This window comes from Halomonas alkaliantarctica, assembly GCF_029854215.1.
In the GTDB taxonomy this organism is placed as follows: domain Bacteria; phylum Pseudomonadota; class Gammaproteobacteria; order Pseudomonadales; family Halomonadaceae; genus Vreelandella; species Vreelandella alkaliantarctica_A.
Genome location: NZ_CP122961.1, coordinates 2,413,586 through 2,469,083, shown reverse-complemented (window position 1 = coordinate 2,469,083; position 55,498 = coordinate 2,413,586). Strand labels below are relative to the sequence as shown.

62 protein-coding genes (3 of these 62 running past the window's edge) are annotated in these 55,498 nt (G+C 54.1%); 33 read left to right on the top strand and 29 right to left on the bottom strand.

Translation table 11 applies throughout. The features are described 5' to 3' along the window. Positions 1-12 carry the 3' portion of a cobaltochelatase subunit CobN gene (gene cobN / locus QEN58_RS11345; protein ID WP_280103771.1) on the top strand. It extends 3,858 nt beyond the left edge of the window, so only the last 12 of its 3,870 coding nucleotides appear in the window; its start codon lies beyond the left edge, outside the window; the stop codon is at positions 10-12. After that, a protein-coding gene (locus tag QEN58_RS11340; protein WP_280103770.1) for a cobalamin biosynthesis protein CobG crosses the window boundary here: on the top strand, positions 1-1,153 show its 3' portion. The gene continues 11 nt to the left of window position 1, outside the view; only the last 1,153 of its 1,164 coding nucleotides appear in the window; its start codon lies beyond the left edge, outside the window; it ends in the stop codon at positions 1,151-1,153. The genes cobN and QEN58_RS11340 overlap by 23 nt, the downstream gene beginning before the upstream one ends. Further along, positions 1,143-1,772: a precorrin-8X methylmutase gene (locus QEN58_RS11335; RefSeq protein WP_280103769.1), complete on the top strand. Its 630-nt coding sequence runs from the start codon at positions 1,143-1,145 to the stop codon at positions 1,770-1,772. The genes QEN58_RS11340 and QEN58_RS11335 overlap by 11 nt, the downstream gene beginning before the upstream one ends. Then, positions 1,769-2,494, top strand: coding sequence for a precorrin-2 C(20)-methyltransferase (locus QEN58_RS11330; protein ID WP_280103768.1), 726 nt, complete (start codon positions 1,769-1,771; stop codon positions 2,492-2,494). The genes QEN58_RS11335 and QEN58_RS11330 overlap by 4 nt, the downstream gene beginning before the upstream one ends. Beyond that, on the top strand, positions 2,491-3,240 hold the full coding sequence (gene cobJ / locus QEN58_RS11325; RefSeq protein WP_280103767.1) for a precorrin-3B C(17)-methyltransferase: 750 nt from the start codon (positions 2,491-2,493) through the stop codon (positions 3,238-3,240). The genes QEN58_RS11330 and cobJ overlap by 4 nt, the downstream gene beginning before the upstream one ends. A gap of 12 nt (positions 3,241-3,252) precedes the next feature. Here the strand turns inward: cobJ and QEN58_RS11320 are convergent, their stop codons facing one another. Further along, complete coding sequence (locus QEN58_RS11320) at positions 3,253-3,990, bottom strand: cobalt-precorrin-6A reductase (RefSeq protein ID WP_280103766.1); 738 nt, start codon at positions 3,988-3,990, stop codon at positions 3,253-3,255. Here QEN58_RS11320 and cbiE point away from each other — a divergent pair. From cbiE to rho, 9 genes are all read left to right on the top strand, one after another. Further along, complete coding sequence (gene cbiE, locus QEN58_RS11315; RefSeq protein ID WP_280103765.1) at positions 3,989-5,197, top strand: precorrin-6y C5,15-methyltransferase (decarboxylating) subunit CbiE; 1,209 nt, start codon at positions 3,989-3,991, stop codon at positions 5,195-5,197. The two genes, QEN58_RS11320 and cbiE, sit on opposite strands and share 2 nt — an antisense overlap. After that, on the top strand, positions 5,194-5,580 hold the full coding sequence (locus tag QEN58_RS11310; protein WP_227406263.1) for a cobalamin biosynthesis protein: 387 nt from the start codon (positions 5,194-5,196) through the stop codon (positions 5,578-5,580). The genes cbiE and QEN58_RS11310 overlap by 4 nt, the downstream gene beginning before the upstream one ends. Next, positions 5,577-6,380, top strand: coding sequence for a precorrin-4 C(11)-methyltransferase (gene cobM / locus QEN58_RS11305; protein WP_280103764.1), 804 nt, complete (start codon positions 5,577-5,579; stop codon positions 6,378-6,380). The genes QEN58_RS11310 and cobM overlap by 4 nt, the downstream gene beginning before the upstream one ends. Continuing rightward, positions 6,377-7,141 (top strand): precorrin-6A synthase (deacetylating), encoded by a 765-nt coding sequence (gene cobF, locus QEN58_RS11300; protein ID WP_280103763.1) that lies wholly within the window; start codon positions 6,377-6,379, stop codon positions 7,139-7,141. The genes cobM and cobF overlap by 4 nt, the downstream gene beginning before the upstream one ends. Before the next feature lie 71 nt (positions 7,142-7,212). After that, on the top strand, positions 7,213-7,653 hold the full coding sequence (locus QEN58_RS11295; RefSeq protein WP_022523082.1) for a YtoQ family protein: 441 nt from the start codon (positions 7,213-7,215) through the stop codon (positions 7,651-7,653). A gap of 572 nt (positions 7,654-8,225) precedes the next feature. Continuing rightward, entirely contained in the window at positions 8,226-8,459 is a 234-nt protein-coding gene (locus QEN58_RS11290; RefSeq protein ID WP_280103762.1) for a DUF2188 domain-containing protein, read from the top strand. Positions 8,460-8,464: 5 nt separating this feature from the next. Next, positions 8,465-9,079: a hypothetical protein gene (locus tag QEN58_RS11285; protein WP_280103761.1), complete on the top strand. Its 615-nt coding sequence runs from the start codon at positions 8,465-8,467 to the stop codon at positions 9,077-9,079. Positions 9,080-9,587: 508 nt separating this feature from the next. After that, positions 9,588-10,400, top strand: a complete 813-nt coding sequence (locus tag QEN58_RS11280; protein ID WP_280103760.1) for a HEPN domain-containing protein — start codon at positions 9,588-9,590, stop codon at positions 10,398-10,400. A gap of 440 nt (positions 10,401-10,840) precedes the next feature. After that, complete coding sequence (gene rho / locus QEN58_RS11275) at positions 10,841-11,797, top strand: transcription termination factor Rho (RefSeq protein WP_280103759.1); 957 nt, start codon at positions 10,841-10,843, stop codon at positions 11,795-11,797. A 69-nt stretch (positions 11,798-11,866) separates the two neighbouring features. Here rho and QEN58_RS11270 read toward each other — a convergent pair whose 3' ends face one another. Together QEN58_RS11270 and soxR are read right to left on the bottom strand one after the other, a co-directional pair. Continuing rightward, positions 11,867-13,063, bottom strand: a complete 1,197-nt coding sequence (locus QEN58_RS11270; protein ID WP_280103758.1) for a DEAD/DEAH box helicase — start codon at positions 13,061-13,063, stop codon at positions 11,867-11,869. Positions 13,064-13,340: 277 nt separating this feature from the next. Beyond that, positions 13,341-13,805, bottom strand: coding sequence for a redox-sensitive transcriptional activator SoxR (gene soxR, locus QEN58_RS11265; RefSeq protein ID WP_280103757.1), 465 nt, complete (start codon positions 13,803-13,805; stop codon positions 13,341-13,343). A gap of 104 nt (positions 13,806-13,909) precedes the next feature. On the opposite strand from soxR, the gene QEN58_RS11260 reads away from it, so the two are divergent. The 8 genes from QEN58_RS11260 (at position 13,910) to QEN58_RS11230 (ending at position 18,507) form a co-directional block, all read left to right on the top strand. Next, complete coding sequence (locus QEN58_RS11260) at positions 13,910-14,335, top strand: VOC family protein (protein WP_280103756.1); 426 nt, start codon at positions 13,910-13,912, stop codon at positions 14,333-14,335. A gap of 234 nt (positions 14,336-14,569) precedes the next feature. Then, positions 14,570-14,995, top strand: coding sequence for an N-acetyltransferase (locus QEN58_RS11255; RefSeq protein WP_280103755.1), 426 nt, complete (start codon positions 14,570-14,572; stop codon positions 14,993-14,995). A gap of 236 nt (positions 14,996-15,231) precedes the next feature. Then, positions 15,232-15,654, top strand: a complete 423-nt coding sequence (locus tag QEN58_RS11250; RefSeq protein ID WP_280103754.1) for a tetratricopeptide repeat protein — start codon at positions 15,232-15,234, stop codon at positions 15,652-15,654. A gap of 96 nt (positions 15,655-15,750) precedes the next feature. Beyond that, a complete protein-coding gene (locus QEN58_RS11245) occupies positions 15,751-16,236 on the top strand; it encodes a YehS family protein (protein WP_280103753.1) in 486 nt (161 codons plus the stop codon). 143 nt (positions 16,237-16,379) lie between these two features. Further along, entirely contained in the window at positions 16,380-16,757 is a 378-nt protein-coding gene (locus QEN58_RS19510; protein WP_425270283.1) for a nuclear transport factor 2 family protein, read from the top strand. Positions 16,758-16,808: 51 nt separating this feature from the next. Next, entirely contained in the window at positions 16,809-17,435 is a 627-nt protein-coding gene (locus QEN58_RS11240) for a LysE family translocator (RefSeq protein WP_280103752.1), read from the top strand. Between the two features lie 42 nt (positions 17,436-17,477). After that, positions 17,478-17,873 (top strand): GFA family protein, encoded by a 396-nt coding sequence (locus QEN58_RS11235; protein ID WP_483050741.1) that lies wholly within the window; start codon positions 17,478-17,480, stop codon positions 17,871-17,873. Between the two features lie 88 nt (positions 17,874-17,961). Then, entirely contained in the window at positions 17,962-18,507 is a 546-nt protein-coding gene (locus QEN58_RS11230) for a nucleotidyltransferase family protein (RefSeq protein ID WP_280103751.1), read from the top strand. A 383-nt stretch (positions 18,508-18,890) separates the two neighbouring features. Here the strand turns inward: QEN58_RS11230 and QEN58_RS11225 are convergent, their stop codons facing one another. The 5 genes from QEN58_RS11225 to QEN58_RS11205 form a co-directional block, all read right to left on the bottom strand. Then, positions 18,891-19,346, bottom strand: a complete 456-nt coding sequence (locus QEN58_RS11225) for a carboxymuconolactone decarboxylase family protein (RefSeq protein WP_280103750.1) — start codon at positions 19,344-19,346, stop codon at positions 18,891-18,893. 52 nt (positions 19,347-19,398) lie between these two features. Then, entirely contained in the window at positions 19,399-20,202 is an 804-nt protein-coding gene (locus QEN58_RS11220; protein ID WP_280103749.1) for a helix-turn-helix domain-containing protein, read from the bottom strand. 45 nt (positions 20,203-20,247) lie between these two features. Then, a complete protein-coding gene (locus QEN58_RS11215) occupies positions 20,248-21,255 on the bottom strand; it encodes a GlxA family transcriptional regulator (RefSeq protein WP_280103748.1) in 1,008 nt (335 codons plus the stop codon). Further along, positions 21,248-21,814 carry an isochorismatase family protein gene (locus tag QEN58_RS11210; RefSeq protein WP_280103747.1) on the bottom strand — a complete coding sequence of 189 codons (567 nt, stop codon included), beginning with the start codon at positions 21,812-21,814 and terminating at the stop codon, positions 21,248-21,250. The genes QEN58_RS11215 and QEN58_RS11210 overlap by 8 nt, the downstream gene beginning before the upstream one ends. 148 nt (positions 21,815-21,962) lie before the next feature. Continuing rightward, positions 21,963-22,706, bottom strand: coding sequence for a class I SAM-dependent DNA methyltransferase (locus QEN58_RS11205; protein WP_280103746.1), 744 nt, complete (start codon positions 22,704-22,706; stop codon positions 21,963-21,965). Positions 22,707-22,907: 201 nt separating this feature from the next. Between QEN58_RS11205 and QEN58_RS11200 the strand changes: the two genes are divergently transcribed. From QEN58_RS11200 to QEN58_RS11185, 4 genes are all read left to right on the top strand, one after another. After that, positions 22,908-23,312, top strand: coding sequence for a DUF4019 domain-containing protein (locus tag QEN58_RS11200; protein WP_280103745.1), 405 nt, complete (start codon positions 22,908-22,910; stop codon positions 23,310-23,312). Between the two features lie 207 nt (positions 23,313-23,519). Then, complete coding sequence (locus tag QEN58_RS11195) at positions 23,520-24,878, top strand: NfeD family protein (protein ID WP_280103744.1); 1,359 nt, start codon at positions 23,520-23,522, stop codon at positions 24,876-24,878. A gap of 57 nt (positions 24,879-24,935) precedes the next feature. After that, positions 24,936-25,724 carry a slipin family protein gene (locus QEN58_RS11190; RefSeq protein WP_280103743.1) on the top strand — a complete coding sequence of 263 codons (789 nt, stop codon included), beginning with the start codon at positions 24,936-24,938 and terminating at the stop codon, positions 25,722-25,724. A 44-nt stretch (positions 25,725-25,768) separates the two neighbouring features. Then, a complete protein-coding gene (locus QEN58_RS11185; RefSeq protein ID WP_280103742.1) occupies positions 25,769-26,086 on the top strand; it encodes an antibiotic biosynthesis monooxygenase family protein in 318 nt (105 codons plus the stop codon). A gap of 23 nt (positions 26,087-26,109) precedes the next feature. Here the strand turns inward: QEN58_RS11185 and QEN58_RS11180 are convergent, their stop codons facing one another. Together QEN58_RS11180 and QEN58_RS11175 are read right to left on the bottom strand one after the other, a co-directional pair. Next, complete coding sequence (locus tag QEN58_RS11180; RefSeq protein ID WP_280103741.1) at positions 26,110-26,712, bottom strand: YqaA family protein; 603 nt, start codon at positions 26,710-26,712, stop codon at positions 26,110-26,112. 8 nt (positions 26,713-26,720) lie between these two features. Further along, on the bottom strand, positions 26,721-27,539 hold the full coding sequence (locus tag QEN58_RS11175) for a DUF1206 domain-containing protein (protein WP_280103740.1): 819 nt from the start codon (positions 27,537-27,539) through the stop codon (positions 26,721-26,723). Between the two features lie 154 nt (positions 27,540-27,693). Here QEN58_RS11175 and QEN58_RS11170 point away from each other — a divergent pair, with 154 nt between their 5' ends. Next, positions 27,694-28,527: an AraC family transcriptional regulator gene (locus tag QEN58_RS11170; protein ID WP_280103739.1), complete on the top strand. Its 834-nt coding sequence runs from the start codon at positions 27,694-27,696 to the stop codon at positions 28,525-28,527. On the opposite strand, the gene QEN58_RS11165 is transcribed toward QEN58_RS11170, so the two are convergent. Next, positions 28,513-29,121, bottom strand: coding sequence for a LysE family translocator (locus QEN58_RS11165; RefSeq protein WP_280103738.1), 609 nt, complete (start codon positions 29,119-29,121; stop codon positions 28,513-28,515). The two genes, QEN58_RS11170 and QEN58_RS11165, sit on opposite strands and share 15 nt — an antisense overlap. Positions 29,122-29,206: 85 nt before the next feature. Next, positions 29,207-30,127, bottom strand: a complete 921-nt coding sequence (locus QEN58_RS11160; RefSeq protein ID WP_280103737.1) for a glutaminase — start codon at positions 30,125-30,127, stop codon at positions 29,207-29,209. A 198-nt stretch (positions 30,128-30,325) separates the two neighbouring features. On the opposite strand from QEN58_RS11160, the gene QEN58_RS11155 reads away from it, so the two are divergent. Then, positions 30,326-31,189 (top strand): bifunctional transcriptional activator/DNA repair enzyme AdaA, encoded by an 864-nt coding sequence (locus tag QEN58_RS11155; protein ID WP_280103736.1) that lies wholly within the window; start codon positions 30,326-30,328, stop codon positions 31,187-31,189. On the opposite strand, the gene QEN58_RS11150 is transcribed toward QEN58_RS11155, so the two are convergent. From QEN58_RS11150 to QEN58_RS11125, 6 genes are read right to left on the bottom strand one after another with little or no spacing between them, the layout of a single operon-like run. Beyond that, positions 31,186-32,052: a phosphodiesterase gene (locus QEN58_RS11150; RefSeq protein ID WP_280103735.1), complete on the bottom strand. Its 867-nt coding sequence runs from the start codon at positions 32,050-32,052 to the stop codon at positions 31,186-31,188. The two genes, QEN58_RS11155 and QEN58_RS11150, sit on opposite strands and share 4 nt — an antisense overlap. After that, positions 32,045-33,127, bottom strand: a complete 1,083-nt coding sequence (locus QEN58_RS11145) for an ABC transporter ATP-binding protein (RefSeq protein ID WP_280103734.1) — start codon at positions 33,125-33,127, stop codon at positions 32,045-32,047. Before QEN58_RS11145 ends, QEN58_RS11150 begins: the two co-directional genes overlap by 8 nt. 23 nt (positions 33,128-33,150) lie before the next feature. Further along, positions 33,151-33,939 carry an ABC transporter permease gene (locus QEN58_RS11140; protein WP_280103733.1) on the bottom strand — a complete coding sequence of 263 codons (789 nt, stop codon included), beginning with the start codon at positions 33,937-33,939 and terminating at the stop codon, positions 33,151-33,153. Continuing rightward, positions 33,936-34,832, bottom strand: a complete 897-nt coding sequence (locus tag QEN58_RS11135; RefSeq protein WP_280103732.1) for an ABC transporter permease — start codon at positions 34,830-34,832, stop codon at positions 33,936-33,938. The genes QEN58_RS11140 and QEN58_RS11135 overlap by 4 nt, the downstream gene beginning before the upstream one ends. A gap of 2 nt (positions 34,833-34,834) precedes the next feature. Beyond that, on the bottom strand, positions 34,835-35,851 hold the full coding sequence (locus QEN58_RS11130) for an ABC transporter substrate-binding protein (RefSeq protein ID WP_280103731.1): 1,017 nt from the start codon (positions 35,849-35,851) through the stop codon (positions 34,835-34,837). A gap of 11 nt (positions 35,852-35,862) precedes the next feature. Beyond that, on the bottom strand, positions 35,863-36,885 hold the full coding sequence (locus tag QEN58_RS11125; protein WP_280103730.1) for a substrate-binding domain-containing protein: 1,023 nt from the start codon (positions 36,883-36,885) through the stop codon (positions 35,863-35,865). 202 nt (positions 36,886-37,087) lie between these two features. Between QEN58_RS11125 and QEN58_RS11120 the strand changes: the two genes are divergently transcribed. Continuing rightward, positions 37,088-38,542 carry a cobyric acid synthase gene (locus QEN58_RS11120; RefSeq protein ID WP_280103729.1) on the top strand — a complete coding sequence of 485 codons (1,455 nt, stop codon included), beginning with the start codon at positions 37,088-37,090 and terminating at the stop codon, positions 38,540-38,542. Here QEN58_RS11120 and QEN58_RS11115 read toward each other — a convergent pair. Continuing rightward, a complete protein-coding gene (locus QEN58_RS11115) occupies positions 38,514-38,912 on the bottom strand; it encodes a RidA family protein (protein WP_280103728.1) in 399 nt (132 codons plus the stop codon). The two genes, QEN58_RS11120 and QEN58_RS11115, sit on opposite strands and share 29 nt — an antisense overlap. Positions 38,913-39,082: 170 nt before the next feature. Between QEN58_RS11115 and QEN58_RS11110 the strand changes: the two genes are divergently transcribed. Next, entirely contained in the window at positions 39,083-39,646 is a 564-nt protein-coding gene (locus QEN58_RS11110; protein WP_280103727.1) for a hypothetical protein, read from the top strand. Between the two features lie 52 nt (positions 39,647-39,698). Here the strand turns inward: QEN58_RS11110 and QEN58_RS11105 are convergent, their stop codons facing one another. The 3 genes from QEN58_RS11105 to QEN58_RS11095 all read right to left on the bottom strand — a co-directional run bounded on the left by QEN58_RS11105 (position 39,699) and on the right by QEN58_RS11095 (position 43,830). Next, complete coding sequence (locus QEN58_RS11105) at positions 39,699-40,880, bottom strand: vWA domain-containing protein (RefSeq protein ID WP_280103726.1); 1,182 nt, start codon at positions 40,878-40,880, stop codon at positions 39,699-39,701. A 3-nt stretch (positions 40,881-40,883) separates the two neighbouring features. Further along, positions 40,884-41,738, bottom strand: coding sequence for an AAA family ATPase (locus QEN58_RS11100; RefSeq protein WP_280103725.1), 855 nt, complete (start codon positions 41,736-41,738; stop codon positions 40,884-40,886). A gap of 109 nt (positions 41,739-41,847) precedes the next feature. Continuing rightward, complete coding sequence (locus QEN58_RS11095) at positions 41,848-43,830, bottom strand: sigma-54-dependent Fis family transcriptional regulator (protein WP_280103724.1); 1,983 nt, start codon at positions 43,828-43,830, stop codon at positions 41,848-41,850. 288 nt (positions 43,831-44,118) lie between these two features. On the opposite strand from QEN58_RS11095, the gene QEN58_RS11090 reads away from it, so the two are divergent. From QEN58_RS11090 to QEN58_RS11080, 3 genes are all read left to right on the top strand, one after another. Then, a complete protein-coding gene (locus QEN58_RS11090; protein WP_280103723.1) occupies positions 44,119-45,933 on the top strand; it encodes an NAD(P)/FAD-dependent oxidoreductase in 1,815 nt (604 codons plus the stop codon). A gap of 15 nt (positions 45,934-45,948) precedes the next feature. Next, a complete protein-coding gene (locus tag QEN58_RS11085; protein ID WP_280103722.1) occupies positions 45,949-47,019 on the top strand; it encodes a 2,3-butanediol dehydrogenase in 1,071 nt (356 codons plus the stop codon). 534 nt (positions 47,020-47,553) lie between these two features. After that, on the top strand, positions 47,554-48,144 hold the full coding sequence (locus QEN58_RS11080) for an OmpW/AlkL family protein (protein ID WP_280103721.1): 591 nt from the start codon (positions 47,554-47,556) through the stop codon (positions 48,142-48,144). A 118-nt stretch (positions 48,145-48,262) separates the two neighbouring features. On the opposite strand, the gene pepQ is transcribed toward QEN58_RS11080, so the two are convergent. The 7 genes from pepQ to QEN58_RS11045 all read right to left on the bottom strand — a co-directional run. Continuing rightward, on the bottom strand, positions 48,263-49,561 hold the full coding sequence (gene pepQ / locus QEN58_RS11075) for a Xaa-Pro dipeptidase (protein WP_280103720.1): 1,299 nt from the start codon (positions 49,559-49,561) through the stop codon (positions 48,263-48,265). A 45-nt stretch (positions 49,562-49,606) separates the two neighbouring features. Further along, the gene (locus QEN58_RS11070; RefSeq protein ID WP_280103719.1) at positions 49,607-50,518 is read right to left on the bottom strand and encodes a LysR family transcriptional regulator; all 912 of its coding nucleotides are present in this window, start codon (positions 50,516-50,518) and stop codon (positions 49,607-49,609) included. Positions 50,519-50,567: 49 nt separating this feature from the next. Beyond that, complete coding sequence (locus tag QEN58_RS11065; protein WP_280103718.1) at positions 50,568-51,641, bottom strand: ABC transporter ATP-binding protein; 1,074 nt, start codon at positions 51,639-51,641, stop codon at positions 50,568-50,570. Then, positions 51,638-52,654, bottom strand: a complete 1,017-nt coding sequence (locus tag QEN58_RS11060; protein ID WP_009287009.1) for an ABC transporter ATP-binding protein — start codon at positions 52,652-52,654, stop codon at positions 51,638-51,640. Before QEN58_RS11060 ends, QEN58_RS11065 begins: the two co-directional genes overlap by 4 nt. Positions 52,655-52,661: 7 nt before the next feature. Further along, positions 52,662-53,618 (bottom strand): ABC transporter permease, encoded by a 957-nt coding sequence (locus QEN58_RS11055; RefSeq protein ID WP_280103717.1) that lies wholly within the window; start codon positions 53,616-53,618, stop codon positions 52,662-52,664. Continuing rightward, entirely contained in the window at positions 53,615-54,664 is a 1,050-nt protein-coding gene (locus tag QEN58_RS11050) for an ABC transporter permease (protein WP_280103716.1), read from the bottom strand. Before QEN58_RS11050 ends, QEN58_RS11055 begins: the two co-directional genes overlap by 4 nt. Before the next feature lie 189 nt (positions 54,665-54,853). Then, positions 54,854-55,498: the end of an ABC transporter substrate-binding protein gene (locus tag QEN58_RS11045; RefSeq protein WP_280103715.1), read on the bottom strand. The gene runs 936 nt beyond the window's last position; the window shows 645 of its 1,581 coding nt (coding positions 937-1,581); its start codon lies off the right edge, out of view; it ends in the stop codon at positions 54,854-54,856.

Here is a 55,498-nt window from a genome sequence, read left to right as displayed (position 1 = left end):
CCCGCGCATTAAAGGCTGGTGCCCCGGCGCGTGGCGACCCATGGCCACTGGCGATGGCCTGCTGGTGCGGGTGCGCCCGCCGCTGGGCCAGCTAACGCGGGAGCAGGTAGAGGCACTGTGCGACGCCGCCGAGACCTTCGGTAGCGGTTTAATCGAGCTGACCAGCCGGGCCAACCTGCAGCTGCGTGGGGTGAGCGACGAAAGCTGGCCGCCGCTGATGACGTTTCTGGTCGAACATCAACTAGTGAGCGGCGACCCGGAAGCAGAACGCCAGCCACAACTGATGCTGGCGCCCGCCTGGCAAAACGGCGATGACACCCCTACCATTGCCTGCCTGTTGCAGGCGCGGGGTAGCGAATTAGCCGCCATGCCCGGCAAAGTCGGTATCGCCATTGACGCGGGAAAAGCGCCGGTGCTCGGCGACAGCGCCGCCGATTTTCGCATCGAGCGCTCAACGGAAGGTGGCCTGCTGGTACGCGCCGATGGCCACGCGCTAGGCACGGCAGTGAGCGATGTTGGCGCCGCCGTCGAGCAGCTGATACGCCTGACCCACTGGTTCGTGGCTACCGGCGGTTGGGCGTCAGGCCGTATGCGGCGGCATACCGCACCGCTGCCCGACTGGGCGCCTGCCGATACCGCCCCTGCAGCTCCCGGCGAGAAGCTGGCGTTGGGTGAACATCGTGAGGGCATGGTGGTGGGGCTTCCCTTTGGCCGAGTGGCGGCTGAAACGCTGCGTGAGGCGGTCTCCCCGACAAATGGCTCCCAAACAAGTATCAGTGCGGTGCAGGTCACGCCCTGGCGACGCCTGTTGTTGAAGGATTGCGATACACTGCCTGCAGCTGATGGCTTGATCCGCCATAATAGCGACCCGCGGCTAGCGATGGACGCCTGCCCTGGCGCGCCCTCCTGTGAACAAGCGAGTGTCGCCACCCAGCCGCTTGCCGAGAAGCTAAGCGGCTGGGTGAAAGGAACCGTGCATATATCCGGCTGCGCTAAAGGCTGCGCCCGCCAACGACCGGCAGCACTGTGTCTTACCGGCCGCGATGGTCGCTTTGACGTGATAATCAATGGGCGCGCCGATAGCGCACCGCAGGCCACCGGGCTGAGTGAATCTGAAGTTATACGTTATTTGGAGAGTTTGGGTGCCCTATAAGTACGAAACCAGTGGCCCGGCGATTTACCGGGAATCGTTTGCGATTATTCGCAGTGAAGCCGAGCTTGGCCGCTTTTCAGTGGAAGAAGAGACCGTGGCGGTGCGCATGATTCACGCCGCCGGGCTGGTGGAATTGGCCGCGCATATTCATTTTCAAAATGACGTGGTTAATAAGGCTCGTGTCGCGTTAGAGCAGGGCGCACCGATTCTCTGCGATGCCCGCATGGTCTCCGAAGGCATCACCCGCAAGCGGCTGCCCGCTGACAACGAGATTATCTGCACCCTCAACGATGAGCGCACGCCCGGCCTCGCCCAGGAAATGGCCAACACCCGCTCGGCGGCGGCGCTGGAACTCTGGCGGCCGCACCTGGAAGGCGCCGTGGTCGCCATTGGTAACGCGCCCACCGCGCTGTTTCATCTGCTCAATATGCTCGAAGACCCGGCGTGCCCGCGCCCGGCGGCGATTATCGGCTGCCCGGTAGGCTTTGTCGGCGCGGCGGAATCCAAGGAAGCGCTGTTGGCTAACCCGACACTGCCCAGCTGCATCGTCCGCGGGCGTTTGGGCGGCAGCGCCGTGACGGTGGCGGCCATCAACGCCATGGCGGATCGTATCGAATGACCCAGGGAACGATATACGGCGTTGGCCTGGGGCCAGGCAGCCAAGACTTGATGAGCGTGCGCGCCGACCGCCTGATACGCGGGGCGACCCACGTGGCGTATTTCCGTAAAAAGGGCCGCTGCGGCCATGCACGCACTATCGTGGAGGGTATGATCCCACCCGGTGCCATCGAGCTGCCCATGGAATACCCGGTCACCACGGAAATTCCCTTCGACGACCCACGCTACAATGAGCTGCTGGCGGCCTTTTACGAACGCAGCGTGGCCCAGCTCGTCGAGATGGCAGAGGCCGGGTGCGATGTGGTGGTGCTGTGTGAAGGCGACCCGTTCTTCTACGGCTCCTTTATGCATCTCTATACGCGACTGCTAAACCGCGTGCCTGTCTCGGTGGTGCCGGGGATTACCGGTATGTCGGCAGCCTGGACAGCCACCGGGCAGCCAATTACCTGGGGCGATGACATCCTGACCGTGCTGATGGCCACGCTACCGGAAGAGGCATTGGCCGAGCGCATCGCGCAGACTGATGCGCTGGTGGTGATGAAGATTGGCCGCAACCTGGCCAAACTCCGGCGAGCACTGGTTCACGCTGGTCGCGAAGGAGAGGCATGGCTGATCGAGTACGCCGCCATGACGCAACAACGCGTAATGCCGCTGGCGGACGTTGGTGAGAGCGTGCCGTACTTCTCGATTGTGCTGATCCATGGCCACGGGAGGCGACCATGAGCGGCTGGCTGAAAATTGTCGGCCTGGGGCCGGGCTCCGAGGCCATGATTACCCCAGAGGTAACGGCCGCGCTATTGGATGCCACCGACGTGGTGGGCTATGTGCCCTACGTTAACCGGGTCGCGCCACGGGCTGGATTAGTCCGCCACGGCTCGGACAACCGCGAAGAGATCCGCCGGGCGGAGCAGGCGCTACAGCTGGCGCTTGAGGGGCATCGGGTAGTGGTGGTGTCTTCCGGTGACCCCGGCGTATTTGCCATGGCTGCTGCGGTATTCGAGGCGCTGGAAGTGGGCGATGCCCAGTGGTGCACGCTGGATATTCAGGTATTGCCGGGTATTTCCGCCATGCTGGCCGCCAGTGCCAGCGTTGGTGCGCCGCTAGGGCATGACTTCTGTTGTATTAACCTATCCGACAATTTGAAGCCTTGGGCACTGATTGAAAAGCGCCTGCGCCTGGCTGCCGAGGCCGACTTCGCCATGGCGTTTTACAACCCGCGCTCCAAGGCGCGCCCAGCGGGCTTCGAGCGCACGCTGGACATACTGCGGGAGGCCTGCGGGCCGGATCGATTGATCATCTTCGCCCGGGCGGTTTCAACGCCGGAAGAGTCGATTCGCGTCACCACCCTAGGTGAGGCGACGCCGGACATGGCCGATATGCGCACGCTGGTCATCGTCGGTTCCCAGCAGACGCGATTGATAGAGCGAGCCGGGGCACCGCTGGTGTATACGCCGCGCTCGGCTGATTAAGCGTATTGAAGATTAAGAGTGGCTATCGAGCCAGCTAATCACGTCATCGATACGATGAACTTCGTGGCGAGGAGGCAGGTGAGGCCGCTCGATCATCACCACGGGCAGGCCGAGCCTACGGGCAGCGGTGAGTTTGGACGCCGCCCCTTCGCCACCGGAATTTTTACACACGACGCGCTGGATTCGCTGACCTTCCAGCAGGACGAGATCGCCTTCCAGCGTAAACGGGCCTCGATCAATCACGGTGCTGACATCGGCCAGTGGTAACGGGCTAGATGGTTGGTCAACCAAACGCAGCACGTAATGGTGCTGGGGCTGGCCGGCAAAGGCCGCAAGGTGCATGCGGCCAATGGCGAGCAGCACCCGCTGGGGCGGGCCCGCCAGAGTGCTGACAGCTTCATCGATACTTGCCACGCTGTGCCACTGGTCGCCGTCAACGGGTTGCCAGGCAGGCCGGGTAAGGGCAATGGCCTTTACGCCGCACTGGGCCGCAGCGGCTAACACATTCGTGCTCATCTGCGCGGCAAAAGGGTGGGTGGCATCGACGATATGGGTGATGCGCTCCCGGGCCACAAAGGCGGCAAGGCCGCTAACGCCGCCAAAACCACCAATGCGAGTAGGCAGTGGCTGGGGTTTAGGCGTGGCAACACGCCCAGCATAGCTGAATATGGCGGGCAGCCCGCGCTTGGCAACCGCACTGGCCAGGGCGCTGGCCTCCGAGGTTCCCCCGAGAATTAGGATCTTGATCATGGTTGAGGTTAACAAAACTCCCTGGCTGACCCTGTTAGGTTGGGGGGAGGGTGGCACACAGGCGCTAACGGCGGCAAGCCGCGCCGCACTGGAAAGTGCCGAGGTAGTGTTCGGCGCGCGCCGCCACCTACGCCTTTTGCCGCCCCTAAACGCCGAAGTGATTGAGTGGCCTGTGCCCTTTGCCGATGGCATCCCAGAACTGCTCAATCAGCGCGGCCATCGGGTAGTCATGCTGGTCTCGAACGACCCGTTCTGGTTTGGGGCGGGCAGCACCCTGGCGCAGCATCTCGGCGCTGACGAGTGGCTGGCATTGCCTGCGCCTTCCACCTTCAGCCTGGCGGCTTCCCGCCTGGGCTGGCCGCTGGAGCGCTGCACCTGCCTGGGCCTGCATGCCAAACCACTGGCGCGCATTCGGCCTTACCTGCATGTCGGTAGGCGTTTGCTGGTACTGGTAAGAGACGGCGCGGCGGTTGCTGAACTCGCCTCTTTGGTCAGTCGGTTCGGCTTTGCGGATTCACAGCTAACGGTGCTGGAAGCCCTGGGCGGCTATAACGAACGCCTTCGCCATTGCCGTGTCGACGCCAGCTTGCCCCAGGATATCGCCCACCCGGTGGCGGTAGGGCTGGAAGTCACCGGTAACGGCCCGGCCTTGCCGTTGACGCCCGGCCTGCCGGATCATTTTTTTGACCACGACGGCCAGATTACCAAACAGACCATTCGCGCCATCACCCTGGCGGCACTAGCCCCCATGCCCGGCGAGCGGTTGTGGGATATTGGCACCGGATCGGGCTCCGTCGCCATTGAGTGGCTGCTCGCTCACCCGGATAATCAGGCGGTAGGCTTCGAGCAAAACGCGGAACGGGCAGCGCGGGCGCGCAGCAATGCAGATAACCTGGGCGTTGATTGGCTGGAAGTAAAAGAGGGCTGCGCGCCGGAAGTGCTAAACGATACATCGCTCCCGGATGCGGTATTTATCGGCGGCGGGCTATCCCAAACGCTGTTGGAAGACTTATGGCAGCGCCTGCCCGAAGGCGTGCGCGTCGTCGCCAATGCCGTAACACTGGAATCCGAAGCGCTGCTGGCGCACTGGCATCAAAAAGCAGGCGGCGAACTGCTGCGGCTGGAACTTGCCAACGCCGCCCCCATCGGCACTCGGCGGGGCTGGAAGGCCAGCTACCCCATCGTTCAGTGGCGGGGCGTTCGATGAAGGCGCGGGCGTTACACGTCGCCGGATTTGGCTTTCGCAGTGAGGCCACGCTTGAATCTCTTGCCCAGGCGCTGGATCAACTGATCGACCAATGCGGCGCTATCGATAAGCTGGCGGCGGCTCGCTCCATGCTGCCGTTAGTCGAAGAGCTGGGACAACTGCGACACATCGAGGTTATCGCCGTGTCGGACGCCGAGCTGCCGACGGTGGCAACGCTGACTCATTCAACACAAAGTATGCAGGCCCGCGGCACGGGCAGCGTGGCCGAGGCCGTAGCGCTGTTAGCGGCAGGCCCGAATGCTAGGCTAATGGGGCCGAGGATAATTTCAGCGGATAGGCTGGCCACCGCCGCGTTGGCGTTGGCAGAAGGAATCACAGAATGACCGTACATTTCATTGGCGCCGGCCCCGGCGCGCCGGATCTGCTTACCCTGCGCGGGCGCGACCTGATCGCCGCCTGTCCGGTTTGCCTCTATGCAGGCTCGTTAGTGCCGGAGCAGATTCTGGAACACTGCCCACCAGGGGCCAAGGTGATTAACACCGCGCCGCTCTCGCTGGATGACATCATGCAGGAGATCAGCCGCGCCCACGCCGAAGGCCGGGATGTCGCCCGGCTGCATTCAGGGGATCTATCCGTGTGGTCGGCCATGGGCGAGCAGTTGCGCCGCCTGCGCGAGCTGGATATCCCCTACAGCATTACCCCCGGCGTGCCAGCCTTCGCGGCAGCCTCGGCTACCTTGGGTCAGGAGCTGACGCTCCCCGGTGTCGCCCAGTCAGTAGTGCTCACCCGTACGCCCGGTCGGGCCAGTGCCATGCCCAGCGACGAGACGCTAGCCAATTTCTCCCGCACCGGCGCCACGCTGGCCATCCATCTCTCTATCCATAACCTTGCCCAGGTGGTCGAGAGCCTGACACCTTACTACGGTGAGCAGTGCCCGGTGGCCATCGTGTGGCGGGCAAGCTGGCCCGACGAGCGGGTGGTACGCGGGCGGCTAGCCAGCATAGAAGCGTTGATCGATAACACCATGCAGCGCACCGCGCTAATTCTGGTGGGGCCGGTGCTGGAGAGCGACGACTTCCAGGAGAGCAGCCTCTACGCCGTAGGCTACGACCGCCGCTTTCGCCCCCAGTCGGCGGATTCGCCTTTTGCCACGGTAAAGCAAGACCAAGAGAGCGAACCATGATCACGCTCTCGCTCATTGGCATCGGCACCGGCAACCTCGATCACGTCACCCTTGCCGCCGTGCGCGCCCTCAATAACGCCGATCTGATCCTGCTGCCCCGCAAAGGCGAGGCCAAGTCGGATCTTATCGACCTGCGCCGCTTGCTCTGCGAACGGCTGCTGGAAGCGCCGATGACCACCAAGATCGTTGAGTTCGATCTGCCTAGTCGTGATGGCCGCAATGACTACCTGGGCGCGGTAGACGACTGGCACGCAGCCATCGCCAGCGTCTGGGCGCAGCTAATCGATGAACACTTACCCAACGGCGGGCGGGTAGGGATGCTGGTGTGGGGCGACCCCTCGCTTTACGACAGCAGCCTGCGCATTACCCAGCGCCTAAGCGCTGCGGGTAAGCAGGTTGATGTAGAGGTAGTGCCCGGCATCACCAGCCTGCAAGTGCTCACTGCCGAACATAAAATCCCCCTCAATGCCCTCGCCGAGCCGGTACACATCACCACTGGCCGCCGCCTGCGCGAGCGCGGCTGGCCAAGCGATGCCGCCACCGTCGCCGTAATGCTGGATAGCGGCGGGGCCTTTACCTCGCTTCCGCAAAACGAAACCTACATCTGGTGGGGCGCCTACCTGGGCATGGAGAAACAGTGCCTGATCAAAGGCTGGCTTAGCGAGGTCAGTGACCAGATCGTCCAGCGCCGGGCGGAGCTGCGCGACACTCACGGCTGGATAATGGATATTTATCTGCTGGCCAAACAGCCTCTGCTATAACGCTGGTATAAATATGGAATGTTTTTCCATAAAATGGCGCTACTGATCAACTAGTATATTGAGGAATAGTCATGAGCTTTTACGTTTACTTATCCGGCGAGATCCATACCGACTGGCGCGAAGAAATCCAGCGCGGCGCCGAGGCCGCAGGCCTGGATATCGTGTTTACCGCACCGGTCACCGACCACGCCGCCTCTGACGCCGCCGGCGACCACCTGGGCAAGCCGGAAAATGGCTTCTGGCGCGACCACCAGTCCTCCAAGGTCAACGCCATCCGCACACGCACGATGATCGAGCAAGCGGATCTGGTCGTTGTACGCTTCGGTGACCAGTACAAACAGTGGAACGCCGCCTTCGATGCAGGCTACTGCGCAGCACTCGCCAAGCCCTACATCACCCTGCATAGCGAAGACATTGTTCACCCGCTGAAAGAGGTCGATGCTGGCGCTCAAGCTTGGTGTACCACCACCGATCAAGTTGTTGAAACTCTGCGTTACGTTCTCAAAGCCTAATACGCCCACCCAGCTAAGGGCACGGTGCCCTGTAAGGGGCATCGCGCCACAAAGCCTGCAATAGGGGGCTGTAGGAGCCCAATTCATTGGGCGATCAGCGCTTAATCAGCCACCCAAAGTGATCGCCCGACGAAGTCGGGATCTTACAGAAGTCTGTTGAAATGGGACTACAGGTAAGCCGTTAGTCGCGCCACTAAAGTCCGCAATACGGGGTTGTATGAGCACAACTTGTGGCACGATCAGCGTTTTATTAGCCAACGGAAACAATTGCTTATGAAAGGTCTTCTTCTTCCGCCTCGCACTCCATCAAAACCTCACTCCCAAATTCTATCTTCCCAATGCGTGACCTAAGCCAATTTTATGAATAGAGTGATATGAATATAGAAAAACGAGCGGGCACGCAAATATTGGGTATGCTGCCTAGTGGTTGGGATGTTGGTTTTTAAAACAATGAGTTACGTAAATGTGGCGAGCTAGATAACATCGATAAACGCGAAGGCACTTTCATTGAAGTTATGCAGTTGGGTGTATAATCACTATTATACGTTTTATGAGTCAGGAGTGACCTCCCCATGAAAACTAAGGGCAAACATGTCGTCCCCCGCCAAAGAGGTGGTTGGGCCGTCAAAACAGCAGGGAAAACCCGCGCAGGAAAGGTCTTTGAGAGCCAAGCCGATGCTGTGAAATATGCACGTGACGCTGCAAAAAAAACACATGGTGAACTTTATGTCCACGGAAAAGATGGAACCATCAAAGAACGTCGGAGCTATGGGATCGATCCGTTTCCTCCGCGAGATAAGAAATAGTTAAGGTGGCATTCGATCAAAACGTGTTCGTTAACTGCCCATTTGACGAACCTTTTTATCCGCTGCTTCGGCCACTACTATTCACCATCATCTATCTCGGGTTGAAGCCGAGAATTGCAACTGAGCGGATAGACTCCGGAGAAGCTCGCATTGCCAAGATCGTCGAGCTCATACAAGAGTCAAAGTACGCAATACATGACCTCTCACGCATCAAAGCCACAAAGAAAGGAGAAGTATTTCGCCTAAACATGCCGTTTGAGCTGGGAATTGACGTTGGGTGTCGCCTGTTCAAAGGCGGGGAACACGAGCAAAAGAAATGCCTAATTCTTGTCGGGGAAAGATATAAATACCAAGCAGCAATTTCTGATTTGTCGAATTCTGACGTTGCGAATCATCAAAACATTCCTGAAGACGTTGTCGTCGAGGTTCGTAATTGGCTCAGCTCAACATGTGGGCTTGGCGCGGATGGAGCTAGCCGCATCTGGGATTCATTCAACGTTTTCATGGGCGACAACTACGATGCGCTCACCGCAAGGGGGTTTTCCAAAAGAGACATCGAAAGACTCCCGGTTCCGGAGCTATTGGAAAGCATGGAGAGTTGGGTTGACGAAAACGTATAACAAGTTGTTGCAGGCGACATTTGGCCCGCGGCGCACCTTTGCTTTCGAAAACGCAAGCACCGCCTCAAACGCGCCTGAACCATGGCGTTGAGGCTGTAGTAAAACCCCACTGACAGCTGCTTTGGTATGCTCTGGAAAACAGGCGAAGAGTGGTCAGCATGCCGCGCTTCAAAGCTTAGAATTAAGATCAGAACACCATGTTGGTGATCAACTACCAAGATCAGCTTCAGCCAGGCACTTTTGAACACGCCGTGCACTTTATGATTGAGCACAAGCTCGACTTGTCGGTTTCGATGATTTCCATTCCAAAGCACCGAAGCGACGCGACTAGTCGGTGCACTATGATCCAGCTACCTTGCTTAAGGTTATCTCATCTATAAAGAAGAAAATAGCGGTAGCTATGCCTCCCTAAGCTGCCAGAATATACCCTCCAGTCGACGTATTTGCCGCCGCTTTGCGTCGTCAAACCACAGACTTAATGCGAGCGTTATGGCAATAAGGTAAATTAATGAAATATCTGGCTTTACTTGGCAACGTAGATAGCTCTATCCTCGGGATTGACCTTGGTGATGGATTTGTTATTGAAGAAATGACCATGGTTGATTTTGCAGATATGTGTGAGGGGAGTTTCATAACTGCGGATGTATGGTCAAAATTAGATCATGAATGGGGATGTGTTCCATTTGGGTCATATTATCGCCCTGAGTATGTTTATATAATAAAGAAAAATTTAGATGATTATCCTGAGTTTCAAGGGGATCCTGCTGATATTGAAGCGCATATGCCATATTGGGAAATGCAGCATAAGTTTCATGGACAGATTTCGAAATACTTAGGTGATAGAATTAATAAGTTAAGACTTTTTAAAGAGGGGTCCATTCGGATAAGTATAGAATTTTATTATACAGATGAAGATGATGAGTTGGAAATGTTCAGCTCAATGGAAAATACTCTATTTTGTGAAAATCGTTTGTTTAGTCTGAATCAGAACGAAGTTCCGTTGGTTAATGAATATCTATCATCCCAGCTTATAGGTAAATTGCCGAAATATTTAGAATTTTCCCTATCAAATTTTGAGCAATCTTATCATGTGCCTCATATAGAATTTGAATTTCTGTCCCTAATGATTTCTTTAGAAGCCTTGCTTAATGATGGTAAGACCGAGCTTCGGCTTAGAGTTTCAAGGGGTTGTGCAGTGCTTTTAGGTGAAGATAGAGAAAGTTCTCGCGAGATATTCAAGGTGGCAAGAGAACTATATGATAAACGCTCGGCACTAGTGCATACAGGAGATCGTAAAAAAATAAATAAAATGACGTGTTGAAAATGAAAGAACTCGTGAGGAAGTCTTTGAAACGAGCATTAGAATTAAATTTATCCAAACAGGATCTTTCACAATTGTTAATGGAAAGTGGGTTTGGAAGACTAAATGAAAATTTGACATAAAATTCCAAGTATCTTTTTGTGTACACTTGGTTTGAGCGTTGAGGCTGTAGAAAAAAACTCTGTAGACAGCTACGCTTTGGTAGGATCAAAGAAAATAGATGAGGAGTGTTCACCATGCCGCGCTTCAAACCCTATAACCACGATCAGAACGCCATGGTGGAGATCAACGACTAATCATCTGATTGAGCCCAAATTAGACTTAACCGTTTTCCATGCCAAGTACCGCAACAATGCGACTAATCGGCAGTCTATGATGCAGCTATTTCATAGATTCAGTATTCTATAAATTCAGTTTATTCAAGGCGATCCATCAATAATATGACGAGAAAAATACTAAGTTTGAAGGCGAAAAGAGAGACAGATGCCAACCCCGCCGAAGAAATTGAAGATCAATTCCCTAATGATCCCGAAAAACGTTTTTTAAATGGCGTCGCTATTCATCCTTCCCCACGCATCTATTTAGAGCCTGGTTCTAATCAGCGTACTGTGCGAGCGATGGATTTGATTACGCCCATTGGGATGGGCCAACGTGGGTTGATTGTTGCGCCGCCGGGCTCTGGCAAAACGACGATGTTAAAACATATCTGTCAGGCTGTAGCGGAAGCTAATCCTGACATAAAGCTGTATGCCTTGCTTATTGATGAGCGCCCGGAAGAAGTGACCGATTTTAAGCGCAGTGTGTCGGCAGAAGTCCATGCATCGTCTTCAGATGAAAGCTACACACATCATGTAAGTATGGCCGATAAGCTCCTTGAGACGGCGCGTAAGCAAGCAGGCGAAGGTCATAATGTGATGATTGTGATCGATTCTCTTACCAGACTCTCGCGGGTTCATAATGCCGAGCAGCGCGGCAATGGGCGCACTATGTCGGGTGGGCTGGATTCTCGCGCGATGGAAATACCCCGAAAACTGTTTGGCGCTGCGAGAAAGATCGAAAACGGCGGATCGCTCACCATTCTGGCCACCGTGCTGGTGGATACGGGAAGCCGTATGGATCAGGTGATTTTCGAGGAGTTCAAAGGCACGGGCAATATGGAACTCGTGTTATCCCGGGATGTGGCCAATCAACGGATTTTCCCTGCGATAGATATTGCCAAAAGCAGTACCCGTCGCGAAGAGCTTTTGATTGATGCAAAAGATATTGAAAAGGTAAGGACATTGCGTAGAGGTTTGACAGCGCTTAAGCCAGTAGAAGGCGCCCAGAAGTTGTTTGCGTTATTGGATAAGTATCCCACTAACGCCGAGTTATTGGATGCGTTTGTGCCGGATTCGTGAAATACCTATAATAAAGAAGCTCACCTTTGGTTTTTAAGAATACAGGGAGGTGAGCTTGTTGGGTAAGGTTTAACGATTACTTTGTTTATTATAGTTTAAGTTTGACTCGGGTACTGCTTTTCGAACCGAAAAGCCTGCAATCTCTTTGCGCTCAATAATGCTTTTTAAGCGTCTTTCAATAGCGCATAGATTTTTAAAGTCACTCATGTCGACTAAAGAGATGGCTTCCCCCGAGGCACCCGCGCGGCCGGTTCGGCCAATGCGGTGGATGTATTCTTCTGGCTGAAAAGGTAAATCGTAATTCACCACACGACTCAGTTCATCAATATCCAAACCGCGCGCGGCAACCCCCGTAGCAACCAAGTATTTTAGCTCGCCAGATTTGAACTGAGCCAAAATCTTTTCGCGCATGGCTTGGCTTCTATCGCCATGGATAGAGTCCGCTGTGATGCCGCGTTTTTCCAGCTGAGCAACAAGCTTGGCCGCATTGTGTTTTTTCTCGGTAAAAATAAGCGCCTGATCCCACTTTTGCTCATTAATTAAGTGGCTCAACAGGGCGGACTTAGTGTCTTTGTCGACGGTGATGAGCCACTGTTTGACATTAGCGGCGGCACGGATGTTGGGGGTGATCGATATTTCAGCCGCCAGATCGGTCATCTTGCTATCTGAAAAATCGTAGGCAAGGGCACGAACGTCGTCTGTGATGGTGGCCGAAAACAGTAGGTTCTGACGGTTTTCAGGTAGGCGCTCTATGATTTTATGGATATCGTCGGCAAAACCCATGTCGACCATTCTGTCCGCTTCGTCCAGCACCATGACTTTAAGTTCATCAAAGTGCAGCGCACGCTGATGGGCCAAATCAAGCAATCTGCCCGGCGTGGCGACCAGAATATCCACCCCTGCGATTAGGCGCTCTTTTTGAGTTTCGGTATCCACACCGCCATACATCGCCATCGAGGTTAGGTGCGTGTGCTTGGCGTATTGAGCCACACTGGCTTCGACCTGAACCGCTAACTCACGAGTCGGTACGAGAATTAGCGCCCGTATGCGCTTGCCGCGTAACGTTCCCGCGTTGCTGAACCGTTCTAGCAGAGGCAGAACAAAGGCAGCGGTTTTGCCCGTGCCTGTTTGGGCGGTGGCGATTAAGTCCTTACCCGAAAGAATGGCAGGAATCGCTTGTTCCTGGATGGGCGTTGGCGTTTGGTAACCTAGTTCGGTAATCGCTTGAACAAGAGGAGGGGATAATCCTAGTTTTGAAAAGGGCATAAGGCGCTCTGACAGATGGTCGTAAGGTGCGTCGAAAAGAAAAGATGACGCATTATAGCGTAAAAGCAGCCGTTCATTGCTCGATTAGTGCAATTAGCTTGATGGCCCTGAATGGTGGCTTATATAATGAAATTAAAGGCATTCATAAAATTAATAGTAAGTGGTTTTTTGCTTATTTAATTTGAGTGTTGAGTCTTTAACTTGGGTTCCAGGGTTACTAAACAGCATGTTATGAAAAAGAAATAGTGAATTGAATATAATATGCACGGTAACCGGTCTATCGATCCACCCCTGCCCGCTGCTCCGCCTGATCCAAAAGCACCGGCCCGCTACCGATCTCTGCTAACTGGTCATTCGGGTTATAGAGTGGGCAATTGGTCATGCTCAAACAGCCGCAGCCGATACAGCCAGTCAAGTTATCGCGCAGCTTTTGCAGATAAGCAATACGGCCGTCCAGCATTTGCTGCCAGTTTTTGGAAAGCTGTTGCCAGTCTTCCACCGTCGGCGTGCGGTTATTGGGCAGTGATTCAAAAGCCCGTTTGATCTCCTCCAGGCTGACGCCGACTTTCTGCGCTGCTTTGATCACCGAAATACGCCTTAGCACTTCTGGCTTATAGCGGCGTTGGTTGCCCGCATTGCGCCAGCTTTGGATCAGACCTTGCTGCTCATAAAAGTGCAAGGTACTGACGTTAATGCCGCAGCGCTTTGCCACCTTGCCAACACTCCAAATTGCCTCTGCCATCACGCACTCCTGAATCTTTTTTGCCATTTTTCTCCAAAAACAGCTTTACCTCAAGTTAAGTTGAGGTTTTATCCTGCCATTTCACTTAACGCAAGGAGACTCTTATGTACTTGGAACACGTTAATCTGGTCGTTGATGATATGGATGCCATGCTGGATTTTTACCGCGCCGTATTCCCGCATTGGCGGGTAAGGGATGAAGGCCATGGCGAGTGGTATGGCAAACCCCGCAAATGGGTGCACTTTGGTGACGATGAACATTACCTGGCGTTAAGCGATCACGGCGAAGGGGCGAACCGCGACCTTAAAGGCCATAGCGTTGGGCTGGCCCATTTTGCCTATGTGACCGATAACCTCGATGCCGTGGTGGCCAGGTTAAATAACGCTGGCTATGCCATTGCCAAACCCGGCGCTAAAGAGCCGTTTCGCAAAAATGTCTATTTTGTCGATCCGGCTGGGTTTGAGGTGGAGTTTGTCGAGTACCTAAGTGACATCCCGGCCGAGCGGAATTTAAATCAAGATGCGCAGTAAAATAAGTTCAGCACCCTCCGGGGTGCTGAGCCGTACTGGATTTAGATTTTATGCACCATAAAATATCTTTTGAATAATCTGGTAAAATCCCTTTTTGCTTTCAGTGGGAATTCAAAGCAGTCCCGCCTAATTTCATGAAGCTGTCTAGCCCTTATACAGGTGCAAACCTATTCCAGGCGTAGGCAGCTTTCAATAACGCCTTTGGCCCCGATGGCCCTCATTAGGAACGTCTAGATGATTCGTGAATACCGGGAGGCGGATATTGAGCAAATTTTGGATATCTGGCTTTCAGCCTCGATTAAAGCTCACTCTTTTGCTGGGTCAAAATATTGGCAGTCCAAAGTTAGCGAAATGCGTGATGTCTATATCCCTGCATCGGAAACCTTTGTCTATGAAGCTGATGAGCAGATAGCAGGGTTTTACTGCCTCTATGGAAATACGTTGGCAGCCGTTTTTGTGTCACCAAGCCTTCAGGGGCAAGGCATAGGGTCAGTGTTGATTGATGATGCCAAGAGCAGAAGGTCGTGTTTGCAGCTCAGTGTCTACAACCAGAATGCCCCCAGTATCAATTTTTATAAGCAGCATGGCTTTATTTCATTAGGTGAGCAGATTGATGAGCAAACGGGACAATCTGAGTTCATCATGGAGCATTACTGCTAATAGCGGCGGCCTGATCCTGACAGTTTTGAAACGATTAACTAAGCCCTGCAGGGAAATAGACGCTCCAAGCCCGCTTTACCAGCACGCATGCTACAAAACCGAAAAATGAACGCCCGTAGCGCTATCCTCAAAGGGTATAATGTCAGCGGCCACGATGGAGTGGCTGTTTTGTGAACGTTCAGGTTAAGCGGTTTTTTGCTTGTTACAGGTTTTACTAAAGAAAAGGGTAGTCGTTCATGATTAACACCAAAATATACAAAGCGGTTTACGAGCTCGCTGAAAAACTCATGAAGGCTGCTGATAAAGAGGATAGAGAGGCTTTCGACGCACTCTATGCGCAGTTGGAAGCGATCTGCACAGAGAACGATAATACCGATAAGGATCATCCAGAGCAGTGGGAAACGCTGGCTGACTTCACGGAAGAGCTGGATGAGGCGCTGGCGGTCTACGAAAAAGCCTTTGAAAAGGCTGTCGCTGTTAACTCGAAAGACCATATGTCATCCATCGCGTTCTCCATGGCGAAGTTACAGGTTGAGCTGGGTCAGACTGACGCGGCTATCAGTAATCTTAAAAATGCCCAAGTCACCGCCAATAAAATTGAAGATGGCGAGCTTAAAGACGAAATTGACGAGCTGCTTGGAAAGCTGACCACCGGTTAGGTTTTTTAAAGCTGTTGCTTTTAATCATATTCACGATAAACGTAGATGCACATAAAGCCTGATTATGCTGGGTTTGCCTAAGACTAGGACACTATTTTGACCAATAACGATATTTTTCGCCGTATACGTTACACCTTCGATTTAAAAGACCGCACCATCGTGGATATCTTCGCCTTGGCAGAGGTCAGCGTGGCTCAAGAGCAGGTAACTGCATGGCTGAAAAAGGATGAAGACGACGCCTTTGTCACCATGAAAAACAAAGAACTGGCGTCGTTTTTGAACGGCTTCATTAGCTTTAAGCGTGGCAAGCGCGAAGGCCCGCAGCCTGCACCAGAAGCGCAGTTGAACAACAATATGGTGTTCCAGAAGCTGCGCATCGCGCTGAATTTAAAGGCTGAAGATATTCTGGCTGTTTTCGAGCTGGCAGGTTTTCGTTTAAGCAATCATGAATTGAGTGCGTTTTTCCGCAAGCCCAGCCATAAGAATTATCGAGAGTGCAAAGATCAGGTGCTGCGAAATTTCTTACTCGGTATCCAGCTTCAATTGCGACCAAACCAGGAGGCTTCAAGCTCTGAGTTCTGAGCTTCATGGCCTGATTCATATAATAGCTGCAGCACTTTTTATTATACGGTATAGGCCTGCTGCGGCTTCGATGTGATGTTTTAAGTGTCGCTACAAAGCTGCGCCGCTTTGCGCAGGTGAACTCAGACCTTAAGGCAACGGTTATGGAAATAGAAGCGGATCTTATAAAAAAGGAAAGAGCTTTGCTTAGCTTCGAGGTGCGTAGTTCACCGACGAAGCTGCGGTCTTTACTGTCTTCGGATTTCCTGGAGATCGGAGCATCAGGCGATTTTTTTGGGTTAGATAGTGTCCTTGATTGTTTGCCTCAGGAATCCGCATGGTCGGCTATACCTCAGGACTTTGAGCACCGGAGATTGAGCTCTGATCTTATCCAGCTCTTTTACCGGGTTGCGATCAGTCGTCAAAACAGCTTAGGTGCAAGCTATTCTCGGCGAACGTCAATATGGCGTAAAGAGGGGAGTGAATGGAAAATGGTTTACAACCAAGGTACGGCTATTTCTCCTTTTGAGGTTCAGTCTTAGTTCGTTGATTCTGCGGGCGTTACACACTTCAGTTTTGAAAGGTGAGGGTCTATGGGAACGCAAATTTGGCTTCTGTATGTCAGCACCGTATTCATTTTGATGAGTACACCTGGCCCTAGCCAGCTTTTGATGCTTTCCAATAGCGTTAGCAATGGCTTGCAACGGTCGCTATTTACCGCCGCAGGAGATTTGTCAGCCAATTTTTTACAAATGATTGTCGCCTCGATAGGTTTGGTCAGCATTGTTCAGCAATCCAGTGATTTCTTTATCGTTGTGAAGTGGGCGGGGGTGGCATATTTATCTTACTTAGGCCTAAGGTTGATCTTCTCAAAGACTGGGGGCCAGGTAGGTGTGGCGAATCAGGGGCGGTCGAAAAAAAGCTTGTTTTGGCAAGGTTTTATCACTTCAGCCGCAAACCCCAAAGCCGTTATTTTTTTCGCTGCTCTGTTTCCACAGTTCATTATTCCATCTGAGCCGCTTCTGCATCAGTTTGTGATACTGAGTGCCACGTATCTCATCATGGATGCGGTTTTCTTGTTTTCCTACGGTAAATCAGCTGAATGGGTTAGTACGAAACTAAAGTCATCAGCGCACCAGTACTTAGGTAAGGTATCTGGATCGTTTTTGATTGGCGCAGCGGTGCTTCTAGGGCTGAAGGATGTTGATGCTAACTTATAATTATAAAGAGCCTCGCCAGCGATAAATACGGGTGATAAGGCTGTGATCAAGCAAGTGGGTGGAGTTAAAGTTCAACCTAAGCACAGGGCTACCTGCCACTGCGGCATGGTGGAGCTCGAACTCGATCTGCCTGATGGTCTTGTTGACCCGAAAAGATGTAACTGCTCTATTTGCAGGCGCAAAGGCGCTGTTATGGCCTATGTCCCGTTGAATGGCCTTCGTGTTGTCCGCGGCGCTGAGCATTTAAAGCTCTATCAGTTTAATTCGGGCGTAGCTAAGCACTACTTCTGCTCGAACTGCGGCATCTACACCCACCACCAAACGCGCTCGAACCCCAATGTGTATGGATTCAATGTCGGGTGCTTGGAAGGCGTTAACCCCTATTACTTGGAGGGTGTACCGGTTAGCGACGGTATCAACCATGAGTATCAACCATGAATCTGATCTGTAGCAGCAGGGGAGCTATAACGTCTCCAGCGTTGGAACATCCAGCAATTCAAAATAGGTGCATTGGTAAGGTATTGATATGGAGCATGAGGCGCTGGTCAAAAAATGGCTGATGAGTGATCCGGATCGTATGGAGGCGCTGACAATAGCGGCCGCGCAGAAGCTGCCGGGGTGGTGTCTCGCTGCTGGATTCGTTAGAAACTTGGTGTGGGACAAGTTGCATAACTTTTCAACGAATACGGCCCTTAACGACATCGATTTAATTTACTTCGATCCTGATGATATAAGTGATTCCCGCGATCATGAGATCGAGCAAGGATTAAGGGAAGTCTCAACGTTTCCCTGGTCGGTAAAGAATCAGGCAAGAATGCACGAGAGAAATAATGATTGTCCGTATACGTCTACTGAAGATGCCATCAGTTTCTGGGTAGAAGTAGAAACGGCTGTAGGCGCTGCTTTGAATGACGATGGTGACGTTACCCTTGTCGCTCCCTTTGGTGTTAAACCTCTGTTTGACTGTACTATTACATTAAACCCCAAACGGCCCAAACGAACGGATTTTGAAGCCCGAATATGCGCTAAGCGATGGCTACAAACCTGGCCAAGGTTGGTGGTCAATCTTTAGTAAGACATTCCAATGATGGAGCTTTTACTAAGCCAGCTCCAAAGGGCTTAATGGTTTAAAGGAGATGGATCTCGGCTATCGGAATTTGCTGGATACCGAATGCTTAAGTGCTAATGGCATTAATTTTTCATTGAAGAAATTTTGCCACATCAGCTCTTATAGCCGCTAGGTAGCTAAAACCCAGCGGCTATATCAATGTCGAACGTCGACACAATTAAACACACCTCTTACCAGCGCCTCTCATCAGGTAAATAATGAACATGATCAGTGAGCCCATTACAAAACACCATACGCCTACGGTTGCGTAGCTGTTAATGGTGCGCTATCTCACTGTTCATTTAATTTCCTTATCTGAAATATTACTTTCAGGAGCCTCACAGTGCTTAAATACTGATGTCTGGTGCAAACTGAAAGCCCACCGATACCCGATTCCAACTGTTGATTTGGACAATAATGGCGGTGAGGTTAATTAGCCCCTGCTCACCAAACGCAGCTAGGGCGTTTTGATAGTCGTTGTCACTCACCGCTTGCTGGCTGACCAGTGTTAGTGCTTCGGCCCAGGCGAGTGCGGCGCGCTCTTGTTTGTTGAAGCAGGGCGCTTCACGCCAAGCAGGCAATACATCCAGGCGAACCTGATGCTCTCCATCGTCTCTGGCCTCTTGCGAATGCATGTGCTGACAAAAGCAGCAGTGATTAATTTGCGAAACGCGCAGGTGCACTAAGTGGATTATCGAACGACTAACCGTTGAGTCTGGGGCAACCTCGCCTAGTGCAGTCAGGTGCTTAGCTAGGCGGGGGCAAAGGCGATAAACAGACTGTTGAGACATACGAGCAGACATGCGGGTGACCTCGGTGAGTAAGTTGAGAACTCAGCTTAACGTCGAGGTTTTTTTACGCCTTGTAAATTTGCGACAGTTTGCGTTTGCGATAGGCGGCGGGCGTTTCATAGGCGAGTGATTGGAAGGCATGGGTGAAGTGAGCTTGGTCATAGTAACCGCATTTTAGGGCTATTTCCGTTATGGGTAGCGTGGTTGCAAGCAGTCCATGGCGGGCTCGGTTTAGTCGGGAATAGGCCACTAATTGGCCTGGGGTAACGCCTACCTCGCGTTTTAATTTGCGCTCCAGTGTACGCCTAGTGAACCCTAGCGTGGCGCCAAGCTGTTGGGGTGGAAGCTTTAGTTCTCCAATGGCCTGAACAATCGAAGTGATACGGCGATTAGGGGGTGGCTGGCTCTCTAGTCGATGTAACAACCATGTTTCCAGCAGGCGTAAACCCTGTTGCGAGTCCAACTGGTAAAGACGCTCTACCACTGGCATTAATCCTTGCAATCCTAGCGGTTCAAGCTCGTTATCCAAGCGGTGGTGTGTATGTGTGAATGCTTCGGGTGGAAAGCCCAACAAGCAGTAAATGCCGGCTGCCTTAAAACGAATGCCCAGACAAGGTGCGGTGGTGTCGAGCGTCTCTATCAACGTGGTTTTGTTGAAGCAGAGCGTGATGTCGGGAAGGGAACTGGTGAGCTTGATGCTGAGGCTCGCACCGGCATCTGGGTAGAACTTTTCAGTTCGTTGTTTAGCTAGATGGCCCGAACCTCCTATTGACCAAAGGCACTGAACCCATGGGGCTAAGCGTTTATCAGGCAGGCGATGCCGAAAATTTAGATCGTTGGCGTTGCTTGGCAAGATGAAGTCGGCCATGGAGTTTACCAATGGTATGTTTTTTTAATGTTGGCTCACATTAACTCAATCACACAGCGTCTGGGAGTTGGCTCTGCGCCATACGCTAGGCGGCGCTTTTTCCTGGCGAGCCCAATTGCGCCTTAGCTGTCGCTCATCGCCGAATCCGGACGCTTCGGCAATGCGTGCTAGCGTCCATGTGGTTTCGGTCATTAACGCTTTGGCTCGCTGCAGGCGTAACCCCATAATGTAGTCGCCCACCAGCATGCCGGTGAGACTTTTGAATTGGCGCCGGAAATGACGTTCGCTCATGGCTGCCTGAGCCGCCAATGTTTCGACACGCCAAATTTGCGAAGGGGCGGCGCATATTGCATCTTGAACGCGATGCAGCCGTTCATCCACATGATTGCGGCCCTCAAGCCAGGCCCCCACTTGAGGCTCTTGGCCACTACGGCGAAGATACAGCACCATTTCTCGCGCTACCGCCAGAGCCAGCGAGTGGCCGCAAGCACGGGTAAGCCAGTACAGCATGGTATCAATGCCGGTCGAAATACCGGCGCTGGTTAAATAGCGTCCATCCTCGGTAAAGATACAATCACGTTGTACCTTTGCTTGTGGGGCTTTGGTTTTTAGCTGCTCAATTAGCGTGTGGTGGGTAGTACAGCGTCGTCCCTCTAAAAGGCCAGCATCCGCCAGTAATATTGTGCCAGAGCAAACGGTCATCAGCGTATTGGCATAGTGGGCATTCGCCTTGAGCCAAGCGACGCACTCTTGCTGCGCTAATGGCTCAAGACTATTGCGATACTGCCCCGGAATAAGCAGTAAATCTTGAGTAGGGAGCTGTCTAGGCAAGGGATCGATGCCGCTAAGGGTAAGCGGCCCTAGCCACTGCATGGCGGCTTTGGGGCCGATATAGCGCACCTGAACGTCTATTGATAGCCGGTCTGCACACTGTAAGACCTGAAGTGGGCCAACCAAATCAAGCGGCACCTGGCCGGGCATCATCAATACCGCCACCCGCAGGGTTGTGGCTCTTGGGGATGGCGGTTGGCTATGCTGCTGCTCTTCACTCACGCGTGCTTTGCCATTCGTTGACCATGTCTTGTGTAGTGATAATACGCGCAAAGCGGTCTTCAAGTACCAGTTCGGTGCGTGCCTTAATATCCTCGGCTGTCCAGGTGATGTCGTGGCGCGTCATGGGGAATGTTAGGGTAGCATCGCTGATAAAGTCGACGCTAAACCCTAAATCCGACGCCACGCGTGCTGTGGTTTCGCAGCATTGCTCGGTGCGAATACCGCTAATCGCCAGCCGTTCAATGCCTCGCTCCCGTAACCAGCTTTCAAGCGAGGTATCGCTGAAGGCGTTATGTACACGCTTGTGAAAGGTCACCGCCACTTCATCGTTAAAATCATCAAGCGGACGAATAAGGCCACCATCAGGGTCGAAAGCCCCTTGGCTGCCAGGTGCTTCATGCAGAATGCGCACGACCGGTATCTCGTTAGCCTGGGCTGCGTCTAGTACTGCACGCTGCTTGGGCCGCCATGCCTGAGCCAGTGATTCTACCCAGTAATCGCGAGCGGGAAAGGAGGCTTGGACATCAATTAATAACAATGCAGTTTTAGGCTGGGTCATGGCTAATCTCATCGTGTTGAAGTGAGGCTACAGATTAGCGGTTACGCATTCTGCCAACGATGCGTTGGCCGGTCACAAAGGGGGCAATTTCGGCCATGTATGGCCAATGTGTTCTAGCCGACAGCTGTTGTGACGGCGCAAGTAGGATTTATTGCTTCACACAAACAAAAATCGCATTTCCAGAAGCATTATCCCAGGGAATGATTTTTTCGTAATTGTGCTCAAATACATGAACCTCAAAGTGAGGCGCTAAAAGAGCAATTAACTCTGCAAAGCTAACCGCCACCATGGGATGTTCGTCGTTCCATAGCTGTGTTTCTTCAGGGTTGGCTTTTTCGATGCTTAGTCTTAGCGACTGCTTTTCACCCTGGCCACTGTAGTGCCATCCCGAGCGGAACGTGAACATGTTATTCGCTTGCTTTGCGCTGTGTTTAACAGATAAAGCGTTATCGATTTTGTCTTTATCGACCGCGTTAAAGCAGAAAATACCGCCAGACTGAAGTGCGCGGTGCACGCTGGAAATGCACGCTTTTAGCTTCTCAATCCCATCGTTGTAGTGAATCGAGTATAAAAAACACGTGATTAAGTCTTGGGGATCGTTAACCGCGAAGCCACTCATGTCTTGCAGGGTGAACTGGGCTTCTGGGCAACGCGTGGCGGCGATGTCCAGCATGGGTTGATTGATATCCAGCCCGCTACTGGCATAGCCAAAATCAATGTAATGACGCACGTGAGGGCCGGTGCCACAGGCTAAATCCAGGTGTGTTGTTCTGCCGTTGCCGAAAATCTGATGCAGCCTGCGAATGGCGTTGCTCTGCGCTTGATAATCGATATCCACGCACATCAAATCGTAGTAGCCAGAAAGGTCGGTATACAGTGCATTGACGGACATAGTGACCTATTAGTGGCGGCTGAAATTGTGTGGGTGGCGCATAGTAAACGAGCTGGTAGGGTTTGAGAAGCCGACGCTGCTTGGCGTGTAACGATTACGCACCGGCATCTTTCAGCCCTAAAGAAACACTGACGATGACCGATATATAACTGAGGCCATCGAGATGTCTCTGGTCGCTGCTAAATGCCGAGAGTGCCTGCTATGCCGAAAATACTGATCTTTATCACTACCTTGCTTCTCATGCTGTCTAACCAAGCGCAAGCACACTCGAATGCGCCAGAGGAGGCGGCGTTGGCATGGCTAGAAGCCATTGATAGCGGTCAGTATGAGCAGGCATGGGAATCTTCCTCTTCAATACTCAAAAAGCCGCTTTCGCCGCATATGTTAGAGCGGACGATTGGTGCAGCGCGTCGCGACCTTGGTGCGGTTCAGTCGCGCCGACGAGTGAGCGTCGTCCGTGAAACCTCTATGCCAGGGGCTCCAAAAGATGACTACGCGGTTTTAACGTTCCAAACAAGTTTTGAAAACAGGCCACAAATTACGGAAACCATCACTCCTCACTTGGAAGAGGGGATATGGAAAGTGAGTGGTTATTATTTGAACTAACCGGTCCCTCAACAATATTGCTACCACCTCTGGCCTTCAAAATCGCCGCTTTGGTTCAGGCTCTTTTTACCCTCGAATCCTGCCTTCACGTTGTTCATGACGTAGCTCAATGTGGCTGCTAAGTTGAGTAGGTAGCCTTGTGTATGTGCTATGGATAAGCTTCAGGTTCAGAGGGGAATGTTCAGGCGTTGAATGTGAGGAGCGGGTATGCAAACCCTTTCTCTCAAACCGCATTGGTTCTGGTGGATAGTTGCTGGTTTGCTAATGGCTACCATGTCGTTTACGTGGCAGGCTATGGCACAAAACGCTTCATCCAGCGTTCTGGTGCTCAATATCGAAGGCGTGATCGGCCCGGCCACTAAGGACTACTTTGGGCGTGGGCTGGATAAAGCCCACGAGCAGGGCAGCGAGCTGGTGATCGTCGAACTCGATACCCCTGGCGGGTTGGTCGACACCACCCGCGACGTGATTCGCGAGATGCTTAACGCTGACATTCCCGTCGTGATGTACGTTTTCCCCAGTGGTGCGCGAGCGGCAAGCGCGGGCACCTATCTACTTTACGGTAGCCACGTGGCTGCCATGGCTCCCTCGACCCATCTCGGCTCGGCCACGCCGATACAAATGGGCGGTGGGTTGTCCGTAAGCGATGACAGCGAAGAAGATAATTCCGCTGAGAAGTCGGATGGCGAGGGGGGCGCCATGGAACGCAAGGTGATGGAGGATGCAGTGAGTTTTATCCGCAGCCTAGCTGAACGCCATGGTCGCAATGCCGACTGGGCTGAGGAAGCGGTGCGCGATGCGGTCAATCTCACTGCTAACCAGGCGTTGGAGCAAAACGTCATCGATGTGGTAGCACGTGATGTCGACGACCTGCTAACACAGATCAATGGCATGACAGTCATCATGGAACGCGGTGACTACACCCTTTCTACTGATAATCTCACCATTGAACGTTTTGATCCGGATTGGCGCACGCAAATCCTGTCACTGATAACCAACCCCAATATTGCCTATTTTTTAATGGTTCTTGGTTTTTACGGGCTGATATATGAGCTTGCCAGCCCCGGAAGTCTATTTCCTGGCACCATCGGGATCATTTGCTTGCTGTTAGCTCTGTTTGCGTTTCAAGTGCTGCCGATTAACTACGCTGGATTAGCACTAATCGTAGTGGGATTGGCACTGATCGTGGGGGAGGCCCTAATGCCAAGCTTCGGGGTGCTGGGTGTCGGGGGCATAGTTGCCTTTGTGCTCGGCTCGGTCATGCTAATGGATGCCGAGTATCTGGCTATTTCAGTGCCGCTTATCGTGGGTGTTGCACTGGTGTCAGGAGGTCTAATGCTATGGACTCTGATGCGCTTCGCAACGCTTCGTCACCGCCAGGTACATACCGGTGCCGAGCAACTGATTGGTGCAGACGCCATTGCTCTGGAGGATTTTGATACCAACGGCCACGTACGATTGCACGGTGAGCGCTGGAACGCGGTAAGCGATGTTCCGGTTAAACAAGGCGATCAGCTTACAGTGAAACGCCTCGAAGGATTGACTGTATACGTCTCGCCCCACTAGGCCCTCAGTTGTCGTGCGTTATTCATGTGATGGTCCAACAACTCTGTGAGGTGACCCATGATGATTTCGTATTTAGTTCCCGTAGTGCTGGTGTTGATGCTGATTGCTGCCTCCATCCGCATTCTGCCGGAATATAAGCGCGGCGTGGTGTTCTTTCTCGGTCGGTTTCAGAAGGTCAAAGGCCCTGGACTAGTGATTGTGATTCCCGCCATTCAGAAGATGGAGGTGGTGGATCTGCGCGTCATTACCATGGATGTGCCGGAACAGGACGTGATCTCTCAGGATAACGTCACCGTTAAAGTTAATGCGGTGCTTTATTTCCGCGTCGTCGATCCAGAAAAGGCGATCATTCAAGTCGAGAATTTTACCCAGGCGACCAGTCAACTGGCGCAGACCACGCTGCGTTCGGTGCTGGGTAAGCATGATCTGGATGAGATGCTCTCCGAGCGCGATAAGCTTAACGACGATATCCAGGAAATCATTGATACCCAAACCGAAGCGTGGGGTATCAAAGTCGCTAATGTTGAAATTAAGCATGTAGACTTGGATGAGAGCATGATCCGTGCGATTGCCCGTCAGGCCGAGGCGGAGCGCGAGCGTCGCGCCAAGGTCATCCACGCCGAGGGTGAACTGCAGGCTTCCAAGAAGCTGGTCGAAGCGGCCAATGTGATGCAGGAAAACTCCGCCGCGCTGCAACTGCGCTATCTGCAGACCATGAGCGACATGAGCAACAAGAACGCCTCGACGATCGTCTTCCCGCTGCCCATGGACATCATGGAGGCGTTCAAGGATATGAAGGCTAAGCCTATGGCATCTGGGCCGGAGCCCCACAAAAGTGATGGCTGATGCCTCCAGGCTTCATTATTCTCTTTTCAACCGTGATGGAACACATGCTATACATTGCTGACACCCCTGAACCGCCTTACTACGCCGTTATTTTTACTTCACTACGCACCGAGGTCGATAGCGGCTATGACGCAATGGCAGCAAGAATGGTTGAGCTTGCAGCGCAGCAGCCGGGATTTTTAGGGGTGGAGTCAGCCCGCAATGAAGTAGGTGTAACGGTCTCTTACTGGGCCGATTTGGCGTCTATTAAAGCGTGGAAAGCCCATGCTGAGCATCAAGAGGCTCAGCGGTTAGGCCATCAGCAGTGGTACCAGCACTTCAAAACCCGCATCGCTAAAGTTGAGCGAGATTACGGTATTTAGCTGATTGTCACCGATTCAGCGGCTTACACCACCAGCCCCGCCAGTGCCTGCATCCCTAGGGCCACCGCCATTACAACGACGCCTGCCACCAAACTCGTTATCAAGGCATGGCGTTTCCACAGTACCAGAACACGGTGGCCAAAGCGGTGAACCAGCCAGGCAAGGCCGAAGTAACGCAAGCCACGGGCGGTTAACGCCGCCAGTACGAACAGCATAATCGGGTAGCCGGAAAGCCCGGCGGTAATCATCGCCACTTGGAAGGGAATTGGCAGTATGCCAATGGCCAAAATGGCGGCAAAACCGTACTGATCGAAAAATGTTTGAAATGCCTGGTAGCTACTCTGCATCCCCATAGACTCAATAAACCAGGTGCCCACCGACTCATAAAGCACTAAGCCAATGCTGTAGCCCACCAGCGATGCGACGAGGCAGCCCGCAGTAGTGACCAACGCCAGTAACCACAGCCGCTGCCTATTAACGGCCATCAGCGGGATCAACACCAGTTCAATAGGAATGGGTAGAATAATCGTCTCCAAAAAGGAGAGGGTGGCGAGTAGCCACAACATATTGTTGGAGCGGTTAATACGCTCAAACCACTGTTTGGTGCGTTTGGATGCTATGGCCATGCAGGTCTCTACACTTCGGGATTAATGCGGCGATAGACGGCCGCTAATAGGCTGTAGAGACCAAACGCGAAGAGCCCCAGCGCGACAAAACCCAGTAACCACTGGCCGTAGGGTTGGCTTCGCAGGGTGCTGAATACTTCGTCCATACCGCCTGCTTGATCGGGATTGATTTGATAAGCGGCGATGATAAAAAAACTACCTACGATCACAAAGACAAGACCACGAATCACTAATCCGAAACGGCAGATTGGATAGGCCCATTGTTGCGTTTGCTGTGGCATGGCGAAGTGTTTGTCGAATTTGGCTTGGTAGCCTTTCAGCGCATGAGCAATACCTACGCCAATCATGACTAAGCCAACCCCGCCTACCAGCCAGCGCCCGAAAGGCTGCTGCATTAGCCAGCCCGCGACACCTTGTGAGCCGCCACCTGAATCACCTGAAGAACCCGCAAATTGAAAGATGAGCGTGGCGGCAAAGAAAGCCAGCAACGTGTGGGTAATGGCGCTGGCCAACAAGCCCGCACGAATAGCCAAGCCCTTAGCGCCGTTGCCGTGATGGTCAGTGTCTTTGACTGCCTGGATAGTCCGCCACATAGCGTAGCCCACCAAGCCGATGGCCATAATGGCTAACAAAACTTTTCCGAAGGGAGCGGTGAGCACGCGCTCTAAGGCGCCCCGACTGCCTTCTGTCTGGCCGCCTTGCCCAAAGGCTGCCAGCGCTGCAAGGCCCCCCACTAATAGGTACACAATGCCCCGAGAGGCGTAACCCATGCGGGCGAAAAGGGTAATCGCATCACGGTGGTCGGGGTTATTCATACTATTGGCCATGGTGTCCTCCTGACATATTAGGCGTTGCGCATCCCTATGCAATCTAGTTCATATAGCGCTTATCGGCGGCCCATACTGGGCTTGTGCTGTGCTATTGTCCAGCCTAGGCCAAGCCGAAGTGTCAAAGGCTATTTTTGAATAACACGAGCAGAACATGAGCACAATTTCGTCACCTATCTTCTGGCGGGATGCGCGTATGCCCTACGTGGAACTGCGCAAGATTAGCGACGCGCGACAAGTTTGTTATGCGCCACATAGTCATACATATTGGTCGCTGGGGGCCATTACCGCAGGTAACAGCACTTTTTGCTATCGCGATGCGGCGCATCAAATTAGTGCGGGAGACATCGTTATGATGAACCCCCACTGGGTGCATGCCTGCAACCCCATCGAAAACCAGCCTTGGGCGTACATTATGCTCTACGTCGATACCGAGTGGCTGAGTGGATTGCGTTACCAATTGGGATTGCTAAATACGCCGGACTGGCAAGATATCGCTACCGCCGTTATTACCCAGCCAGCGCTTTATGCCGGGTACTGCGATATGGCCGCTTGCTTGCTGGATGAACACCGCGACATTAGCGATAAGCAAACGGCGCTAGTCGAGTACTTGTCTACCATTCTGCAAGTCCTTGCTCAAGAATCCCCCGAGGCATTGCCCCAAGCGCCCAGTGCGCTAGAACAGGTCGCGGCCTATTTGCGTGCCAACTGTAGCGCTGATATATCGCTAGAACGGCTATGTAAGCAGTCCGGCTATAGCGCTGGGCACCTGATTCGCGCCTTTAAACAGCACTTCGGACTAACGCCCCATGCTTACCTGATTAATCAGCGCATTCAGATGGGGCAGAAAGCGTTAAAACAAGGGCAACCTATTGTTGAGGCGGCTTTGAACGCTGGCTTTAATGACCAGCCCCACTTTCAAAGAACGTTTAAGAGGCTGGTAGCCGCGACACCCAACCAGTACCGTTATCCGTTACTCAACCAGTAAGAAAATAGCGCTAGCCGCCAAGCATATAGCGAGTGTGCGGTTAATCGTCAGTAAGACAATCGGACGATGAACATAGCGTTTCAGAAAAGCGCCTGCATAGACCCAGCTAGCGAGCGATAGCCAGCAAATAGGCAGATAGAGGCTGGCGAACAGCCATAGCTGATAGGTCTCATTAGCAGTGGTGTAGGCGCCAATGCCCGCGGCAGACGCCAGCCATGCCTTGGGGTTGAGCCACTGCATCGTGGCGCCTGTCATAAACCCTGGCGCTTTGACGCCGCCTCGCTCCTGCAAGCGCCCATCGTGCTGTAAAAGTTGATAGCTGAGGTAGAGTAAAAACAGAATGCCTGCCCAGCGTAAAAACGTTTCCAGCAGTGGCACCACGCTCAGTAGAGAGTAAAGACCAGCGCCGATGGCTAAAAATAGCGCGACAAACCCCAGCGTGGCGCCGGTTACAAAAACAAGCCCTTTAGCGATAGGGTAGTGCGTACCGCTACTCAAACAAACGATGTTGACCGGCCCCGGCGAAATAGACGCGGCAAGTGCAAATGCGGCCATGGGTAAAGCTGTCGATGCTAATAAAACGCTCATTGTCATCCTCCTCGGTAGTGACAGGAGTTTGCAATGGCAACTACTGGCGGTATTGCACAAAATTGAGGTGGTTGGTTAAGCCGTTGCCTTGCTAGTGCCCAAAAACCGACCAGCCGGTACGCTGCACAAACATTTCGAGCGCCTGGGTGCCCAGCAAGCTGTTGCCGTAGGCATCCAGCCCCGGCGACCAAACGGCGATGGAGCCATGGCCGGGTGCAATGGCCAGAATGCCGCCGCCCACGCCGCTTTTGCCGGGCAAGCCGACGCGAAAGGCGAACTCTCCCGAGGCGTCGTAGTGTCCGCACATCATCATTAGCGAGTTGATTCGCCGCGCCCGCTGGGGGGCTACCACGCGAATGCCACTGGGTTTGTTGATGCCATCCGAGGCCAAAAATAGCCCGGCATGGGCCAACTGCTCACAGCTCATGGCGATAGCGCACTGGTGAAAATAGGTGCCTAGCACCTTATCGACATCATGGCGTAGACGGCCAAAGGCTTTCATAAAGTGCGCCAGTGAGGCATTGCGGTCGCGATGAGCCATTTCGGAAGCGGCCACCGCGTGGTCGAAGTAAATGCTCTCGTCATCGGCGATATAGCGCACAAAGCTAAGGATCTCGCCCAGCGTCTCTTTGGGTTCATGGCCCATCATAATTGCATCGACCACCGCAATGGCCCCGGCATTGATAAACGGGTTACGCGGTTTGCCGCTTTCGTGCTCAAGTTGAACAATAGAGTTGAAGGGATCCCCCGAGGGCTCGCGACCCACTTTTGACCATAGCGAATCACCTGCTTGCCCCAGCGCAATGGTCAGGGTAAATACTTTCGAGATACTCTGAATCGAGAAGGGCGTGGTAGCACAACCCGCCGAGTACACTTTGCCATCCACGGTGGCGAGCGAAATGGCAAACTGCTGTGGGTCAACATGGCCCAGCTCGGGAATATAGTCGGCGACCTTGCCGCGTTCTTTGGCGTTTGCCATGGCGGCTGCAATGTCATTGATCAAGTCTTGCATGGGCGTATCGTGTACCGTCAATTGAGGCGGGGCATTACACTAGCGAAAACCAGTGGCGATGTCTGTTAAACATAACGTCTCTTTTAAACATAAACAGTCTTATCACCTGCCAGTGCGCAAGATTCGGGTCGGCAACTTTCCTGTGAAGGCATAGGCTGAAAGGAACTAAGCAGCCCCGACGGCTAGAGAGATAACACAATGAATGACTATGAGCGTGTCGAAAAAGCCATGGCCTATATGGTGGCCCATGCGGCGGAACAGCCCAATCTGGAAACGGTGGCAGCTCATGTTCATTTGAGTGCCTTCCATTTTCAGCGGCTGTTTTGTCGCTATGCGGGGATTAGCCCTAAACGCTTTTTGCAGGCGCTCACTTTAGAGCGCGGCAAGCAGTTGATGCAGTCGTCTGCTTCTTTGCTGGACATCGCTCATACCCTTGGACTTAGCGGTGGCTCGCGGCTTTATGACCACTTTGTTCAGTTAGAGGCAGTCACGCCCGGCGAGCATAAGCGCCAGGGTGAAGGAGTGGAGATCGCTTACGGCGTTCATGCAACACCCCTCGGGAGCATATTCGTCGCGGTAACCCCCCGGGGTATCTGTCGGATGGGCTTTGTCGATGCGACTCATTCGGAAGAGTTACTGGCAAGGTTGGCCAAAGAGTGGCCGCGCAGCACCTTTCGGCCAAGCCTAGAGACCACCCGCTACGCGGTGGAAGCGCTCTTTACCCAACCCGCAGAGGGCGCTGCCGCCTTGTCGCTGCATGTCACCGGCACCAACTTTCAAATAGCGGTTTGGCGGGCGTTGCTGACGATTCCCGAGGGGCAATTTGCCAGCTATTCCCATATTGCCCAGGCGCTGGGGTCACCTAAATCATCCCGAGCAGTGGGTAATGCGGTGGGGGCTAATCCCATCGCGCTATGGATCCCCTGCCATCGGGTGATTCAGCAAAGCGGCGCACTCGGTGGTTACCGCTGGGGATTAGAGAAAAAGCAAATGGTACAAGCCTGGGAGCTGGCGCTGGCACACCCCGGCAACGAAGCGCTCGCCCCCAGTCTAACGACCTAATCAATCAGCCCATTAGCATCATAAAACGGGAAAGGGCCAGGGTAGCGCTCGATAAACCCTTGGTGAGTCACCATACCGTTAGTCGCTGACCACTGGTGGAGCAGGTAACCGGGGGGTTCTAGCTGAAAGTGGGCGGGGCCCTCTGGGGTGAGATCCAAACTCACCTGGTGGGAAACCCCAGGGCAGCTAATCGCCAACGTGTTAGCAAAGCGGGCTTGGATCGAACGGTGCAGATGCCCGCAGAGCACGCGCTCTACCTGGGCATGTTTGCCAATGACCTCAGCTAGCGCGTCTGGTCGCTTAAGCGGCTGGCGATCCATATGGTCGATGCCACTCATAAAAGGGTGGTGATGGACCATGACCAAGGTAGGTTTTTCGGGCTGCTCCGCCAGCGTTCTATCCAGCCACTGCAGGCTTTCATCGCTCAGCTCGCCATGGGGTTTACCGGGCACCGATGAGTCGAGCCCCACTAGGCGCACCGGATAGTCTTCCACGACCCACTGTAAATAGTCGCGGTGCTGAAACAGGTAACGGTGTTCGGGAAAGGCGGCGCGTAGATGCTCGCGGTCATCATGATTGCCCGGGATCAAGTACACGGGCAGGGTTAATTCAGCCAGGATCTGCCTAAAGGTGGCGTATTCGTCAGGATGGCCAAAATCGACCAAGTCACCGCTAATCAACACCAGGTCGGGCCGCGGCGCTAGCTGATTGAGCGTGCTGATTGCTCGACGCAGCGCATTGGCGGTATCTACCTGGCGGTAAGAGCGTTTACCGCCCGCCTTGATATGCGGATCGCTAATCTGGGCGATAAGGCATTGCTGGGCACGAGGGGCTTTCTGAATGTTCAAACCTTGATCAGCCATTGGCCATCTCCTTGGCATTAACAGGGGCAGTAGGCTTATCTGGGTGAAAAAGCACTCTAGACGGGAGTGCCAAACCAATGGCGGTGCCGTTTGGCCAGCGCTGGCGGGAGGGTGCCTCAATCTGGAGCGGTGAAGCGCCGCCGGTATCCACCATCAGGCGCTGGGTCTGGCCCAGGAAAATGCTTTGTATCACTTTCCCCTTTACATCGGCTTGGTCAAGAGGCACAACCTGAATGTCTTCTGGACGGCAGTAGACAGTGGATACTCCCTGCAAATGGGCAGCGATTAGCTCACCGCCATGGACCACCAAGCCCCCATCGGCGCGGGTGCTCAGGACGTCCAGGCAGTTCACCGCACCAATAAAATCGGCCACAAAGGCGTTGGCTGGCTGATGATAAATCTCTTGGGGGGTGCCCAACTGCGCAATGCGTCCGGCCTGCATTACCGCGATGCGGTCACCCAAGGCCATCGCCTCGTCTTGATCGTGGGTAACGTACACCGCCGTGGTGCCTAGCTCCCGTAGAAGCTGGCCAATCTCGATGCGTAAGCGGTCGCGCAGTTTGGCGTCGAGAGCTGCCAACGGCTCATCAAACAGCAGCACCTTGGGGCGCACGGCGATGGCGCGGGCTAGGGCGACGCGCTGTTTTTGGCCACCGGAGAGGGCGTCGATACGCCGACCACCAAAGCCCTGCAAGTCGACCATCCGCATCACTTCGTCAAGCCTTTGGGCAATCTCTGCCCGCGGTAAACGCTGTATTTTAAGGCCGTAGGCAATGTTGTCGGCGACGCTCATGTTGGGAAAGAGCGCGTAGTTTTGAAACACCATTCCCACATCGCGTTTCTCAATCGGCAGGGCGGTGACATCGCGCTCGCCAAACAGCACTTTTCCGCCTTTGTCGGGGCTTTCCAGGCCGCTGATAATACGCAGCGTGGTGGTTTTTCCGCAGCCGGATGGGCCCAGCAGTACCAGGGTTTCGCCCGCGTTAACCTGTAAATCAAGTGGCTGTAGCGCAGTAGTGCCACCTGCAAAGGTGCGACTGCACTGGTTTAGGGTAATGCTGACAGATGAACTCATAACGGATTCTCAAATAATAAAACTTAGCGGCGCTGCTCGGTGAGTCGACCTGCCCACTGAATCGCCACCAGCAAGGGCACGACCATCACCAGAAATATCAGCGTGTAGGCTGAGCCAATTTCCAGGCGCATCGAGGCGTAGCTGTCGGCTAAACCGACCGGCAGCGTTTTGGTTAGCGGGGTATGCAGCATCCAGGTAATGTTGAATTCACCGATGGATAAGGTGACCACCATCAGCGCTCCTGCAAGAATGCCGCTCATACAGTTGGGGATGACCACCCCGAAAAAGCGTTGCCGGAAGCTGGCGCCTAAGCTGGCGGCGGCTTCTTCAAGATGCGGAAGCTTGGCGGTTTGCATCACGGAGAGCACCGCGCGCACCATAAAGGGCAGGGTAAACAGGACATGGCCAACAAGAATAAATAGCCAGCTGCCACGAAATTCACGGTAGCTGCCATAGGCGAGCAGTAGGGCAAGCGCGGTGGCCAGCCCAGGCACGGCAACTGGTAGCAGTAGGAGTTCTTCAATCGCGTTGGCCCAGCGGCGGCGGCTGCGCAGCAAACCATAGGCAGCGGGTACGCCAATCAGGATAGTGATCAGTAAGCAGGCCAGTGCCAGTTTAATGGAGAGCCAGATGGTATCGGCGTAGAGCTGCCACACCTCATTGACCCAGCGCAGGGTCAGACCACTCTCAAGACCCACAAAGTAGTTCTCGGTTAGCCCCGCCATGACCGACATGGCGACAGGCACAATCATGAACAGGCACACCAGCAGGGTGAAGCCTAATTGCAGCGTGAAGCGTAGGCGAGATTTCATACCGAAGCTCCCAAGTTGCCGCCTGCAAGCCTGCGGGCAAGGCTCAATGCCATCCAGGTGATCACGCCCAACACCACTGAAAGCGCGGCTGCCATGGCAAAGTTAGCGTAGTTGGTGAATTCGCCGTAGATATTGAGCGGCAGGATGCTCAAACGCGTGCCCAGGGTAAACGCCGTACCAAAGGCGCCCATGCTGGTCGCAAAGCAGATGGCGCCGGTTGAGAGCAGCGCGGGTGCAATGCCGGGTACGATGACGTCTTTGGTGACCTGCCATGTGTTAGCACCTAATGAGCGGGCTGCCTCTTCAAGGCTTTGATCCAGGTTGTCGCAGGCAGCCATCACGGTGGTGATAACACGAGGAATGGAGAAGTAGAGGTAGCCGATAAATAGCCCGGCCATAGAGTAGGCGAACATCCAACGCTCGCCAAACAGCCACAGACTAGTCTGCGCTAAGGCGCCTTGGCGTCCCCCCAGCATGATGACCAAAAAGCCCACCACCACGCCTGGAAAGGCCAGCGGAAAGGTAAGGATTGCCACTAGTATGGACTTGCCAAAAAAGCGCTGACGGGCGAGAAAAAAACCGGCAACGCCCGCAATGGCAACCGCTACCAGTGACACTATCAGCGAAAGGCCAACGGTGGTCGCCAGGCTGATTAAGTACTGACGATGGGTAAGAATGGTCAGGTAAGCACTGATGCCACTACTTGGGTCTGCCTCGTTACCCATCATAATCAGACGCGAAAAAGGCAGTAGCCAAAAGGCGCAGAAAATCACCAGTGCAGGCAGTAAGGCGAACATTGCGATAAGGCTTTTTCGTCGTGCGGGCCCCACCATGATCTGATGAGTATTGACGTAAGAAGCAGCCCCAGAGGGCTGCTTGGATGCCGCTGTCATGATTAACGAACCTCCGACAGATACCGCTCGGAGAAGCTACGTTGAGCAGCCGCCATAGCGGTGTAGTCGAGTGCCTCGGCGCGGGCATACTCGCTATCGGGCAGAAAGACTTCGCGTGCTTCAGGGGAAATGGCGCTGGCGCGAACGGGGCGTAAGTAAGCATCCGCCCAAACCGCTTGGCCTTGATCAGAGAGCACGAAATCAAGCACCTGTTTGCCGTTCTCGGGGTTGGGGCCATCTTTCACCAGGCTCATCACATAGGGCACTACCACGCTGCCTTCTTCGGGAATCACAAACGCTACATTGGCACCATCGCTATGGCGTGCGCGGTAAGCGTTGAAGTCGTAATCGAGAAGAATCGGGATCTCACCTGAAAGTACTCGAGCGTAGCTGGTTTGCTTGGGCACAATCGGGTCGTTTTCGGCGAGCTGATTGAAGTAGTCGATCGCCGGGGTGAAGTCATTAAGATCGCCACCCATGGCTAGGTTGACCGCCACAGCACCGACGTAGCCGACGAAGGCGCTGGCCGGGTCAAGGTAACCCACCATGCCGCGATACTCAGGCTTGAGCAGGTCTTCCCAGGACGTGGGCACCGGGGCGCCATCCAAGGCGTCGACGTTGACCATAAAACCAAGGGTGCCAGAGTGAATGGCAAACCAGTTACCTTCGGGGTCTTTCAGACCTTCGGGTATCTCGTCCCAGTGGGCAGGCTGGTAGGGCGTCACTACGTCCTCTTCCATGGCTTGAATGCCGAAGGTTACCCCGTAGTAAACGACATCTGCCACAGGGCTACTGGCTTCGGCAACCAATTGGGCTAAGGATTGGCCGGAATTTTTGTTGTCTTGCGGCACGCGAATGCCAGTCTCCTGTTCGATCAAACGCAACTGCGTTCCCCAATCGGCCCATTCCGGTGGGCAGTTGTAGCAAATAGCGTTGTCGCTTGATTGCGCAAAAGCGCTTCCCGACGCGCTAATCACCGCCGTGGCCAATACCGCTTGATAAAGACGCTTGAGATTCATGACGTACTCCTCTATGAAGTGCCTAACATGGACTTACGGGATGCCGGGATTCCGACACTTTCGCCCTTACGCAGTGCGTGGGGCAGGGGAGCAAGTGTGCATTCTTCTCCCCGAATCATGGCTAGCAAGGTGTGAACAGCCGCGCGCCCGATCTTGGCGCGAGGCTGTTCAATGGTGCAGAGCGACGGGTAGAGGTGCTTGCCTAAGGCAATACCGTCAAAGCCCATCACTGAAAGGTCGCCAGGCACGTTAAAGCCTGCGCGTTGCAGTTCGCCCATCAGGCTGATGGCGAGCAGATCATTGGTACAAATCACTGCGCTGAGAGTGTCTGGCCCTTGTAGTGCTGGTGTTAGGCTTGCCAGGTCAGCCTGGGTATGGCGGGCCATCTCAACCAGCGGGCGGGCGATCAGACCGGCCTCGCCCATAGCGTGGCAGTAACCGTCAAAGCGCTGCCGGGCACGGTCTGACTGCAGTAGCGGGCCGGCGACCATGCCAATTCGCTCATGGCCCAGACTGATTAAGTGACGGGTGGCATCGGCGCTGGCGGCACGGTTATCGACGCCGACCGAGGGGAAACCGCTGCTTCCAGGCGGGTTGTAGACCAGCAAGCAAGGGGTGGTTTCCAAACGTAGCTTGTCCAGCACAGCGCTGTTATCTGCTTCTGCCACGGTAAGTATCAGACCGTCCACGCGCTGGCGCAGCATCTCCTCAACAATGTCACCCTCCCGGCTGGACGAATATTCGCTGGTGGTAACGATCAGTGAGTAACCAGCAGCACGGGCAGCCACTTCCATGGCTTGTAGTTGCTCGGCAAACACCGGGTTATCGAGACTGGGCACCATCACGCCAATCATTTGCGTGGCTTGCGAGCGTAGCTGCTGAGCGACTTTATTAGGCCTAAACGCCAGCTGCTGGGCAGCGTTAAACACTTTTTCGCGAGTCGCTGAGCGGACCAAATCGGGGCTTGAAAAAGCCCGCGCCGCAGTTGCCCGGGAAACCCCGGCGAGTTTGGCCACACTGAGTAAATCTGCCATGCGAATACCTGTTATTAATGCAATGAGATCGATCTCATTTATCAGTCGTTAGCCTAAAGACGGCATATGACAAATTGATGGCGTTTAAAAGTATTTTTGATTATTTAGGGGGCAGGGTGGCTTGAGCGGAGATTGAACACATTGCGCCCCTTAGCGCCTCCCGCTAAAGTCTTGCTCTTGTTCACCTGGGCGAGACCACTCTATGGCCACATTGATGATTCAAGGCACCACCTCGGACGCGGGTAAAAGCACCGTGGTGGCTGCCCTTTGCCGCGCGCTGGCAAGGCGAGGAATATCAGTGGCGCCGTTTAAACCCCAGAACATGGCGCTGAATAGCGCCGTAACGGAGGATGGCGGCGAGATTGGCCGTTCCACGGCGTTACAGGCCCAAGCCTGCTATTTAGCGCCCCACAGTGATATGAACCCGGTACTGTTAAAACCAGAAACGGATCGTGGCGCCCAGGTGATTTTACGCGGCAAAGTCCATGGCCATATGGATGCGCTCGATTACCATGCCTATAAACGCACTGCGAAAGAGAGCGTATTGGCGGCATGGCAGGCGTTGGAAAACCGCTTTGACGTGATTATTGCCGAGGGGGCAGGTAGCCCTGCTGAAATCAATCTACGCGAGGGCGACATTGCCAATATGGGCTTTGCCGAAGCGGCTGACTGCCCAGTATTACTCGTCGGTGATATTGATCGCGGTGGGGTATTTGCCCAATTGGTAGGTACGCTGGCGCTATTGAGCGAGAGCGAACAGGCGCGCACCAAGGGCTTTATTATCAATCGCTTTCGCGGCGACTTAGCACTGCTAAAACCTGGGCTCGAGTGGTTGCAGGCGCGCACTGGAAAACCCGTATTTGGAACATTGCCTTATCTGCAGGGGTTGGTACTCGATGCAGAAGACAGCATTGGCTTAACACAAGGCGAAAAAGCCAGCCAGACGCTTAACGTGATCGTTCCCGCTCTACCGCGCATCAGTAACCACACTGACTTCGACCCACTGCGTTTGCACCCACAGGTGTCGCTGACCTTCGTGGGGTCAGACCAGCCGATACCCGCCGCCGATGTGATCATTCTGCCCGGCAGTAAAAGTACTGCCAGTGATCTTGAATGGTTGAAACGCCAGGGCTGGGATAAGGCAATCCAGCGTCACTTACGCTATGGCGGCAAAGTACTGGGTATTTGCGGCGGCTTCCAAATGCTGGGGGAATGGGTAGATGACCCTGACGGTTTGGAGGGGAAAACTGAAAAAGTAGCAGGATTAGGGCTGCTTCCCCTTACCACTCGGATGGTGGCGGGTAAGCAACTGCGCAATGTGAATGGTTTAACGGTGGCGGAGGGCGCTACCGTTACAGGCTATGAAATCCATAACGGCGTAAGCGATGGTGCAGCGCTTAGTTCGCCGCTATTTGATTTAAAGGGATGCCCGGAAGGTGCCGTTAGCAAAGATGGCCAAATTATCGGCACCTACCTGCATGGGTTATTTGACCATCCAGAAGCCTGCCAAGCCCTCTTGAAGCAGCTCGGCCTGATTAATGCTGATAAGAGTGACTATCAAGCTCACCGAGAGCGTGAGCTTGACCGTTTAGCCGATATGCTGGAAGCCCACATTGATATTGAGGCGGTTATTGCTCTGATTGAAGCTGGCGCTTAGCCATCACAGTGATTTCAATACTGCTTCCACCGTAGAGGTTCGGGGATTCGGTGCAGGTGCGGGCAGGGTAGCGGCCAGGTTCAAAGTGCTCTGCGTAAACACTGTCCATGTCTTGGATGGCGTGTAGATCCGTGAGGTGGATATCCACCCGCACTATATCCGCTAAGCTGCCGCCTTCCATTTCAAGCATGCGCGAGAGTGCGCGCATCACAAGGCGAGTCTCCTCTTTAACATCGCCTCGGGCGGCATGGCCGTTAGAGAGGTCGGCAACGGTCAGTCCTGAAATAAACACATAGTGATCATCGACTACCATGTGGCTACCGGGGAAGCTTGGTGTGGGCATGGTAGGGTCATTCATAAAGGTGGGCATACTAGCTCCTTCTAAGTGATGTTCACGCTTATAGTTCTCTTCGACAGGTTGTTAACAGTGGTGTTCAGTATCAGTAACAATGAATGGAGGTCGCGTGAGGCACATCGCGCTGTCAAAACGGTGATAATTACTCTAGGCTTGCGGGTTTTTAGTCGGTGAGGATGATTCAAATGAAGGTCGTACACGTTAACGCAGAGGCCCAGCGCAACGCCTGTCTGGCGCGATTATGCGCTGAGGTATACGGGCAACAGGCGGGGCTTACGCCGCTGGTCGTTTTCACCGGCACCTGCAGTGTGTTTTTTCCGCAAGAAGCCGCGCGACTTTTTGCTGCTGTTGACGGCCAGGGTAAACCTCAAGCGCTGGCGCTGCTAGTGCTGGATGAAGAGGGCGAGGGAATGACGGTGACCCACGCCTGTGCACTTGACCAAGCAGATGCCAAGCAGCGATTGGTCAGCGAGCTGACTCTGAAAGCGCCGCTACGTGTCGAAGTGGATGACGCCGAACAAGAAGCGTTCTATCAAAAAAGTGGCATTAAGCGCTGGTTTGGTGGAACTGATGGCAAGCGCATAGGCCTAGGCGCTCGCCACCCTGCTAAAAACGTTCGCGAACTGGCACCCACCCTGGCTTTGGATGAAGCGCTCATTTTACGCCGCTTTAAACATGACCCGAAGGCGTTTGAAGAGGCTAAACAGGCATTTTTGAAGGGTTTGAACGATTTTCCACAAACGCTTTAATGGCCCGTTAGGACACCTCTGATTAACTATTACGCTTGCCCTGATAAGCCGACTACTTCTTCGCTAGTTCGCGCATGGCCGTTTCCAGCCCCTCAAGCGTCATGGGGTACATACGGTCTTGGATAATCTCTCGTATGAGATTAGTTGAGTAGGTGTACTCCCAGGCACGTGGTGGCAAAGGGTTCAGCCACGCCAGACGTGGAAAAGTGTCGCATAAACGCTTAAGCCAAACGCTGCCCGCTTCGTCGTTAAAGTGCTCAACACTGCCGCCTGGGTGGGTAACTTCATAGGGCGACATGGCCGCATCGCCGACAATCACTACCTGGTAATCCGCACCGTAGGTGTGCAAAACATCCATGGTCGGGATGCGTTCATTCCCTCGGCGCATGTTGTTACGCCAAACCCCTTCGTAAAGGCAGTTATGAAAGTAGTAGTGCTCCAGATGCTTGAACTCTGAGCGGGCTGCAGAAAACAGCTCTTCGCAGACGCGAATATGGTCATCCATCGAGCCGCCCACATCTAAAAACAGCAATACTTTAACGGCATTATGGCGTTCAGGGCGCATCTGTACGTTGAGTAACCCGGCGTCCTTGGCAGTTTCGCGGATGGTGCTGTCCACGTCGAACTCATCTAATGCCCCTTGGCGGGCAAACTTGCGCAGGCGACGCAGCGCCATTTTGATATTGCGCGTGCCTAATTCCAGAGAATCATCGTAATCGCGGAAGCGTCGCTCGTCCCAGACCTTGGTGGCCCTGCGGTGGCGAGAGCCATCCTGACCGATGCGAATGCCTTCCGGGTTATAACCGTAGGCGCCAAAGGGGCTGGTGCCGCCGGTACCTATCCATTTATTGCCCCCCGCGTGGCGCTCTTTTTGCTCCTCCAGGCGTTTTTTAAACGTCTCGATGAGCTCTTCAAGGCCGCCCAGGGATTCGATCTTGGCTTTCTCTTCATCCGTTAGTTGTTTCTCAAATTCCCGGCGGAGCCAGTCATCGGGAATCAGCGCCTCAATGGCGGCGTCCATGTCCTCGAGACCTTTAAACCAGGCGGCGAAGGCACGATCGAAGCGGTCAAAGTGGCGTTCATCCTTGACCATCACCGTGCGGGCCACCTGATAGAAGGCTTCCATGTCGGCGAACACGACACCGCGCTCCACCACGGCGTGAAGATCCAGCAGCTCGCGTAGCGACACCGGGACGCCCGCGCGCTTGAGCGTTTCAAATAGGCCAATAAACATGGCTTAGCGGCCTGTGCCTTTCTGGCGACGAATCATAAACGCCAGGCGTTCAAGCAGTTGGGTATCCTGCTCGTTTTTGACCAGTGCGCCGGCCATGGGCGGCAACGCTTTGGCCGGATCACGGTTGTAGAGTGCTTCTTGAGCAATATTGTCAGCCATCAGTAGCTTGAGCCAATCGACGAGTTCTGACGTGGAAGGCTTTTTCTTGAGGCCGGGCGCTTTACGAAGCTCAAAGAATACCTCTAGGGCTTCGCTGACCAGCCGGGGGGCGATATCCGGGAAGTGAACATCGACAATCGCCTGCATGGTCTCGCGGTCGGGGAACTCGATATAGTGGAAAAAGCAGCGGCGTAGGAACGCGTCCGGCAGCTCTTTTTCATTATTCGAGGTAATAACGATAATCGGGCGCTGTTCTGCACGGATGGTTTCGCCGGTTTCGTAAACGTGGAACTCCATACGATCCAGCTCTTGAAGCAGGTCGTTGGGGAATTCGATATCGGCTTTATCGATCTCGTCGATCAGCAGCACTACGCGCTCGTTGGCAGTAAAGGCTTCCCACAGCTTGCCGGGCTTGATGTAGTTGGCGACGTTTTCCACGCCTTCAACGCCAAGCTGAGAGTCGCGCAGGCGGCTGACGGCATCGTACTCGTATAAACCCTGGGCCGCCTTGGTGCTGGATTTGATATGCCAGGTGATCAACTGAGTATCGAGAGACTCGGCCAACTCTTCGGCCAGCAGGGTTTTGCCGGTGCCCGGCTCGCCTTTGATTAACAGCGGCCGCTCAAGCACCACGGCAGCATTCACCGCCTGCTTAAGCGCATCGGTCGCGATATAGGAAGAAGTGGAATCAAACGCCATGGGTGAGCCTCGGCTTGTCGAAAGCGGGGTTATAAAAGAATAAATGGATTCAAACAAGTGTACGTGAGGGTAAACCCCAAGGCCAACTAGCGGATTAACGGATTGGCGCTTAGCCCTGCCAATTTGGCGGCACTATGCCCTGGCGCTGCATTTGCCGGTATACCGTGGGCCTAGAAACCCCGAGCGCGCGAGCAACGGCGCTAATGTTCCAGCACTGCTCCTTGAGCATTTCCAGCAGTGTGTGATCGCTGTCTCTACCCGCGTCTGCAGCCAGGGGAGGTATCTGCCGCGTTATGCGCTGGCTTAGGCACTGCTCGGGTAAATCATGAACGGTGATTTCCTCGCTTTCTGTGGTGGCCAGTGCAAAGGCCAGCGCATTCTTTAACTGGCGGATATTACCAGGCCAGGCGTAGGCAAGCAGGGCGCTGATAGCATCGGCCCGCAGGCGGGGTGTTTGGCTGGAGGCGCGTTCTTGGATGATGTCGTCAAATACGCGGCGGATAACGTAGAGCTTATCGGCGCGGTCGCGTAGCGCGGGCAGGCGCAGTTGAGCGCCATTAAGGCGGTAATAGAGATCTTCGCGGAACTCGCCCTGCTGGATCATCGCATCGATATTGCGATGGGTGGCGGTAATCACCCGAATATCAACCTTCTCAGGCTTATTGGCACCCAATGGCATCACTTCTCGCTCGGCCAGTACGCGCAGCAGGCGGGTTTGCAGGGCCAGCGGCATATCGCCGATTTCATCTAGAAACAGCGTGCCGCCGTGGGCTTGGGGGATGAGCCCACGCATGCCTTTGGCGCGACCACCGGTAAAGGCGCCGGGCTCGTAACCAAACAGCTCGCTTTCGATCAGGGCTTCGGGAATAGCAGCACAGTTCACTGCGATAAACGGCCCTTTAGATCGGTTGCCGCTGTCATGTAGGGCTCGGGCAACGACCTCTTTGCCGGTGCCGGTTTCACCGCTAATCAGCACATTGACGCTGGCTTCGTTGCGCAACCGCTCAGCCAGCTTCTGCACTTTGCGCATAGCGGGGTCGTCGGCACCGAGGCGTGCCAGTGGTTCCGGCAGGCTGGAGGGGAGAGGTTGCGCTTGCTGTGCAGGTCGAGGGCGGCGCGGCTCCAGCAGGCTAATAAAGTAAATGGTGTTGTCGACCCTGGCGCGAAAAGCACGCAGTTGATCGTCGGTGGCGCTATTAATGCTGAGTACATCAGCGATCTCGCACTCGAATAGCTCCCCCAGCACAGGGGTGTGATGGGCTGACCAAGGTGGCCAACGGCGCTGGTGTTCTTCTATCAGATTACGGCCCACTGCGTTGGCAGCAATCACCTGCCCGTTCTCTTCAATAGCGATGAGTCCGCGCCCGTTTACATGTACGAACTCTCGCGAGGTATCCAGGCGCACCATTAGGCAGTCACGGTAGCGCTGCAGAAAATAGGCGTCCTCGATCATGCGTGCGTACAGCGTCACCAGCGAGAGGCTAAAATTTTGGCTCTCATGCTGGGTAGGCGATTGCAGCGCGGAGATATCCAGCACGGCCATGACGTTACCTTGCGGATCGGCAATCGGCGCGGCGGTACATGTAAGCGAAATATGCGACGCGTCGAAGTGCTCCTGGCGGTGGCAAATAATCGCTTGGCGATCATGCAGGCAGGTGCCCACGGCACAGGTGCCCGCAAAGCGTTCGTCCCAATCGGCACCAAGGTAGAGGCCCGCTTTGCGCAGTTGCTGGTCTTGGTTGGGGTCGCCACGAAACTCGACGGTAATGCCGCGGTGGTCGGTGAGTAACAGTACATAGCCTAGCTGGGCGATTTGTTGATAGAGCTGGTCAACCCCGGCTCTTGCCACGTGCAGTAGTTCATCAACCGATTCTCGGTGCTCGATCAGGATTTGCTGGGGTACCACCCGGGCAGGGCGTGGCTGGGTAGGATCGAGCCGGTACTCGTTTAGGCAGCGCAGCCAGGAACGCCGAATGGTTTGCTGGGCCGGTAGCTGCGGAACTTCCAGGCCTTCGCCAAGCTGGAAAATATGCTCGATATGCTGGCGCTGGACGGATGGCAGCCGCGCAGGCAGGGGCGATTGAGTAGGCATGGCGTGGTTCACCGTGGCGATTGTTATTGTCCTTCCAGCCTATGCGCTTTGGCGTGGGTGTCAACGCAGTGCTATTACGCCGTTAGTCGAGCGTTACACCTGTAACACCCGGCTGTAAACAGTGTGACAGGTGTACGCGCCCTCGCTACGCCTTATCGCTGCTTCGTTTTGTTAAATAATTATATTTTTCAGTTAGTTATTTTTGTCATGTGCGTTTTGGCACGACGGGTGCTTAGGGGTGGGTGTCTCACCAGCAATTCAACAAAAACAAACGATGGAGTACCCGCTATGTCCGAGATACCGGCACAAACTCAGCAAACCGCTACGGCCACTGTTCAAGGGTGGCTAAATGATTTTGATAAAGCGCTGCAAGCCCAGGATATTCAGCGTGTTTTGTCGCTATTTAATGAGGAGTGCTACTGGCGCGACTTTGTAACCTTTACCTGGAATTTAAAAACCTGTGAGGGAAAAGATGCTATTCAGGCCATGCTCAATGCCACCTTGGAGAACGTGCGTCCTTCGAACTGGTTGCTAGAAGGTGAAGCCACCCAGAACGGTGATATTAGCGAGGCGTGGTTTACCTTCGAGACAGCCGTCGCCAGCGGCAAAGGCTACTTGCGTCTGAAAGATGGCAAATGCTGGACGCTACTAACCACTATGCAGTCGCTTCATGATTACCCCGAACCGCGTAAGCACAACCGGCCAAAAGGAGCAGAGCACGGTGCCAATAAACAGCGTGAAACCTGGTTAGAGTCACGAGAGCGCGAAGAGGCAGAGCTTGGCTATACCCAACAACCTTATTGCGTGATCATTGGCGGTGGCCAAGGAGGGATTGGTCTCGGGGCGCGTCTGAAGCAGATGGGCGTTCCGACCATCATCATAGAGCGCAACGAGCGCGCAGGGGACTCCTGGCGCAAGCGCTATAAATCTCTCTGCCTGCACGACCCGGTGTGGTACGACCACCTACCCTATATTCCTTTCCCAGAAAACTGGCCGGTGTTTGCACCTAAAGACAAGGTGGGCGACTGGCTTGAGATGTACACAAAGGTGATGGAGCTCAATTATTGGAGTTCCACAGAGTGTCAGAATGCGCGCTTCGATGAAGCCGCAGGCGAGTGGGTGGTAAATGTTAAGCGCAACGGTGAAGAGATCACGCTACGCCCGAAGCAGTTAGTGATGGCCACCGGAATGTCCGGGATGCCCAATGTACCGACATTTCCCGGCGCAGAGAGCTTCGCTGGCGAGCAGCAGCACTCCAGTCAGCACCCTGGGCCAGATGCTTATGCGGGCAAGAAATGCGTGATTTTGGGCTCGAATAACTCTGCTCACGATATTGCCGCGGCCCTCTGGGAGCACGACGCCGATGTGACCATGCTGCAGCGTTCATCCACTCATATCGTGAAGTCAGACTCTTTGATGGAGGAAGTGCTGGGGCCGCTCTACTCCGAAGAGGCGGTTGCCAGTGGCTTAACTCACGAAAAGGCTGATCTGATTTTTGCCTCGATCCCCTACAAGGTGCTTCCAGACTTTCAGCGTCCGGCGTTTGAGGCAATCAAACAGCGCGACGCCGAGTTTTATCAGAGGCTTGAGGATGCGGGCTTTCTGCTCGATTTCGGGGACGATGACTCCGGGCTGTTTTTGAAGTATCTACGCCGGGGCTCGGGGTATTACATCGATGTAGGCGCCTGCGATCTGGTGGCCAACGGGGATATCAAGCTGCGCAGCGGCGTAGGTATCGAACGGATCAACCCAAACTCCATCACGCTTTCGGATGGCAGTGAGCTAGAGGCTGACTTAATTGTCTATGCCACCGGCTACGGATCAATGAACGGCTGGGCGGCCAGGCTTATCTCCCAGGAGGTAGCGGATAAAGTCGGCAAATGCTGGGGCCTGGGCTCCGACACCACCAAAGACCCCGGCCCCTGGGAGGGCGAGCTGCGTAATATGTGGAAACCCACCCAGCAAGAGGCGCTGTGGTTCCATGGCGGCAACCTGCACCAGTCGCGGCACTACTCACACTATTTGGCGCTGCAGTTAAAGGCACGCATGGAGGGGCTGGAAACGCCTGTCTACGGTCTGCAGCCGGTTCATCATACGTCTTAAAAGGAAGGGTAATCCATGAGTCAGTCAAGCATGCAGGCAGCAGTTTGGTACGCAGCAAAAGATTTACGTGTCGAGCAAGTGCCGGTTCCCACTATCAGCGACCCCCATGAGGTGAAGGTGAAAGTGGCTGCCTGTGGTATTTGCGGCAGTGACTTGCACGAGTATGCCGCCGGGCCGATTTTTATCCCAGTAGGCAAGCCGCACCCCATTAGCGGCGAACAGGCGCCGATCATTATGGGCCATGAGTTCGCTGGGGAAGTGGTAGAGATCGGCGAGAAAGTAACGCGGGTGAAGGTAGGTGACCGCGTGGCCATTGAGCCGATCCTTTCCCCCAACAAGGACGGCGCTTACCAGATGGAGCGCTACAACCTCACGCCCTTGCTGGGGTTTCACGGCCTTTCGGGCGGTGGCGGCGGCTTTTCTGAGTTCACCGTGATGGGTGAGCATATGGTGCACCAACTGCCGGATGATCTCAGCTTCGAGCAGGGCGCTCTGGTAGAGCCCGCGGCGGTAGCGCTGCATGCGGTGCGCCAAAGCTGCCTGAAAGCAGGGGATAGCGCGGTAGTTTTTGGCGCGGGGCCGATTGGTTTGATGACCATAGAAGCGCTAAAAGCCGCAGGTGCTGCTCAAATATATGCTGTTGAGGTCGCACCTTCGCGGAAAGCCAAAGCTGAAGCGTTAGGGGCCATTGTAGTTGACCCTCAGCAGGAGGACGCGGTTACGAAGCTACAAGCCTTGAGCGGTGGTGGGGTGGACGTGGCGTTTGAAGTGACCGGTATTCCTGCCGTGCTGAATCAGGCGCTGCACAGCACCCACGAAGGGGGTGAAGTAGTGGTGGTGAGTATTTGGGAAGGAGAGGCCAGCTTTCAGCCTAACGATCTAGTCATCAAAGAGCGCACCATGAAGGGTATTATTGCCTATCGCCATGTTTACCCCGCGGTAATGGCGCTGATGCAGCGAGGCTACTTCCGGGTTGAGGACATGGTTACTCAGCGTATTCCACTGGCGGATATCGTGGAGGAGGGCTTTGAGGCGCTGCTAAACGACAAAGCCCAAGTGAAAATTATCGTTACACCCAATCACTAATCTGAGGATTCCAAAGCATAAACAAACGCATATGATTCTTTGTGATGCAAAAAGACTGCAAAGTGCGCAATGCTGGTGCATTTTGTTTGCTGCAGTGCGTCGGAGGCTGATGTTAGGCGAATGAGTTTTTATTAAGTGTTTGATTTTTAGTTATATTTAAAAAAATGGCACGCAGATCGCAATGTATATGGCAAAGGATGAGTGAATAGATTGGCTAGGTCCAGTATCTAACTGACGACGTAAAGCTTCTCTCCCTTCTTCATCTACATCGCTAATTAAGAGTAAGAGTAGCGATAAACCGAGTGAGCTGGCGTGCTCCACCTAGGTCCCCTCCGGGGGACCTTTTTTTATGCCTGGATTTCATGCCTGACTTGTATGCATAGAAAAACTATCAGGGGGATAGTTTCTTATAACAATATTTTACAAGCAATTTGGAAACAGTGTTCGTATAATATATGCTGTATAGGAAAGTTGGATAGCAACTACCGCAATCCCAAGCGCAAGGAACTGCGCTGCATATAGAGGATGACCCTGATGAGTAACATGAAACTGATTTCTGCCGCTGTTATCACCGCTAGCTTCGCACTGGCAAGTCAAGCGGTCCTTGCTTATAACGCTGGTGATGTGTTTGTTCGTGGCGGCGTTGCCCAAACGGATGCGGGTTCAGATAATGGTGACGTGGCTGGTGCTCCACTAAGTGTAGACGATGCACGAGGATTCACTTTCGGTGCTGGCTACCTGTTTACCGACAAAGTCGGCGTTGAACTGAATAGCTCAGAGAAGTTTGAGCACGATATTAGCGTCGGTTCACTTAACAGTAGCGTTGATCGTCTCCCGGTTAACCTATTAGTTAACTATTACCCGATGGGCGGCCTGGATTCACGTATACAGCCCTATGTCGGTGCTGGCCTCAACTACACGCGTTTCTCCGGCGAGCCTAGTGGTGTGAGCATTGAAGAGAGCTACGGTGCTATCGGTCAAGTCGGTATTGATCTGGCCGTAACCAACAACATCATGCTTAATGGTTACGCAAGCTACGCTGATGTGAATTCGGATATCAATGTTGGTGGTGAAGTCGACATCGAGCCCGTCACCGTTGGCGGTGGTGTTACTTACCGCTTCTAAGCTTTATTTGTTTAAGAACCATTTGCTTAAACAGCGTTTGGTACTTGGCAATCAATCAACGCCCGGCCTTGTGCCGGGCGTTGCTCGTTTGAGGCAATTGAAAGCATCGCTAAATCGCTCAGCGTGTCAGGTTGTTAAAACCACTCTCCGTCACCGCCACATTATCTTCGATGCGAATGCCGCCGCAGGGTGAGAGTTGGTCGACCAAACGCCAGTTAATGGGCAGTGAGGTGTTGCGCAGTGGTGCCAGAAGCATAGCGATGAAATAGAGTCCAGGCTCAATGGTAACGACCATGCCAGGGCGCAGCGTGCGCGTAAGCCGCAGCGCTGGGTGCTGCTCTGGCGCAGGGGCGGGAGTACCATCTGAGTGACGTAATCCAGCCACATCGTGCACTTGAAGACCTAGAGAGTGCCCTAGCCCATGAGGACAGAATGCCCGCGTAACGCCTTTGGCAACCGCTTGTTCGGCGGAGCCTTTAAAAAGATCGTTAGCCACTAATATTTCACCCAGGTGGTGGTGCATCTGTTCGTGCAGTGCCACAAAGCTAACCCCCGGGGCTACGCCTTTGACTAACTCATCTTTCAGCCCATGCATGGCGGTGACCAGTTCGCCAAACGCCACGGGTGCATCAGGGCCAGCATAAGTGCGGGTAATATCAGCGCAGTAACCTCGAAAGCGGCGACCCGCATCCACTAGCAGGCTGTAGCGCTGTTTAGGCGCGGTAAGGTCGTAGTGTTGATAATGCAGCACGCCTGCATGCTCATTTAAACCAATAATATTTTGGTAAGGCACATTTGACTCGCGCTGACGACTGGCACCCAGGTAAGCCAACTGAATATCCAGCTCACCGGATGCACCAATAAACGCGGCCTGACTTGCCTGATGGCCCGCTATCGCTAAACGGTTGGCTTCACGGAGACAGGCGATTTCATAGGGCGTTTTAAACAGCCGTAGTTCATCAAGAGCATGGACTATTCGCTCAGGATGATGCTCTGCTTTTAGCGCCTGCTGGATGTTGGAGGCAAGACGCTCAATGTCGCCAATAACGGCAGCCTTTCCCGAAAGCGGTGGGGAGATTTTCTCGCTGCATAAATGGATATCAAACGCTTCTACCCATGGCTCTTCGGGTAGGTGGGTAGGCAAGTGCCAAAAATCGGCGGGCGCATACAAGTACAGCTGTGGGCGCTTTTCTGGCTGAATAATCAACCAGCTATGCTGCACATCGGCTAAACCTACCCAGTGCATAAAATGCCCGTAGGTTTGAAAAGGGGGGGCGTGGTCATCAGCAAAATGTACGCTGGTATGACCACTGTAAATTGCCAGACTATCAAACCCGTGGTCGGTTAAAATACCCGAATAAGCACGCTGAAGGTGCGCTATGTGATCGCGTTGCAGGTTAAATAGGGTGGTTGACATACAAAACTGTGCCCTCTCTTAAGTAAGCATTTATCAAATGCGGGTTCATGCACGGGGCGGCGCCAGTTCGCTCCAGAGGCTATCCAGCTCCGCATGACGATGATTTTGATGGCGGTATAGGCGTAGTTCCATGGGCACATCCCAGCGACTATCGCCCGCTCTTACCAACGTGCCTTGGGCAAGTTCTGCCGCGACGTTGCGCTCGGGCAGCCAGCTCATGCCGTACCCAAGTAGCACCAGCTCTTTAATACCCGCCGCGTAAAGGTTTTCACTCTGCGCGGTTAAATAGGTAGTTTGGGAGAGTCTGGCCAAGTGTGCTTTAACCGCAGACCCCAACAGTCCACGCTTTGGGTAGGCAAGCCAAGGCAATGGCCGAGGGCGCGACCCTGGCAGCAGTGCGCGCGGCTCTCCCTCTGGGCTTAAACCAGTCACTGGAATCAGTCTTTCATGACCAATCACACGATAGTTGCAGGCACTGGTGTCGATATCCAGATCGCAGCGCCCAATCGGCCAGTAGCAGATAGCCAGGTCGCACTCGGCACGTGCTAAGGCTTGAAAGTAGTCGTTGGCCACCCAGCCGGTTGCCCGTAAATACGGCTGTACGCGATCTTGCCACCCTGTAGACGCCAGCCATTCAGGTAAAAATTGAGGCAGCAAACTTTGCGGCGCTGCGACCATAATGCGCCTCTGCTGGCCGGCGTTAATTTCGCGCACACGGTCACGGGTCAGACGCACTCGTTCGGTCACCTGTTCGCACAGGGTCAAAAACTCCTCCCCCGCCGGGGTGAGCGAAAGCGGTAGCGTTTGACGATTAATCAGCGTTACACCCATCTCCTCCTCAAGCAGTTTAATCCGTCGGGAGAAGGTAGGCTGCGTAACGTTTTGATCATCTGCTGCGCGTGAGAAGTGCCGTGTTCTGGCCAGGGCAATAAAATCTTCTAGCCAGCGAATTTCCATGCTCTACCTCTCAGCGCCTGGGTTCGCTGTGTCGAATATGACACCCGCTTCATAGGCGCCCCTCCTCAACAGCGTGGCACGCCACTCGGGTTCCGTCATCCTGTGTTTGCAGCGCGGGAATCTCCTGCTTACAGCGTGCATTGGCATGCGGGCAGCGGCCATGGAAAACGCAGCCGCTAGGCAGGTTAACAGGGGTCGGCACCTCGCCGGTGAGACGAATATGCTGCGGACGGTCGTCCTTCAAACGTGGAATCGCCGAGAGCAGCGCTTGGGTATAGGGGTGGCGTGGCTTATCGAACAGCGTCGCCGTGGTGGCAATTTCACATACCGTGCCTAAGTACATCACCGCCACGCGGGTGCCAAAGTGCTCTACGACGGCCAGGTCGTGAGTAATGAACAGATAGGTCAGATTGCGCTCTTGCTGGGCTTCCATCAACAGGTTGAGCACCTGGGCTTGAATCGAGACGTCAAGCGCAGAAATAGGCTCATCGGCAACGATGAATTCAGGGTCAACGGCCAGGGCACGGGCAATGGCAATACGCTGACGCTGGCCGCCGGAGAATTCGTGGCCAAAGCGCTTGCCCCAATCCGGGTCGATGCCTACCGAGCGCATCACTTCTTCTACCTTGTCGAGAATCTGCGGCCGTTTCCAATCTGGGTGGTGCAGGCGCAGCGGCTCTTCCAAGGTCTGCTGAATGGTCATACGCGGGTTGAGCGACGCATAAGGGTTTTGGAAGATCATCTGCATCCGCTTGCGATACGGCAGCAGTTGACGCGAACTCAAATTATCGATGCGGTTGCCGTCGTAGCGTATCTCTCCCTCTGTTGGGGTCAGCAGCCCCATAACGGTTCGTGCCACGGTGGATTTACCGCAGCCCGACTCACCAACCACGCACAGCGCTTCGCCGCGTTTGATATCCAGATTCACGCCATTAATGGCATGAACGTGCTCTTGGTGGCGAACCAGCTTGCCGCCCTTAAAACGCAACTGATCAAGGAAATCCCCAGAGAGGGAGAAGCGCTTCTTCAGATCGCGGATCTGCAGCAGTGAATCTGCGCTCTCTTCGTTCTGTCGGGGGGTAGGATTATAGCTGCCCGTTATAGCCTCAGCGTGCGCACTCATGAGGTTTCCTCCTTCAAACGGCGATCTTCAAGCATTTCAGCCACCATATGACACGCTACACGGCAGTTGCCGGATTCGACGAATTCAGGCACCTGCTGCGTGCAAGCGGGGCGGGGCTGACCATCGGCACGATTGATAAAATCGCAGCGCGGATGAAACGCGCAACCGCTGGGCAGATTAGAGAGCGACGGCATGCTGCCACGAATCTGATTGAGCTTTTCACCCGGCGTTGCCATCTGGGGCAGAGCGTTGATTAACCCCTGGGTGTAAGGGTGCTGCGGATCGTTGATAATCTCCCGCGTCGGGCCCTGCTCAATGACTCGTCCCGCGTACATGACCAACATGCGCTGGGTGACCTGGCTGACCACACCCAGGTCGTGGGTGATCAGGATAAGCCCCACATTGTGCTGCTCGCAGAGATCAAGCAGTAGCGCCATAATCTCGGCTTGAATGGTCACGTCGAGCGCCGTGGTGGGCTCATCGGCAATGATAATGTCCGGGTCAAGCAGTAGGGCGATGGCGATAATAATCCGCTGGCGCATACCGCCTGAAAGCTCATGAGGATATTGATCCAGACGCGTTTCCGGCGAAGGGATTTGCACCTGCTGCAGTTTGTCCAGGGCAATCGCGCGAGCTTCCTTAGAGGAAATGCGCCGGTGCGCTTTTAAGCACTCAACCATTTGCTCACCAATGGAGAGCACCGGGTTCAGCGTCATCATTGGGTCTTGAAAGATCATCGAAACACGGTTGCCGCGCACTTTACGCAGGCCACGTTCAGACATGCGGTTAAGCACCTGACCGTCAAACGTCACAGTACCGCCAGCGATAAAGCCCGGCTTGGCGATCAAGTTGAGCAGTGAAAACGCGGCAACCGATTTGCCTGCGCCGGACTCACCGACAATACCCAGGCGCTCACCGCGCTCAAGGCTGAAACAGATATCGCGCAGGGCGTGTACTTCTCCCTGGCGCAGCGCAAAACGGACATCGAGGTTGTTGACTTCAAGTAGTGCCATGGTGTCCTCAGCCTTTATAGAGTCGTGGGTTCATGACATCACGCAGCCAATCGCCAAGTAGATTGATCGACAGCACAAGCACCACCAGAACTGCGCCCGGGATCAAGGTGATCCACCAGGAGCCGGACTGGATGTAGTCAAAGCCCGATTTGATCAGTGAGCCAAGCGAGGGGTGGGTCTCTGGCATCCCCAGTCCCAGAAACGACAGCGCCGCTTCAGAGATAATCGCGTTGGCGATCTGTACGGTGGAGATAACAAAGATTGGTGACATGGTGTTGGGCAGCACGTGGCGGAACATAATCCGTTTGCTGCGCAAACCCATCACGCGGGCGGCGTCAACATACTCTTTGTTTTTCTCTGCCAGCACTGAGGCGCGCACGGTGCGGGCATACTGGGGCCATTCGGCCAGGCCGATAATCAGGATCAGCATCATCACCGCGTACTGGCTATAGAAGGCGCTGCCCATGGTCGCTTTGACCAAAGCGCCCACCACGATAGCGACCATCAGCGTCGAGAAGGAGAGCTGAATGTCTGCCAGGCGCATCAATATCGTATCGACACGACCGCCCAGGTAGCCCGCCATTAGGCCAAAGGTGACCCCTATGAGCGCCTGCAAAATAACCGCACCGAAACCAATCAGCAGCGAGACACGGGTGCCATATAGCACAACTGACCACAAATCGCGCCCCTGGGCGTCGGTGCCCAAGGCGTAACGGTCATCGGCGCCATCAATCCAGAAGGGCGGCAGTTCAGATGACATAATGTCGATTTGAGAGAGGTCGTAAGGGTTCGTGGGCGCCAGCAGCGGTGAGGCAAAGGCAGCGATGACCATGCAAATAAACACGGCCAAGCAGAGCTGGGCGGTATAATCGCGTTTGAAGCTGTACCACATGTAGGAGTCGCGCAGACGTTCCCAGCGGCTGGGTGAAACGCTCGCTTGGGAGGAATTGTTTGTGGTGCTCATGCGGGCTTCCCAGTCAGTTTAACGGTGGGGTTCACCAGACCGTAGATCAGATCCACAATCGTATTGGTGACCACAAAAATAACGCCGACAATCATCAGGTAGGTCACAATCAGCGGAATATCGGCGCGGTTTATAGCATCCAAAAACATCAAGCCCATGCCAGGCCATTGGAAAACGGTCTCGGTCAAAATGGTGTAGGCCACCATGGTGCCGATCTGCACGCCCCCCACGGTAATAACGGGCAGCATGGTGTTTTTGAGCGCGTGAACGAAATAAACCCGGCGCATAGAGATCCCTTTCGCGCGGGCATACTTCACGTACTCCGACTGCATGACTTCCATCATTTCGGCACGAATCAGGCGGATAAACAGCGGTAGCATAATCGAGGCCAATGAGACCGCCGGTAATACGAGATGCTGCAAACCGTTCCAGGTGGCTAGGTTGGTATCCCAGTTACCCACCACGTTAACGAGGTCATAGCCACGGCCGAAGGAAGGCATATTGCCTTCGGTGGAGAAGAAGTCGTTTAGCCATGCGCCCCAGCCGGTACTTTCTGGGAACAGCGTGACGGTGACGCCAATGGCGAAGATTTGAATTAGTACGATCGCGGTCAAGAACACCGGAATCGAAATGCCGACAATCGACACACCCATAAAAAGGCGTGAAATCGGTGAGCGCGGTTTGATAGCGCTGTACACACCTATAGGGACTGAAAACAGCACAATAATCAACGTCGCAGCAAATACCAGCTCCAGGGTGGCGGGTAAGTGGCGAGCGATAACTTCTAACGCCGGTTCGCGATAGAAGTACGAGTAGCCAAAATCACCTTGCACGGCGTTTTTAGCAAAACGAACGTACTGCACCAGGAAGGGGTCATTGAGGCCTAAACGCTCGCGAATTGCTTCACGCTCGCTTTCCGGCACCGACTGGCCAACCATCTGCTGTACGGGGTCACCCAGGTTATCCTGAATGGCGAAGGCCAGCACGCTGATGACAAACATCACCAAAATTGCGTGCATCAGCCGCTTGATTAAAAAGGCAATCATGGCGTACGCCACCTATGTGAAGGGTTCATCAAAGGAAGTAGGGGCATGTTATGCAGAGTTCTCTCAGCCTAGAACCGCCATACAAAAGGCTTCGCCCCCTAAACGCTTAGGGAGCGAAGCATCCTTGCGGTTAATGCGTAAGTGACTCTTTTGATTTAATGCAAGGCACTTAATCAGCGGTGTTAATGCTTAGTCATCGCTGCGATTAATCACCAAGTCACCCAGGTAGGGGAAGTCGATAGCGTTGACAACGGGCTCTGCTTCAACGCCGTCAGCCGCGGCATAAGCCAGGTTCTGCCAATGCAACATGATGAAACCAGTGTCTTCATAGAGCATCGCTTCGGCTTCACGCAGCATTTCATTGCGTTTTTCTAGGTCGGTTTCGCTATCCGCTTCAGTTACCAGTGCGTCAATCTCTTCGTTGCAGTAGCCACCGTAGTTGTACTGGCCAGCACCCGTCTCTTCATCAAAGCAGAAGGTTAGATACTGGAAGAAGTTAGCGGTATCTTCGGTATCCGCGTGCCAGCCGATCATCGCCATATCTGACTGGCGGGTATCGTACTCAGGCCAGTACTGGGCCAGCGGCATGGTACGCAGGTCAACGTCAATATTGATTTGCGCCAGCATGTTGGCGACCGCCTGGGCAATCTGGGCATCGTTAACGTAGCGGTTATTAGGTGCAATCATTTCAACGCTAAAGCCGTCTTCGTAGCCCGCTTCGGCCATTAGCTCTTTGGCGCGCTCAATGTCGTAGCGCGGCGTTAAGTCTGGGTTATGGCCTGAGTAACCCTCAGGTGAGAATTGACCCGCTGGGTTAGCAAATCCACGCATTAA

Bases quoted from the DNA above. Each gene is read 5' to 3' on its own strand.
- QEN58_RS11330 (WP_280103768.1), top strand. From the start codon at position 1,769: ATGACCCAGGGAACGATATACGGCGTTGGCCTGGGGCCAGGCAGCCAA.
- cobJ (WP_280103767.1), top strand. From the start codon at position 2,491: ATGAGCGGCTGGCTGAAAATTGTCGGCCTGGGGCCGGGCTCCGAGGCC.
- cbiE (WP_280103765.1), top strand. From the start codon at position 3,989: ATGGTTGAGGTTAACAAAACTCCCTGGCTGACCCTGTTAGGTTGGGGG.
- QEN58_RS11320 (WP_280103766.1), bottom strand. From the start codon at position 3,990: ATGATCAAGATCCTAATTCTCGGGGGAACCTCGGAGGCCAGCGCCCTG.
- QEN58_RS11310 (WP_227406263.1), top strand. From the start codon at position 5,194: ATGAAGGCGCGGGCGTTACACGTCGCCGGATTTGGCTTTCGCAGTGAG.
- cobM (WP_280103764.1), top strand. From the start codon at position 5,577: ATGACCGTACATTTCATTGGCGCCGGCCCCGGCGCGCCGGATCTGCTT.
- cobF (WP_280103763.1), top strand. From the start codon at position 6,377: ATGATCACGCTCTCGCTCATTGGCATCGGCACCGGCAACCTCGATCAC.
- QEN58_RS11295 (WP_022523082.1), top strand. From the start codon at position 7,213: ATGAGCTTTTACGTTTACTTATCCGGCGAGATCCATACCGACTGGCGC.
- QEN58_RS11290 (WP_280103762.1), top strand. From the start codon at position 8,226: ATGAAAACTAAGGGCAAACATGTCGTCCCCCGCCAAAGAGGTGGTTGG.
- QEN58_RS11280 (WP_280103760.1), top strand. From the start codon at position 9,588: ATGAAATATCTGGCTTTACTTGGCAACGTAGATAGCTCTATCCTCGGG.
- rho (WP_280103759.1), top strand. From the start codon at position 10,841: ATGACGAGAAAAATACTAAGTTTGAAGGCGAAAAGAGAGACAGATGCC.
- QEN58_RS11270 (WP_280103758.1), bottom strand. From the start codon at position 13,063: ATGCCCTTTTCAAAACTAGGATTATCCCCTCCTCTTGTTCAAGCGATT.
- soxR (WP_280103757.1), bottom strand. From the start codon at position 13,805: ATGGCAGAGGCAATTTGGAGTGTTGGCAAGGTGGCAAAGCGCTGCGGC.
- QEN58_RS11260 (WP_280103756.1), top strand. From the start codon at position 13,910: ATGTACTTGGAACACGTTAATCTGGTCGTTGATGATATGGATGCCATG.
- QEN58_RS11255 (WP_280103755.1), top strand. From the start codon at position 14,570: ATGATTCGTGAATACCGGGAGGCGGATATTGAGCAAATTTTGGATATC.
- QEN58_RS11250 (WP_280103754.1), top strand. From the start codon at position 15,232: ATGATTAACACCAAAATATACAAAGCGGTTTACGAGCTCGCTGAAAAA.
- QEN58_RS19510 (WP_425270283.1), top strand. From the start codon at position 16,380: ATGGAAATAGAAGCGGATCTTATAAAAAAGGAAAGAGCTTTGCTTAGC.
- QEN58_RS11240 (WP_280103752.1), top strand. From the start codon at position 16,809: ATGGGAACGCAAATTTGGCTTCTGTATGTCAGCACCGTATTCATTTTG.
- QEN58_RS11230 (WP_280103751.1), top strand. From the start codon at position 17,962: ATGGAGCATGAGGCGCTGGTCAAAAAATGGCTGATGAGTGATCCGGAT.
- QEN58_RS11225 (WP_280103750.1), bottom strand. From the start codon at position 19,346: ATGTCTGCTCGTATGTCTCAACAGTCTGTTTATCGCCTTTGCCCCCGC.
- QEN58_RS11220 (WP_280103749.1), bottom strand. From the start codon at position 20,202: ATGGCCGACTTCATCTTGCCAAGCAACGCCAACGATCTAAATTTTCGG.
- QEN58_RS11210 (WP_280103747.1), bottom strand. From the start codon at position 21,814: ATGACCCAGCCTAAAACTGCATTGTTATTAATTGATGTCCAAGCCTCC.
- QEN58_RS11205 (WP_280103746.1), bottom strand. From the start codon at position 22,706: ATGTCCGTCAATGCACTGTATACCGACCTTTCTGGCTACTACGATTTG.
- QEN58_RS11200 (WP_280103745.1), top strand. From the start codon at position 22,908: ATGCCGAAAATACTGATCTTTATCACTACCTTGCTTCTCATGCTGTCT.
- QEN58_RS11195 (WP_280103744.1), top strand. From the start codon at position 23,520: ATGCAAACCCTTTCTCTCAAACCGCATTGGTTCTGGTGGATAGTTGCT.
- QEN58_RS11190 (WP_280103743.1), top strand. From the start codon at position 24,936: ATGATGATTTCGTATTTAGTTCCCGTAGTGCTGGTGTTGATGCTGATT.
- QEN58_RS11185 (WP_280103742.1), top strand. From the start codon at position 25,769: ATGCTATACATTGCTGACACCCCTGAACCGCCTTACTACGCCGTTATT.
- QEN58_RS11180 (WP_280103741.1), bottom strand. From the start codon at position 26,712: ATGGCCATAGCATCCAAACGCACCAAACAGTGGTTTGAGCGTATTAAC.
- QEN58_RS11175 (WP_280103740.1), bottom strand. From the start codon at position 27,539: ATGGCCAATAGTATGAATAACCCCGACCACCGTGATGCGATTACCCTT.
- QEN58_RS11170 (WP_280103739.1), top strand. From the start codon at position 27,694: ATGAGCACAATTTCGTCACCTATCTTCTGGCGGGATGCGCGTATGCCC.
- QEN58_RS11165 (WP_280103738.1), bottom strand. From the start codon at position 29,121: ATGACAATGAGCGTTTTATTAGCATCGACAGCTTTACCCATGGCCGCA.
- QEN58_RS11160 (WP_280103737.1), bottom strand. From the start codon at position 30,127: ATGCAAGACTTGATCAATGACATTGCAGCCGCCATGGCAAACGCCAAA.
- QEN58_RS11155 (WP_280103736.1), top strand. From the start codon at position 30,326: ATGAATGACTATGAGCGTGTCGAAAAAGCCATGGCCTATATGGTGGCC.
- QEN58_RS11150 (WP_280103735.1), bottom strand. From the start codon at position 32,052: ATGGCTGATCAAGGTTTGAACATTCAGAAAGCCCCTCGTGCCCAGCAA.
- QEN58_RS11145 (WP_280103734.1), bottom strand. From the start codon at position 33,127: ATGAGTTCATCTGTCAGCATTACCCTAAACCAGTGCAGTCGCACCTTT.
- QEN58_RS11140 (WP_280103733.1), bottom strand. From the start codon at position 33,939: ATGAAATCTCGCCTACGCTTCACGCTGCAATTAGGCTTCACCCTGCTG.
- QEN58_RS11135 (WP_280103732.1), bottom strand. From the start codon at position 34,832: ATGACAGCGGCATCCAAGCAGCCCTCTGGGGCTGCTTCTTACGTCAAT.
- QEN58_RS11130 (WP_280103731.1), bottom strand. From the start codon at position 35,851: ATGAATCTCAAGCGTCTTTATCAAGCGGTATTGGCCACGGCGGTGATT.
- QEN58_RS11125 (WP_280103730.1), bottom strand. From the start codon at position 36,885: ATGGCAGATTTACTCAGTGTGGCCAAACTCGCCGGGGTTTCCCGGGCA.
- QEN58_RS11120 (WP_280103729.1), top strand. From the start codon at position 37,088: ATGGCCACATTGATGATTCAAGGCACCACCTCGGACGCGGGTAAAAGC.
- QEN58_RS11115 (WP_280103728.1), bottom strand. From the start codon at position 38,912: ATGCCCACCTTTATGAATGACCCTACCATGCCCACACCAAGCTTCCCC.
- QEN58_RS11110 (WP_280103727.1), top strand. From the start codon at position 39,083: ATGAAGGTCGTACACGTTAACGCAGAGGCCCAGCGCAACGCCTGTCTG.
- QEN58_RS11105 (WP_280103726.1), bottom strand. From the start codon at position 40,880: ATGTTTATTGGCCTATTTGAAACGCTCAAGCGCGCGGGCGTCCCGGTG.
- QEN58_RS11100 (WP_280103725.1), bottom strand. From the start codon at position 41,738: ATGGCGTTTGATTCCACTTCTTCCTATATCGCGACCGATGCGCTTAAG.
- QEN58_RS11095 (WP_280103724.1), bottom strand. From the start codon at position 43,830: ATGCCTACTCAATCGCCCCTGCCTGCGCGGCTGCCATCCGTCCAGCGC.
- QEN58_RS11090 (WP_280103723.1), top strand. From the start codon at position 44,119: ATGTCCGAGATACCGGCACAAACTCAGCAAACCGCTACGGCCACTGTT.
- QEN58_RS11085 (WP_280103722.1), top strand. From the start codon at position 45,949: ATGAGTCAGTCAAGCATGCAGGCAGCAGTTTGGTACGCAGCAAAAGAT.
- QEN58_RS11080 (WP_280103721.1), top strand. From the start codon at position 47,554: ATGAGTAACATGAAACTGATTTCTGCCGCTGTTATCACCGCTAGCTTC.
- pepQ (WP_280103720.1), bottom strand. From the start codon at position 49,561: ATGTCAACCACCCTATTTAACCTGCAACGCGATCACATAGCGCACCTT.
- QEN58_RS11070 (WP_280103719.1), bottom strand. From the start codon at position 50,518: ATGGAAATTCGCTGGCTAGAAGATTTTATTGCCCTGGCCAGAACACGG.
- QEN58_RS11065 (WP_280103718.1), bottom strand. From the start codon at position 51,641: ATGAGTGCGCACGCTGAGGCTATAACGGGCAGCTATAATCCTACCCCC.
- QEN58_RS11060 (WP_009287009.1), bottom strand. From the start codon at position 52,654: ATGGCACTACTTGAAGTCAACAACCTCGATGTCCGTTTTGCGCTGCGC.
- QEN58_RS11055 (WP_280103717.1), bottom strand. From the start codon at position 53,618: ATGAGCACCACAAACAATTCCTCCCAAGCGAGCGTTTCACCCAGCCGC.
- QEN58_RS11050 (WP_280103716.1), bottom strand. From the start codon at position 54,664: ATGATTGCCTTTTTAATCAAGCGGCTGATGCACGCAATTTTGGTGATG.